The organism is Yersinia sp. 1652 StPb PI (genome assembly GCF_041538345.1).
In the GTDB taxonomy this organism is placed as follows: Bacteria; Pseudomonadota; Gammaproteobacteria; order Enterobacterales; family Enterobacteriaceae; genus Yersinia; species Yersinia enterocolitica_E.
In genome coordinates this window covers 2473767-2531437 of sequence record NZ_JAULSM010000001.1, presented here as the reverse complement: position 1 = coordinate 2531437, position 57671 = coordinate 2473767, and the positions used below count along the sequence as shown (strand labels likewise).

Here is a 57671-nt window from a genome sequence, read left to right as displayed (position 1 = left end):
TGATGTTTTCGGTATTGATTTTCATTAATAGATTAACTCCTGAATGACCTGTTCAGGAGAGATTAGGGTATTACATCATAAGGCGGAAGACGCATGGAATGCAGGTTATCCATGCATAAAACGCCATGTCAGCATGAGGTTGTGCTAGAGTCAGTACATGACAAAACCTGATCTCAATTTATTAATCACACTCAATGTTCTGCTGGCCGAGGGGAGCGTGGCGCGTGCTGCCCAGCGATTAGGGCTTAGCCCATCGGCGATGAGTCGGGCGTTGGCAAGATTGCGTAAAACAACCGGTGATCCCTTGCTGGTCAGGGCAGGGCGCGCCTTGGTAGCGACACCAAGAGCACTTGAACTGCGTGAACAGGTCAGCCAATTAGTACAAGAAGCCACATCGGTGCTGCGGCCTGCGGCAAAACTGGACCTGGCACAGTTGATGCGAACCTTCACTTTGCGTACCAGCGATGGCTTTGTCGAAAACTTTGGCGGCGCATTGCTGACTCGGATTCATCAACAAGCCCCCAATGTGCAACTGCATTTCATGCAAAAATTGAATAAAGACAGCGCATTGTTACGTGATGGCATGGTGGATCTGGAAACGGGTGTGGTGGGCCAGACTGCCAGCCCTGAATTACGAACACGGGCACTTTTCCGCGATCGCTTTATGGGCGTGGTGCGTGATGGTCACCCGCTATGTGGGGAGGACATCACCCCCGTGCGTTATGCAACTCAGGGGCATATTGTGGTTTCACGGCGTCAGGGCCATAAAGGGCCGATTGATGAGGCACTACAATTACTTGGGATTGAACGGAATATTATCGCCTCGGTTGATTCTATATCCACCGCATTGGCGCTGGTGAGAGGGACGGACTTGGTGGCGACGGTTCCCGAACGGCATAGCCAGAATCTGCGCCGAGGGATGTACAGCTTTCCTCTTCCTTTAACCTTACCGACTATTACGGTTTCGATGTTGTGGCATCCGCGCATGGATGCTGATCCGGCGCACCGTTGGTTGCGTCAATGCGTGCTGGATGTGATGGTGACACCGAGTGAGCAGCAGGTCGCACACGAAGATTAATCTTTATGCGGAAATGATGTCGGGGAATTATCAGGGCAGCCCAGTGTGAGCTACCCTGATGAGCACCTAAAAGCGGGGGATTGCTGTACCCCAATTGCGCCAATCTTTCGGCTCTTCTGGGTTAAGCAAGAAGTGCTGATTTATGCTGGCCTTAGGAGCCAGTGGTGTCGTTGGTGGGGTCGCGAAAGCAATGCCGCCGCGTATAAATTGCTGGAAGGTGCCGCTTTTCACCACACCACCGGTTAGACCGAATTCAAGGTTGTACCCTGATGCCAGCCAGAACACGCTATTTTGCCGCACCAACTGCTGGAATTTCTGGCTGATCCGTATCGATACCTGCACGCGATCAGACATCGCACCAAGGTTAAACCCGGTAACAGTACCCACTTCAAGCCCACGGAAGAGGACCGGTGTGCCAACCTGCAATGATCCTGCCTCCGCGGTATCCAGAATAAGGCTCAGCCCATCAAGATAACGGGAGTCGGTAATAGTGGCGGTTTGCAACTCAAAAGTACGTAATGTGCCACCTTTACCCGGCTCTACATTAATATAAGGTTGGAACAAGGTGTCCAGATTATTGACCCCTGCGGCTGATATCTCCGGCGAGACAATAGAAAAGCGGGTACCGGCCCGGGTAAAGTTCTGCACATATTCTGGATAGAGCACGGCTTTGGCTAACACTTCGTTGCGCTCAGGTGCCAGTTTCAGCGATTCGACTTGGCCAATATTGATACCCAAATAACGAATCGGCATGCCGGTTGCCAGTTTGCTGGCATCAAAGGTGCGCAATATGATTTGACTACCGACAGCACGGGCGGCGGTTTCATTACCATACAAGGTGCGTTTGGCCCCCTTATCCAGTGTCACACCTTCCAGATTATCAAAGCTGATAGCCCCTTTTAGGGCGCGATTCAACGGAGATGCCTGCACAGTTAGCCCACTGCCGTTCAACTGGACTTTCGCCCCACCCTCGGCCCAGAAAATGCTCTTATCAGTGAGTAAATTGCGATATTCGGGCTGAATATAGACATCCACTTCAAACTCATTGGCTTTTGGCCTGATATGGGTAATTTCACCTACCTGAAACTTGCGATATAACACCACAGAACCGGTTTGCACATCGGGCAAGCTGGCAGCAGTTAAACTTAGTGTTGTGGCGGGGGCGTTGCCTAAAATGCCATCGGTAGCTTTGGCGACACTGCTATACAGCGGATACTTATTCAGGGCTTCACCTTTGCTGCCCGGCAGTATCAGAATACCGCCATCAATCCACTCCTGCGCACTGGCACCCTGAATATCAATGCCATCAATCCCGAGTTTTACCTCCAGCCGACTGTTAACCACAAACTTGCTGTCTTTATGCACCAAATCACGGTATTTGGCTTCAACTGCTGCCGTGAAGGTCACACCGTCGGCTGATAACTCACGGGTCAAGACTTGGCCAATTTTAATGCCATGTAGCGAGATAGGCTGGCCGATATCAATGCCATAACTTTGCGGTGCGGTTAATTGCAATTCGAGCACATTGGGCTGCTGCAACAGACTTTTACTGCTTGGTAGCACGGTAAAGTGTTTTTGTGGTGCCCCTTCACCCGGGATTAACTCTAATGTATTGCCAGTCAAGAGTTCACTCAGTTTGGCATCATTAAGACTGATTCGGGGGCTGTTCATTTCAATGCGGCTGCCTGCACGCATCAAATCGACCACTGACGGGTCAATGGTCAGTTCACCGGTCACTTTACTGTCCGGTTGAAGTGTCATTTTGGTCAGGGTGCCAACCTGTAACCCCTGATAAATCAGCGGTGTTCTCCCCTCACTTAAACTACTCCCACTGGGTAAATCCAGCGTAATTGCCACACCACGTTGGCTATGTGCTAAATCGGGGTAGAGCTGAAAGGGTTGGTCCGGTTTCGCATCTGGGCTGTTTTTGGGTGAGTCAAAGGCAATGGCACCATTGACCAAGGCGGCCAGACTTTCCATTTGAACCGACGCGCCACTAAGACTGAAGTCACCTTTAAAACCAGACACATTCCAGAAGCGGGTATCGTTTTTTACCAATTTAGCGAAGCGCCGATCAATCAGTACATCAATGACAACGCCATTATTATCAGGCGCGATATTGTAGTCATAGACTTTACCCACCGGGATTTTACGGTAGTAAACCAGAGAGCCGTTATTGAGTGAGGCCAAATCGGGGGCATGGAGGTGAACCATCAATTCGCCGGTATTCAGGCGGAACTTAGGCTGGGTATCCAATGCGGTAAAGTGGCTCTGCGGTTTGCCCTCGCCTGGCATCATCCCGATATAGTTACCACCGACTAGCGCATCCAAGCCAGAGACCCCGGCCAAAGAGGCCTTGGGCGTCACTAGCCAGAACTGTGTCCCTTCTCGCAATGAGTCTTCCATATCATTTTTGATACTGGCGGTGACTTTTATATTGCGCAGGTCATCATCCAGACTGATGGATTGCACCATCCCGACTTCAACACCCTGATAGCGAATCGGGGTTCGGCCCGCCACAATACCGGCGGCAGACTGGAAATCAATAGTGACTTCGGTACCACGGTCCTGCCAGTTGTTATAAATCAGCCAACCGGCAATCAGCAGGGCAATAAAAGGCAGCAACCAGAAAGGCGATATCCGGCGTTTATGTTTAATTTGTGCCTCAGTCGGTGTACTCGGCGTTTCCTGTTGCATGTGCATCCCAAATCAATCGGCTATCGAGCCATTCAACAGCAAGGATAGTCAAAATGACCGCAGAGCCAAAATAGAAGGCTGCCGGTCCCATAGTGAAGGAAAGGAGCTGATCACGATTAATCAGCGACATCATTAACGCAATAACAAAGAGGTCTAGCATCGACCAACGGCCAATCCAGGTAATCAGTCGCAGTAATCGCATGCGCGTTTTAAGGCTATGTTGCGTCTTTAGATGAATGCTGAGCAACAATGTTAGCAATACAATCACCTTGGTAAACGGCACCAGCACACTGGCGATAAACACCACCGCGGCGATGGGCAGGTTACCCGATGAGGCCAAAGAGACCACGCCGGAGAAAATAGTATCTTCCATGCGGGTGCCATTGGCATAAACAATTGATATCGGTAAAAGATTAGCAGGCAACAGCAGGACTATCGAGGCAATTAACGCCGCCCAGGTTTTTTGGATGCTATGGCGGCGGCGATGGCGCAAAGGGGTATGGCAGCGTGGGCAGCGGCCGTATGCATCGCAGTGCCCGGTATAATGGCATGACAGGCAAATGCGCAATGTTTCCCGGGGGCCGGGGGGCTGCTCCTGGGGATAAAATCGCTCCCACAACTGCTCCAGATTCAAATGCACTAGCGTCAGAATACTGAGTAACGTCAGAGCCAGAAACGCTATCAACCCGCCACCGGGCATAACGTCCGCATACTCTTTGACCTTAATACAGGCCACCGCCATACCGATAAGATAGATATCTAGCATGACCCATTCTTTTAGCCGCTCCAGCATCAATAACACCGGGCGCAGGTTCATACCAATCCGGCTGCCGATACGCAGATACAGAATCGATGCGGTGAGTGTAACGGGAGCGCCAATAATACAAAATGCCACCATGCTGGCTGTAATCGGGCCGCCCTGACGACTCATTTGCCAGATACCCTCTAACAAACTGGCATCAATCCGCGTGCCGAGCAGGCGAATGGTGATCAGCGGCTCGGTAAAAGCAAATGGCATCAGCAGTAACATGGCAACCGCCATGGCGGTCAGGCGGGTAAGGGACCAATCGCGCCCACTGGCAATTTTTGCGCTGCACCGTGGGCAATAGGCTGTTTGTGTACCATTGAGCGGCGGCAGGGTAAATAGCGCATCGCACTGGCAGCAACGCTGAGCCCTTGCAGTGGAGAGTGGCCGTTGAATGGCATGTACCTTCATATTATAAAACCCTGATGCTGACACCGGTTTATAAAGAATAGCGCGGATGGTAGCAGAGCAATCGGTCAAAACAAGGGGCAAAACGGGCCAAACCCCCGATGGCGATAACTCTTTTACTTCGTTATAGCGGAATAACCTTGTAGCCAAGGGTATTTAATGATTACTTTATATAAGCTAAGCATAACTATCGCCTCTGGCTATTCTTAGGTTTCTAACGGTCATTACATGAAAAAAGCAGAATTCTACGCGGAATTAAAACGTGACTTGAGTGCCCTGATTGCAGGTGAAACGAATTTCATTGCTACTTTGGCTAATGCCAGCGCTTTACTTTATGAGCGTCTTGATGGGTTGAATTGGGCCGGTTTTTACTTGATCGACGGCAAACAATTAGTGCTGGGTCCTTTTCAAGGGAAAATCGCCTGTGTCCGTATTCCAATCGGCAAAGGCGTATGTGGAACTGCCGTGGCAGAAAACCGCGTTCAGCGAGTGGCGGATGTGCATGCATTCCCCGGACATATTGCCTGTGATGCCGCAAGTAATGCTGAAATTGTGCTGCCAATCACTGTGAAGGGTAAAATTATCGGCGTTTTGGATATCGACAGCATTGTTTATGATCGCTTTGATGACGCTGATGAATTGGGTTTAATCTCAGTCGTGGCGGGGCTTTGCGAGCATCTTGACCTGTGTGACAGTGAGAAATATGTCACACAGACTGCAAGTTGATATACGGATAACGTGGCAATTGCTGATGGCGTCATTATAATGACGCCTGTTCATGCCTGCGCTGGTTGGCAAACCCGTTGTAATCAGGAAATTTCATGGAAAATCAACCTAAGTTGAACAGTAGTAAAGAAGTCATAGCCTTTTTGGCTGAGCGGTTCCCGCTTTGCTTCACCGCCGAAGGCGAAGCACGTCCACTGAAGATCGGTATTTTTCAAGATCTGGTCGAACGTGTTCAGGGGGAAGAGAATTTAAGCAAAACGCAATTGCGTTCTGCGCTGCGTCTCTATACCTCAAGCTGGCGTTATCTTTATGGGGTCAAAGTCGGTGCTGAACGTGTTGATTTAGACGGCAACCCTTGTGGTGTGCTGGAAGAGCAACATGTAGAACATGCCCGCAAACAGCTAGAAGAGGCGAAAGCCCGTGTTCAGGCACAACGTGCTGAACAACAAGCTAAAAAGCGCGAAGCTGCCATTGCTGCGGGTGAAACCCCAGAGCCACGTCGCCCACGTCCGGCAGGTAAAAAACCTGCGCCGCGTCGTGAAGCGGGTGTGACTTCGGAAAACCGCAAGCCTCGTCAGTCACCTCGCCCACCACAGGCTCGGCCACCTCGTCCACAGGCCGAGGAAAACCAGCCACGCCCTGTGCCGGTCACAGATATCTCTAAACTGCAAATTGGTCAAGAAATCAAAGTCAGAGCAGGTAAGAGCGCGATGGATGCAACCGTATTAGAAATCGCTAAAGATGGCGTACGGGTGCAGCTATCTTCCGGTCTGGCGATGATTGTGCGCGCAGAACACTTGCAGTTCTGATACGGAGGCCAACCTAGGCATGAACAAATTTGTCAGACTAACAGCAATCGCAGGCTTGTTACTGGCGGGGGCGAGTTACGCAGCGGATACCACCTATCGCATCGATCAGCTACCTCAACTGCGTCAGGAACCCGAGCATGCAACCGTGAGTGAGCGCGTAACATCGCGCTTCACTCGCTCTCACTATCGTCAATTTACACTGGACGATCAGTTTTCCGCCAAAATATTTGATAGATTCCTCAACATGCTGGATTACAGCCATAACGTGTTGTTGGCATCAGATGTGGCACAGTTTGCGGATAAAAAGCAGTCGCTGGATGATGAGTTAAAATCAGGCCAGTTGGACACGCCTTTCGCTTTATTCAATTTGGCGCAAAAACGCCGCTTTGAGCGCTATCAATATGCATTGTCAGTACTGGACCGGCCAATGGTCTTTACCGGGAATGACACCATTGATATTGACCGTGGTAAAGCACCTTGGCCTACCAGCGAAGCTGAGCTGAACAAGCTTTGGGACGCAAAAGTTAAGTACGATCAGCTTAATTTGAAATTAACCGGTAAAACGGATAAAGAGATCAAAGAGACGCTGACAAAACGCTATCAGGCGGCCATTAAGCGTTTGACGCAAAGTAATAGCGAAGATGTATTCCAGCTAATTATGAATGCGTTTGCGCATGAAATTGACCCGCATACCAACTATTTGTCACCACGAAATACCGAACAGTTTAATACCGAAATGAGCTTGTCTCTGGAAGGTATTGGTGCTGTCCTGCAAATGGATGATGATTACACCTTAATCAACTCTATGGTTCCAGGTGGCCCCGCGGCGAAAAGTAAAACTATCGCCGTAGGTGATCGGGTGATCGGTGTGGGTCAAACCGGTAAGCCGATGGTGGATGTGATTGGATGGCGTCTCGATGATGTCGTGGCACTCATTAAAGGGCCGAAGGGCAGTAAAGTGCGGCTGGAGATTTTACCGGCCGGTAAAGGTACTAAACCGCGCACTGTCACCTTGACCCGTGAACGCATTCGTCTTGAAGATCGCGCAGTGAAAATGTCGGTAAAAACTATCGGCAAAGAGCGTGTCGGTGTACTGGATATCCCTGGTTTCTATGTTGGCCTGACCGAAGACGTTAAGGTGCAATTGCAGAAGCTGGAGAAAGAGAATGTCAGTAGCATTATTATTGACTTGCGCAGTAATGGTGGTGGTGCTCTGACCGAGGCTGTGTCGCTGTCTGGTTTGTTTATTCCGAGTGGGCCGGTGGTTCAAGTGCGGGATAACAACGGCAAAGTGCGTGAAGACAGTGATACTGATGGTGTGGTGTACTACAAAGGCCCGCTGGTGGTATTGGTGGACCGCTACAGTGCATCCGCTTCCGAAATCTTTGCTGCTGCCATGCAGGACTATGGTCGTGCATTAATTGTCGGTGAACCAACCTTTGGTAAAGGTACTGTTCAACAGTATCGGTCGTTAAATCGTATTTACGATCAAATGTTGCGCCCGGAATGGCCTGCATTGGGTTCACTGCAATACACTATCCAGAAATTCTATCGGGTAGATGGTGGCAGTACTCAGCGTAAAGGGGTAACCCCGGATATCGTGATGCCAACCGGTGTTGATCCGGCGGAAACGGGTGAGAGTTTCGAAGATAATGCCTTGCCTTGGGACAGTATCAATGCGGCCAGTTACGTCAAGAGTGGTGATCTGAAGCCACTGGAGCCGGAGTTACTGAAAGCACATACAGCGCGGATTGCCGCTGATCCTGAATTCCAGCATATTCAGCAAGATATTGAGCGTTATAAAGCGTTAAAAGAGAAACGCAACATCGTCTCTCTCAATTACGCTCAGCGTGAAAAAGAGAACCATGATGATGATGCCACGCGGCTGAATCGCTTGAATGAGCGTTTCAAACGTGAAGGTAAAAAGCCACTGAAGTCATTGGAGGATTTGCCAAAAGACTATCAGGAGCCAGACCCTTATCTGGATGAGACTGTTCATATTGCTTTGGATTTGGCTCATAAAGAAAAAGCGCAGCCGCAAGTTGAATCACCACCAGCGGCAGCACCTGCGGCAAAATAAGTCAGCAGATAATATGAAGGATCCGGGCCTTAAAAAGAGCCCGGATTTTTTTTACGTTTTTTTCATCGCCGAATTTATCAATTGGCGAAAAAATAGCAAAATATGTAATGAAAAGTATCCAAATTTGTAAAGTTATGTTGATTTACTCTGTTAGAACTTAACAAGCCTTGAAAATTTGTCAGATGCCCATACGATCAGCGTATCTCAGTAGTAATTTGGCTAAGTCATCATCCAGGATTATGCCAATTTTGACTTAAGACCCATGTGACTCAACACAGTGTCGACTTAAAACAATAAGGAAATAAATTTTTATGATGCGTATCGCTCTGTTCCTTCTCACCAACCTGGCAGTCATGTTGGTGTTCGGGTTGGTACTAAGCCTGACAGGTATTCAGTCCAGCAGTGTACAAGGGCTGATGATCATGGCTGGTCTGTTCGGTTTCGGCGGCGCATTTGTTTCGTTGCTGATGTCCAAATGGATGGCTTTACGTTCAGTGGGTGGTGAAGTTATCGAACAACCGCGCAATGAAACTGAACGCTGGTTGCTGGATACGGTGCGTCGCCAATCCCAGCAAGCCGGTATTGCTATGCCACAAGTTGCTATTTATCAGGCACCGGATATTAACGCCTTTGCGACCGGGGCTCGTCGTGATGCCTCTTTAGTGGCAGTGAGTACAGGTCTATTGCAGAACATGAGTCGTGATGAAGCAGAAGCCGTTATTGCTCATGAAATTAGCCACGTCGCTAACGGCGATATGGTCACCATGACCTTGATTCAGGGGATTGTGAATACCTTTGTAATCTTCATTTCACGCCTGATTGCGCAAGTCGCTGCCGGTTTCCTATCAGGGGACCGTGATAATGAAAGCAGTAGCGCCGGTAACCCGATGGTCTACTTTGCCGTATCAATGGTCTTGGAATTGGTCTTTGGTATTCTGGCCAGCATTATCACCATGTGGTTCTCGCGCCATCGCGAATTCCACGCTGATGCAGGCTCAGCGAAGCTGGTAGGGCGTGAGAAGATGATAGCGGCTCTGCAACGGCTGAAAACCAGCTATGAGCCACAGGAAGCAGGCAACATGATGGCTTTCTGCATTAATGGTAAGTCCAAAACCTTCAGCGAGCTGTTTATGTCACATCCGCCGCTGGACAAACGTATTGAAGCGCTGCGTTCAGGCCAGTATCTGAAGTAGCCACCACCAACTCTTCTGATTGAAAACCCCGCCCGCCAGCGGGGTTTTTTTATTGCAACCCGAGTCTAGCCACGTTTCTGGCTTATGCGCAGCACACTCACCAATGCGGCGATACTGGCAAAGCAGCCAGCCAGCACCAGAGAAGCATGAGTGCCACTGGTTGAAAACAGATTGAACATTAATGCCACTAATGCCGCCCCAGAGGTTTGCCCCAGTAAACGGGCGGTGCCTAGCATGCCGCTGGCTCCACCGCTACGATGTTGCGGTGCAGCAGAAATAATGGTGTGGTTATTCGGCGACTGAAACAGGCCAAAACCGGCACCACATAGCACCATCCGCCAGATAATATCCATATCACTCGGGTTGGCTGGCAGCAATGCTAGCAGGAACAAACCACTGGCAAACACCGCCAAACCTATCCCGCCTAATAATCCTGCATGATAACGTTCGACTAATCGCCCGGCTATCGGGGCTACCACCATGGTTGCCAACGGCCATGGGGTTAACAGCAGTCCGGTTGCCACTTCATCACGGCCCAGAACAGTTTGTAAAAAGAAGGGCAGTGACACCATTGCCAGCATTTGTGCGGCAAAAGAGCAAATAGAAGTGCTGATTGATAATGCAAAAATAGGAATACGCAGTAAATCAACCGGAAGCAGCGGGAAAGACTGACTAAGTTGACGGCGTACAAAGAAGAAACCAATTAGCAGCAATGCGATAATTTCAGCCGCTATCAGGGTTGGGCTTTGTCCCTGAGCAAAGCCACTGATAGCGGTTATCAGTAAACCAAAGGTCAGAGCATTCATCACACAACTGGTAAAATCGAAACGGTTACCGTTACTTTTCATATTATTGGCAGGCAAATACTTCATACCTAACAACCATGCCAACAAGCCGATGGGCACATTAATGGCAAACAGCCACTGCCATGAAGCAACCGATAGCACCGCCGCGGCAATGGTGGGACCGGCGGCGGCGGAAACGGCCACAATCAATGAATTAATACCGATACCACGGCCCAGTTGTGCTCGTGGATAAATAATCCGAATCAATGCAGTATTAACGCTCATTAAGGCTGCTGCGCCAAGCCCTTGCAGCACACGGGCAAATGTTAGCGTCCATAAGGAGTCAGACAGAGCACAGAACAGCGATGTCACACTAAACACCAGTAAACCTGCCTGATAAACCCGCCGATAACCGATGATATCACCCAGAGATGCCATTGAGAGCAACGACACGGTGATAGCTAACTGGTAAGCATTCACGATCCAAATAGACGTGGCTGGGCTGGCATTGAGGTCACGAGCGATAGTTGGCAAAGCTACGTTGGCGATAGTGCCATCCAACACCGCTATGGTAATACCGAGTGCAATAACCAATATTGCAGCATAGCGCTGAGGAACCGGCATGCCATCGCTTGATGATGGGGTCATAGGTTTTATCTGTAAAAATAATGATGTAGGTAAGTGTTTATATGCTAACCAGTATTGTGCTTGAATGCATCCTTGCCAGCCGGCTTATTTGTAAATAGCGATGTGGTACCGTTATCGCAATCAGATTAACAGGCTGATAAGCACAGTAATTTGGCTAAATCAGTAAAAATAGAACCGCGATCACGGAAAAATGAAACATCGTTTCTATAATGTGAGATAGTAATAGCCTGACAGGTTCCTCTGCGGGCAAATTTTAATTCTCTGATGATTTTAAGGACTTTCCTGATGGCCAAAGGTAAACAAATCCCCCTGACATTTCACACATATCAGGATGCCTCTACCGGTGCACAAGTTACACGGTTAACGCCGCCTGATGTCACTTGCCACCGTAACTATTTCTATCAAAAATGTTTCACCCGTGATGGCAGTAAGTTATTGTTCGGCGGCGCTTTTGATGGTCCGTGGAACTACTACTTGTTGGATCTCAACACGCAAGTGGCAACACAACTGACAGAAGGGCGTGGCGACAATACCTTTGGTGGTTTCTTGTCACCTGAAGATGATGCACTGTTTTATGTCAAAGATGGGCGTAACCTGATGCGAGTCTGTCTTGCCACACTGGAAGAAAGTGTGGTTTATCAGGTGCCTGAAGAGTGGGTGGGTTACGGTACCTGGGTCGCCAATTCAGATTGTACCAAGTTGGTCGGTATTGAAATTAAACGCGAAGACTGGGTCCCCTTGACCGATTGGAAAAAATTCCACGAGTTCTATTTCACTAAGCCTTGCTGCCGTTTGATGCGTGTTGACTTGAAAACCGGTGAGTCCGCCGTGATTTTGCAAGAGAATCAATGGCTAGGTCATCCAATCTATCGCCCTTATGATGACAGTACGGTCGCATTCTGCCATGAAGGTCCACACGATCTGGTTGATGCACGTATGTGGCTAATCAATGAAGATGGCAGCAACATGCGTAAAGTGAAAACTCATGCTGAAGGCGAAAGCTGCACCCATGAGTTCTGGGTACCCGATGGTTCGGCGCTGGTGTATGTCTCATATTTGAAAGGCAGCCCGGATCGCTTTATCTACAGTGCTGACCCACAGACATTGGAAAATCGCCAATTGACCTCTATGCCGGCGTGTTCCCATCTGATGAGTAACTATGACGGTACCTTGATGGTCGGCGATGGTTCAGATGCACCGGTAGATGTACAAGACGATAGCGGCTATAAGATCGAAAACGATCCTTTCCTGTATGTATTCAACATGAAAAATGGCAGCCAGCATCGTGTTGCTCGCCACGATACCTCATGGCAGGTGTTTGAAGGTGATCGGCAGGTGACGCATCCACATCCTTCCTTTACCCCTGATGATAAACAAGTTCTGTTCACCTCTGATGTTCATGGCAAACCCGCACTTTATTTGGCTACTTTGCCTGAATCAGTCTGGCAATAGTTAAATTTTGCACTAGCCTCTTTCATGGAAAGAGGCTAATTTGCTGTCTGCAAGGTTAATATCTTATTATTCACATTGGTTTATTGCACAGTCTCGCAACTTCCCTTTATAATAAAACCACTGTTCTATTTTTTTTAAAACATATTGTTTTATGAAACACAGAAAACTGAGTAGGGTAACCAAGAAATGGCTATTGCAGATCTAGATAAACAGCCCGACTCTGTGTCGTCGGTTCTGAAGGTTTTTGGCATCTTACAAGCATTGGGTGAAGAACGGGAAATTGGTATTACCGAGCTTTCCCAACGTGTAATGATGCCTAAAAGTACGGTTTACCGCTTTCTCCAGACCATGAAATCCCTGGGGTATGTTGCCCAGGAAGGCGAATCAGAGAAATACTCCCTTACGCTGAAGTTATTTGAGCTGGGGGCTAAAGCGCTACAAAATGTTGATTTGATTCGTAGCGCAGATATACAGATGCGTGAATTATCTAATGAAACTCGTGAAACTATTCACTTGGGTGCATTGGATGAAGACAGCATTGTTTATATTCATAAAATTGATTCTATGTATAACCTGCGGATGCATTCCCGTATTGGTCGTCGTAACCCACTGCACAGTACCGCAATTGGTAAAGTGTTATTGGCGTGGCGTGACCGTGGTGAAGTAGAGGAAATCTTGTCTCATATCGAGTTCACCCGTAGCACTAAACACACCCTGGATAGCGCGGCTGCATTATTGCCAGTGCTGGATCTGGTGCGTGAGCAGGGCTTTGGTGAAGATGTCGAGGAGCAAGAAGAAGGTTTGCGTTGTATCGCTGTACCTGTTTTCGACCGTTTCGGTGTGGTGATCGCGGGCTTAAGTATTTCATACCCGACGCTGCGTTTTTCTGAAGACAGCAAGAGTGACATAGTTAAATCTTTGCATCGCGCAGCACGTAACATCTCAGAGCAAATGGGTTATCGTGATTATCCTTTCTGAGGATAAAGCGAAATAGGGTAAATACTTTATAATTATTGGATATTTTTAATCAGCTGTTAATTATAACTATTTATTCCTTCCCAGCGATGCCGGACGGCTCCTTTAACCAGGGGCCGTTTTTTATTGGCAAATCCCCCGCCGCCAAGGTGTAAGCGGCCCGACGTACCAAAATCAGTGATATGACGGTAAGCTGGGTTGTTAAAACAGCCATAACAGCAATTAATTTCTATGTATAATTATTAATCTAATACTATTTATTGTGCTTAGTATTATTCGGTCTTGTGATTTGTTAATTAAATGTATTGTTGACAGTCCATTTAATTCGGTTGGGTCACTATAACCGTGCTTAATCATATTATAGGGAGAAAAATGATGAGGAAGTTATTAAGCGCGGGTTTGTTACTGCTATTGGCGGGTTGTAGTAGCCCTCACAGTGACCGGCCGCATAAACTGATCGACCGTGATGATTATAAAATCGATACTAATCATCCATCAGTGGCTCAAAATGAACGGGTGCGTTTCTTAGTGCTTCATTATACTGCAACAGATGATGCTGAATCACTGCGAATACTGACTCAGGGCAATGTTAGTGCCCATTATTTGGTAAAAACACATCCCCAAAATGTTGAGGGCAAACCGGTTGTTTTGCAATTGGTGCCTGAAAGCCAAAGAGCCTGGCATGCCGGGGTGAGTTACTGGGAAGGGCGCACCAGTCTCAATGATACCTCTATCGGTATCGAAATCGTCAATAAGGGCTTCACTGAGAGGATGTTGGGTAGACGGTGGTACCCTTACAATGAGTCTCAGATTGAATTGATTGAGCGCCTTACCAGAGATATTGTCGAGCGTTATAATATTGCTCCGATGAATGTCGTGGCTCACAGCGATATTGCCCCACAGCGAAAATCTGATCCCGGCCCGCTATTCCCATGGCAGCGTTTGGCGCAGCAAGGCATAGGCGCCTGGCCAGATGACGCAACAGTCGCTAAGTATATTGATGGTCGAAATAAGTATGATATCGGCTCCGTTACTGTTATTCAGCAGGCACTGGCCCGATATGGTTATCAAATCCCACAAAGCGGCGTGCTGGATAATGAAACCATTCAGGTTATTAAGGCTTTTCAGATGCATTTCAGGGCGCAGAATATTCGCGGCGTACCAGATATAGAAACTGAAGCCATTGCCCTGGCGTTGGTCGAGAAATATTACCCATAGGGTAGTTGACGTCGCCAATTAATTAGCGGCAATAAGCGCTTTAAAAGCAGAAAGCCAGTCATTTTACTGACTGGCTTTCTGAGCCATCACAATAGAGTGACTAATTAGCGTTGGTTACTGATGGGCTAAATCGCCATCATCATCGCTGTTGAGAATCTCTTTATCGGTCTGTTTCATCAATTGGCTGGTAATGGTACCGGCGGTCATTGAACCGCTGACGTTCAGCGCGGTCCGGCCCATATCAATCAATGGCTCAACCGAGATCAATAAAGCAACCAATGTAACTGGCAAGCCTAATGCCGGCAAAACAATCAGCGCGGCGAAGGTTGCACCACCGCCCACACCGGCAACACCGGCAGAACTGATGGTTACAATCCCTACCAGTGTGGCAATCCATACTGGGTCCAGAGGGTTGATTCCCACCGTTGGTGCGACCATTACGGCCAGCATCGCCGGATAGAGGCCAGCACAGCCATTTTGCCCAATGGTGGCACCAAAGGAAGCAGAGAAGCTGGCGATGGACTCCGGGATACCCAGGCGGCGGGTTTGAGCTTCCACATTCAGCGGAATACTGGCGGCGCTGGAGCGGCTGGTAAAGGCGAAGGTCAGCACCGGCCAGACTTTGCGGAAGAACTTCAACGGATTGATGCCAGTGAATGACAGCAACACGGCGTGGACCACAAACATAATCGCCAGGCCAAGATAGGAGGCAACGACAAAGCTCCCCAGCTTGATAATATCTTGAATATTAGAGCCAGCGACAACCTTGGTCATTAGTGCCAATACGCCGTAGGGGGTCAGTTTCATCACCAGACGTACCAGTTTCATCACCCAAGCTTGCAGCGTATCAATAGCAACTAATACGCGTTGGCCTTTCTCGACATCATCTTTCAGCAATTGCAGTGAGGCAATACCGAGGAACGTCGCGAAAATCACCACGCTGATAATTGAGGTCGGACTGGCCCCGGTCAAATCGGCAAACGGGTTTTTCGGAATAAACGACAGGATCAACTGCGGCACTGTCAAGTCCGTCACTTTGCTTAAGTAGTTGCTTTCAATGGCACTTAAACGTGCTGTCTCTTGCGTACCTTGTACCAAGCCTTCAGCGGTTAAGCCAAACAGATTGGTAACCAGCACGCCAACCAGAGCAGCAATTAAGGTGGTGAAAAGCAACGTACCGATTGTCAGTACGCTAATTTTACCTAGCGAAGAGGCATTATGCAGTTTAGCGACAGCACTCAAGATTGAGGCGAATACCAGCGGCATAACAATCATCTGCAATAATTGCACATAACCATTTCCGACAATATTAAACCAGGTGATGGACTCTTTCAGTACCGGGTTATCAGCACCGTATACCCATTGCAAGCCCAGACCAAACAGCACACCCAGTGCCAAGCCAACCAAAACTTTCTTGGCCAGACTCCATTGTTTATGCCGGGTTTGTGCCAATAGTAATAGCAGTGCTACAAATACCAGCACGTTAATCACAAGCGGAAGGTTCATCCCCATATCTCCAAATTATTATTTTAAATACTGGCACATATTCTATTACTATTTTTATCTAGAACAGAGCCAGGCACCGTCATGGTGCAATTAGCCGCATATGGTAGCAGTTCCTCTTCAGGCTCACTTATATCCAAAAGGAATGTTATATAAATTTTTACCCTGATTTGTATGGAATACATTCAAATTGGTGATTATTTACCCATTAAAATGTGATCACAGTCGAAAGTTTTTCAATTGTTCCATATAGGATAGCAAGGGAATGGTGGTATCAGTTTGCCAATAGACGGAAAAACAAACTAATAGAACACAGAATACGCGTTCTAATTGATTGCCTTTTTGTGGGCGTAATAGCGGGATACAGAATCGCCAGCGGCAAGGCCATAACAGCGGTACGCCAGCAGGTGTGAGCATATCCGCTAGCAAATGGCTGAAATAGCCAATAATCATTGCATGGAACGCATCTGCGGGAATAATCCAATCGCGTGAGATGTCCATTTGAAATAGTGCCACACCACCGATAACGGCCAATAGGCTATGGGTAAACCCACGATGGCCAAATGCACGGGCAATGGGGGTGGAGAGCCACTTTAACCGCTGGCCAAGGATTGACTTTGGGTGATCAATATCGGGTAGCAGGGAAGTTAGCAGGGCGCCAGGGATAATATGCCACCAGTCACCCTGTGCCAGTTCCGGTGTAAGACCGACTTTTTTGGCAAAGATAGCGCAGGCGACAGAAAAAATAAGGTGTCCTTCCCCTGTCATACTTGAATTCCGAGTCTGTAGCTGTTGATTTATCCAGTATATGAGATTTATCTTGGCGTGGATAGCCGTTACGCTGTAACTAAATGTCTCATTTTTCTCTGGCTGAGAGCAGGGAGTTTAACGTGAGTATTCAGGGGGGAAATATCAGGTCTTGGGCTGAAATGAAGTTACATTGATAAAAAAAGGGGAAAAGTGACCGGGAGTCGACTTTTCCCCAAAGTAATACGGGTATGGGCATAATTTAACAAATAATGATGAGGGTACTCATAACGACATAATAGTTAGAAGCTGTACTGCACACCGACACGGTAGCGAGTTTGACGCTCGTCAGTCGTTTTGCTACCTGCTACGTTGCCGATAGCAACATATGGCTTCCAGTTTTTATCCCATTTGTAAGCAATTTTCACATCATGAGTCCATTCTTCTTTTTCTTTATTTGCCAGAATTTCATCTTCAGATTTCTTGTAGTTTAATTCGTATTCTGCTGAATAGTCTTTCAAGAAGTTATAAGCAAACAGCATGGTGAACTCATGGCCTTTCTCTGTTGCTTTGGTCTGAGCTGGCTGGTTACGCTTGTAATATGGGCGATAACGCAGTGAGGTAGAGAAATCATCAGTAAAGGACACTTTACCGCGCAGGTAAGGGCGATAGTTGTTCGAGTCAGATGATGACTCTAATGAGAAACCAGGCTCAATCTGGAATGTTTTGTTGAATTGATAGACATAGCTGGCAACCACTTCGGTACCATTACTGACTTGCTCATTAAATGGTTTATTAGGCGTAGTATCAGAGCTGTGCTGGCCCCATTTCCCTTCTAAAGATAAACCAAAACCATTGGCAAAACGGTTGGAGATCAGTAAACGGTCTTTATGATCAGATTTACTGGTATCTTTCATTTCATGCCGATAGTCAATTGTTGTTGCAACAGAACTAAAACTGATAACAGATGCCACTGCCAAAGTAAGTAATTTAAATTTCATTTTTTATATAATCCCAGGGTTATGGTTATTTAAAACAACAATCATTAACAAGTTTATAAAAATCAACATACGACTAAAAAACAATTCCACAATCAAAGAAACAACGTTTCACTTTATGTGGATTCATATTCTATTTATATGAATAATTATTTGTGTGATCCAGATCTTTCTTAGCGATTAATTTTTTAATCAGATATTAATTTGTGATGGCGATCTAATTGGCTATTATTATTTTTTATTTATAAAACAAAACAACCCCACCAAATCAATGGCAGGGTTTAATAACCACTTAAGTTAAATAGATTTACATATTATCTCATGGCGCGTTTCAGGATGCGGTCACCTTGTTTATTAAAGTATTCCGCAGATTCTTCAACAGATTTCTGACCATAATCGATATATTGGATTGCATCTCGGAACAATGAAACGATTTGCGGGTCATCAAAGTATGGTGACGTTTTCATTTCATGTGGCAGTTCTAATGCCATATTTAAACCAGCAACAGATGGGTCTTCATCTTTAATTACACCGCTGGCACGCAGTTGAGTTACCGCAGTCTTACTCAGTGGCACACCACGCTCTAAGCCCATAGCATCAACACCTTCTTTGCTGTTAAGCAGGAAGTTGATGAGCATGGCACTTTCTTTAGGATACTTAGTCGATTTACCAATAGAGAGCATTTGAGCAGGTTTAAAGAACAGACCTGCATCTTTTGCCTCTGGCAACATCGGATAAGGGCCAAGTATCAATTTTGCTGGTTTAGTCAGGTTATCGGAATACTTAGTAATGGTGGAGTTCCACATATAAGTACCACCCCATTCACCATTAATCCACGGCTTCATTTCGTACATATTGCTTTTGCCGAATGATGCATAGTATTTAGTGGATGGCATTACATGGTTATCAACCATTTTCTTATACATAGTAAAGAACTCAACCCACTGTTCTGGTGTATAAGCAAACTTTTTATTAGCTTCATCGATAGTCGGGGTGTTGTATTTTTGTGTCATATAAGAGCGAATTAATGCCAGAGTATCCTGGTGCTCTAATACCACAGGGTAATATTGGTCACCCAGTTTTTCTTTAAATACTAAACCTGCTTTAAGTAATTCGTCCCACGTTTTAGGATACTCTAAACCAGACTTAGCCCAGGTCGCGTCATTAAAATAGAAAATACGCGCTGTCACTGAAATCGGGATACCGTTTAATTTGCCATTAACGGTAGTCTGTTGCAGTTCTTTCGGATCGAATTGAGCCAAATCCAACTGCTCTGACACTTTATTTAAGTCATAGAAGCCAGTGCCGTCTTTGGAGAAGATGGGCAACCAGTTCCAGTTTGTTTGCATAACGTCAGGTTCAGTTCCACCCGCAATTTGCGTCGTCAGACGAGAAAGGTGACCGTCCCAGCCAGTGTATTCTGCTTTAACATTAATATTTGGGTGCTGCTTGTGGAACTCTTCCAGAGCCTTAAGTGTCATTTGATGACGCCCATTGCCCCCCCACCATGACATGCGTAGGTTAACGTCATCTTGTGCAAAAGCCTGATGTGATAATAAAGCCAGAGTGGATGCTATCAGCGTGTGTAGGATCGCTTTTTTCATTGGGTACTGCTCCTGTTAAAGAGAGATATTTTTTTCTGTTTTTGCATCAAAGATATGGCATTTATCCATATCAAATTGGAAGTACACGGTGCGATGCAGGCCACTTTCAATAATTGGCCGTGCTTCATCAGACGGTAAGCGACAAGTCAATTCAAAGTCGTCAACCTTGATGTATAAGAAGAATTCATGCCCCATGTTTTCCACACGAACTAATTCACCTTGCGAATGGTTATTGGCAAAGGGTTGTTGTGACATGCGAATAAATTCTGGACGTACACCAAAGAACACTTTCTCTCCGGCATGGGCGGCCACTTTGGCTTGCTGCTTTTCACTCAATACCAGGGTGTACTGGCCAACTGTCAGGCCAATCTGCCCCTCTTTTTCTACCAGCGTACTCGGTTTGATGTTCATTTCCGGTGCGCCAATAAAACCTGCAACAAACATGTTGGTAGGGAAGTGGTAGAGATTATCCGGGGTATCAACTTGCATGATATGGCCCAGTTTCATTACACAGATTCTGTCACCCATGGTCATGGCTTCGGTCTGGTCATGGGTAACATAAACAGTTGTTGCTGCTTTGCCGCTTTTTTTCAATTGCTTATGCAAATCTGAGATGCGGATACGCATTGAGGCACGCAACTTGGCATCGAGGTTCGACAACGGTTCATCAAACAAGAAAACATCAGGTTTTTTCACAATCGCCCGGCCTACTGCCACACGTTGTGCCTGGCCACCTGATAACTGGCGCGGCAGTCTGTCCAGCAGGTCTTCCAGCTCCAGAATTTTGGCCGCTTCTGCGACTTGCGCTTCAATCTGATCTTTTGGCAGCTTGCTCAGTTTCAGGCCAAAGGCCAGATTCTCTTTCACTGTCATGTGCGGATATAACGCATAGTTCTGGAACACCATGGCAATACCACGTGATTTAGGTGCCAGATTATTGACCACCCGATCACCAATTCGAACTTCGCCATCACTGATGGTTTCCAGACCTGCCAGCATGCGCAGAGTGGTGGATTTAGCACAGCCTGATGGACCAACAATAACCATAAACTCGCCATCATGGATTTTCAGATCAATGCCATGAACCGCGCGGAAACCGTTGGAGTAAACTTTGCCTAATTTATTGAAAATGACTTCAGCCATGATAAATCCTCTATTAACCTTTAATTCCGCTGCTGGTTACGCCTTGCACGAAGTAGCGTTGAGCCAGGAAGAAAACAATGATGGACGGCAGAATGGAGATGCTTGCCATTGCCAGAATTTCGTTCCACGGTGCGCCTTCGGTGACGTCGATAGACATCTTCAGAGCCAGCGCTATCGGGTACTTATCTACGCTGTAGACATAAATCAGTGGGCCGATAAAGTCGTTCATTGACCACATAAACTGGAACAGTGCGACAGAGATAATGGCCGGCTTCAAGATTGGCACAACCACATACCACAACACCTGTAGCGAGTTACAACCGTCGATCTGTGCCGCTTCTTCCATATCACGTGGTACACCACGCAGGAACTGAATCAGCATGAAGACGAAGAACCCTTGGGTGGCGAAGGCCGTTGGCAAATAAAGTGGTAAGTAGCTATTCAGCATGCCCATTTCACGGAACATGATGTATTGCGGAATCAATAACACAGTACTTGGCAGCAACATGGTGGTAATCAATGTTGCAAACCAGAATTTCTTCCATGGGATCTCAAAGCGTGCGAAACCATATGCCACGATAGTGGAAGAGATAATAGTCAGAATGACTTTCGGGATTACAAACTTAAAGGTGTTAAGCATGTAGTGACCGAAGTTATATTCAGTACCGGTTTTCCAACCATTAACGAAACCATCACTGGTTGCGTTTTCTGGCCATAATCCTAATGTGGTGAAAATTTCATTATTGGGTTTAAACGCCGCAGAGAACATCCACAGCAGCGGATAAAGCATCATCAGACCGACAATAATCAAAATGATGTAGCGGAAAGCAGCACTGACTTTTGCTTTGCGTTCTGTGCGGCTAATTTCCGCATTAGCAATTTCCTGCGCCAGATCTAATTTCTTCTGGTTGGAAGTTTGTTGTACGTCAGTCATTTTTTCCTCCTTTATCGGCGGAGTAGAAGACCCAATATTTAGATGATTTAAATGCAATTGAGGCGAAGAGGGCGACTACCAGGAATAATACCCAGGCCAGTGCAGCACCGTATCCCATATCAAAGTATTTAAACGCGGTATCATAGATATAGAGCGAGAATAAATACGTATAGTGAGTTGGCCCACCGTCGGTAATAACGTACGGCGCGGTAAACTCTTGGAACGCCTGCGTGGTTTGCATAATAAAGTTAAAGAAAATAACCGGCGTGATCAGTGGCACGGTAACTTTCATAAACATTTGCCATTTAGAGGCACCATCAATCATGGCTGCTTCATATTGTGACTGCGGTACGTTCTGTAATGCAGCCAGGAAGATAACCATGGCGGAACCGAACTGCCAGACACGCAGTAATGTCACGGATGTCAGCGCCAGCGCGGGTTCTCCCAACCAGTTGATGGCATCAAACCCGAACACGCCAATAAAGCTGTTTAACAGGCCATCAATGGCAAACAGGGCACGCCATAACACGGCAATTGCAACGCTGCTGCCGAGGATTGATGGAATATAGAAAGCAGTACGGAACAGGCCAATACCGCGTAATTTAAAGTTCAGTACAAAAGCGATCCCTAGAGCAAATGCCAGTTTTAAAGGAATAGTCAGAAAAACATAAGCGAATGTAACGCCCATGGATTTCCAGAATAAATCATCTTCAAGGAACATATGACGATAATTCTCGATCCCGTTAAATACGGGAGGGTTCATTAAGTCATACTCAGTAAAACTGAGAAAGAAGGATGATACAAAGGGGAAAGCCGTAAATATTATCAACCCGAGTATATAAGGTGATAAATAGGCTAACCCCAGCATTCTGTTTTCATTCATAATGCTTACCTATTTTTAATAACATGAAAGATAAATAAAATTACTGATTCAAAAGCGTCGGATAAATAAAATCAATATCATACAGAGTACGGTTTTCCCCGTTCACCTGATAATCTCCATGAATGTAACCACCATTGGTAATAAATTGAGGCATAGCAGCAGACTTATTTTGTTTTGCTGCAATTAAGGCCAATATTGCTAATGCAATTGGATTGTCGATACGGAAATAACGGTGTTGAGCCGATTCAACAAACAGGCCGCGATGGTAATGTTGTTTAAATAGTTCATCGCCAACTTGCCAGGCTAATTCAAATAATCGGCTACATTGGCAGTGCTCTGCCAGTTCAATTAAGGCCAACAATAGGTGTGCAGTGGCAGCAGGTTTTTTACCCACCATCAATGATGCCCGGCGTTTTTGTTTGTTCAATTCAGCAAACTGCCAGCGGTGCAGTAACACACCAATCAGATCCAGCAGCTCTTCATCTTCACTCAAACGCCAGGCGCGAACTAATGGCAGCAAATAATCAACATCTAATGGGAATGGCGAAATAACCGTACCTTTGGCGCCATAGTAACCATCCCGCAGCAATACATAGCCGCTCATGTCTTGTCCATCGTTCCATAACGGGCGCAATGTATTGCTCTCAACGTTATAAGCGAAACGATAGTAGTTCTTTAAGCCATCAATAACCCATTGCAAGACTTGTGCATCGGGTTGTTGGCGCAGGATATCTAACATCGCCAATGGGTTATCAATCAGTAGCGGGCGCATATCGCGAAACAGCACATTAGCTTCGCGAGCAATGTCACCAAACTCTGGACCAAACTGGCGTTTGGCACGATCGCCATACCAAGATTGGGTCTGATTATCGTCCGCCGGGATAGGGCGACGCTGTTGTGGCGAACTGAACTGATAAACCGGTAAACCGGTTTCCGGGTTACGGGCTAATACATATTGGCGATAGAGATGTTTCCCCCAGGCCGCAGCGGCGATATCACCGGTATATTCAGCATATTTGTATGCGGCATAAATCAGGTCAGTACCCGCATTCACAAAGGTCAGGCCTTTGGTTTCAGGAAGGCGTGGTAAGTCAGTAGGGTTAACCACATCGCGGCGAGCATGGGTAAAAACATGTGGGTCGCGTAACTTGTCGTAGCTACCGTGGCGGCCCAGATCCAGCGTTTGCCAATCCTCTACATGGGCGTGCCAAAAACCCTGTAAGAAATTAAGTGTTTTTTCCCGGTCAACAGTGACCAGAAAATCGTAATAGGGCAGATGATGTTTCAGTTCATGTACTTGCGCTTTTGATTCTGGCCCTTCGGTCGTTAATGTATCCAGATTGAGGAAACGATGGCCGCCCCAGTAAAACAACCCGCTTTGCTCATGAACGCCACGGTGCATAAAATAGCTGCTTTGCACTCGTGCTTGTTGGTGATATTGCGGATCCTGAGTCACCAGACTGAGGGCATCCAATGTCCGCAGCCAGTTTTGCTGACTGGCAAAATTAGATATTGGTGTATTGTGGCCATCAGGAAATTCCCATACGACCGGTTGATGTGTCAGCACATCAAAGCCATCAGCTAGCAGGGGGGTAGGGTTTTGGTTGCTATGGCCAATAGACTGGACCAGATCAACATAGCTGCGAATAGCGCTGAGCCAGTTAATCATCATTGCGTCGCTGCCTTTAATGTTGCCTACAAAATCCATTGCCATAACCCCATCATCGAACATCAGGATAGAACCGGTTTAAGGTTCCTTATAAATAGAAACGTCGTTTCACAATCTATTATATTTGTATTTACTGACGAGTCATTGAGCGAATGACAAAAGTGTGATCGGAGTCGGAACGTTGTTTTGAATTTTTTATTTTTGCGCTTTTGGCAAAAATTTATCGGTAGATCTATTTGTTAACTAATTGATAAATAAGTAATAAAAAAGGCACAACAGAAGTTGTGCCTTGGTGCGTTTTTGAGTCAAAACATTGCGAATAACTCCGCCAGATAGACCTTAACTCAAATTAGTCATGATTATCGGCTTAACGAGCCAACCAACCGCCATCAACCGCGATGGTGTAACCGCTGATATAATCAGATGCTTTAGATGCCAGGAAGACCACTGGGCCTTTCAGATCATCAGGTAAGCCCCAACGGCCAGCAGGGATACGGTCAAGGATCTCTTTGCTGCGTTCTTCATCTTTACGCAACTGTTGGGTATTGTTGGTCGCCATGTAACCCGGTGCCACTGCGTTCACGTTGATGCCATGTTTAGCCCACTCGTTAGCTAACAGACGGGTCACACCCATGACTGCGCTTTTCGATGCGGTGTAAGATGGCACACGGATACCACCTTGGTAAGACAGCATTGATGCCACGTTGATAATCTTGCCGCCATGGCCTTGTTTGATGAACTGTTTAGCAACCGCTTGAGACATAAAGAACACGGTTTTGATGTTAACGTTCATGACATCGTCCCAGTCCTTCTCGCTGAAGTTGATCGCATCTTCACGGCGAATGATACCGGCGTTATTGACCAGAATATCGATTTGGCCAAATTCAGCGACAGCTTGTTCTAACAGGGCAGGGATGTGCTCAATTTTGCTCAGGTCAGCCGTCAGGCTAAGGAAACGGCGGCCCAGTGCAGTCACTTTATCAATAGTTTCACGTGGCTCAACAATGTTGATACCCACGATATCACAACCGGCTTCGGCTAAACCGATCGCCATGCCTTGGCCCAAACCTGTATCACAGCCAGTAACCAGTGCAACTTTACCTTTCAATTCAAAGGAATCTAAAATCATAGCTAACATCTCTCTCAAGGCGGTCAAAGATTGCCGCGATTTCAATATTGGGGAGAAAACCGCCCAAAGGACGGATTCGGTTGGTGACGCTTAACGCAATTCGCTAACAGCGATGTGGTCCATATCACTGAAGACTTGGTTTTCACCGACCATGCCCCAGATGAAGGTATAACGCTTAGTGCCCACGCCAGAATGAATAGACCAACTTGGTGAAATCACAGCTTGTTCGTTGTGGACTAACAAATGACGTGTTTCCTGTGCCTGGCCCATCATGTGGAACACCGCTGTTTCTTCGTCCATATCAAAGTAGAAATAGACTTCCATACGACGTTCATGGGTATGACAAGGCATGGTATTCCACAGATTGCCCGGAGCCAGTTTGGTTAAACCCATGGTCAGTTGGCAGGTTGGCAACACGTCAGGCACGATGTACTTATTGATAGTGCGACGGTTGCTGGTGGCATCATCACCCAATGTTTGCGGTGCGGCCTCTGCCAACGTGATTTTTTTGTTCGGGTAAGTGGTGTGTGCTGGCGCACTGTTGTAGTAAAACTTGGCAGGTTTTGTGCTATCGATACTGCTGAACTGCACCTCTTTCGCACCTTTACCCACATACAATGCTTCTTCATTGTTAATTTCATAACGCTGACCATCAACAACGATAAGTCCTGAGCCACCGATGTTGATAACGCCCAATTCGCGGCGTTCCAGAAAGTAACTGACACCCAGTTGTTTACCTACATCATCACCAATGCTGACTGCTTTACTGACGGGCAAAATACCCCCGACAATGATGCGGTCAATGTGGCTATAGGTCATGGTGTACTCATCTGCGGTGAATATATTTTCGATCAAAAATTCACGGCGCAAACCGGCAGTATCAAGCTGTTTCGCGTGGTCGCTATGGATGCTTTGGCGAACTTGCATGTCAGTACCTCTTTTACAGAACAGTATCTTGGTGGGTAAAACCCAACTCAGAAAGCAAGACCGGCTCAAACAAGCGCATGATGTCGACAATTGTTGCTGACAACCTGTACTGGTCTGATGTCTGACCGAGTGTTTCTTGTAATGCTGATGATGATAGTGTTTGCGGGAAGTTAATTCAATAAAAATGAAATGATGTTTTATTATTTTTTGAGGGATGTCATGATTTTTGGATTATTTATGGCTTATCTGCCAATTTTGCCCGTAGAATGGGCAGAATTCAGCGTGAAACTGTGACTACGCTACATCAGAAACTTATTCTGCATAATGAGGTGAGACAATGAAGATGTTCTTTATTAATGATGAAACGCCATGGGAAGAGTTAGGAAATGGCATTAAACGCAAAGTAATGACTTGGAGCGATGACCTGATGATGGTCTGCGTTCACTTTGACAAAGGTGCCATTGGTACTGCACACAAACATGACATTCATGACCAGATTGCTTATGTTGCCGCAGGCAGCTTTGAAGTGGAAATTGAAGGGCAGAAACGCATATTGAAAGCGGGTGATGCGTATCGTGCCGTGAAAAATGAGATGCACGGCGCGGTATCACTGGAGGATAACAGTATTTTAATCGACACCTTTAACCCTAAGCGAGATGATTTCCTCTAAAGGGTATTCGGGCGGTTGAGTCATTGGCTCCACCGCCCTCTATCATCAATACGGTAATATTACGTTATATCTTTTTTACTCAATTGCTCTAATGATTCCAACTTAATATCAGCCAATACCCAGCGTGGGTCTGCGCGATATTCGAGGGATGGGATCACGATAGAGCGCATTCGTGCTGCTTTAGTCGCAATCATACCGTTTACCGAATCTTCCAGCGTGACGCATTGTAGCGGATCGATACCGAGATCAGCCGCAGCATTCAGATACACCTCAGGGTGCGGTTTACTGTAGGGCAGGTATTCAGCTGAAACCAGACAGTCGAACTGATTTCTAACACCTAACATGTCCAGCACACGCTCTTGCATACGGAGCGGGGATGCTGATGCCAGGCCGATTTTCAGCCCTTGTTGGCGGCAAAGGTCCAGTGCGTACTCAACGCCTGGCAGCTCCGGGCGGGTCTCTTCGACCAGTTCTATCGCCCGAACAATAATCCGGTTGCACACTTCCGCCTGACTAGGACCCTGCCATGGCATGGCTTGGAACCAAAGCTTCACCACTAAATCGATACGTAAACCCAAGGTATCGGGTAATGAATCCCGTGAGGATGTATCCAGCCCAAGATTGGTGAAAATATCGAGTTCGGCCTGTAGCCATAATGGTTCCGAATCTATCAGCAAGCCATCCATATCGAAAATTGCCGCTTTAATCGGGTGAGGGGTTGCCATTTATCATCACTCCTGTGGTTTTTTTAGCTACGGGCTGAATACTTTATCATTAACTTAATGATAAAGCGCCGAATGAGCTAGGCTTGAATTTGTGTTAAGGGTGAGAGTTATAGCAAAAATTTTGCACAAAGAGCGAATGTAGCGGGTAAACTAGAGCTACATAAGTTGTGGTATTTACAAGGAGAAGTCATGACCTATCAACAGGCTGGGCGCGTCGCTGTTATCAAACGGATTGCAGGGTGGCTCGTTTTTATTCCAGCACTGCTGTCAACATTGATCTCAATTATCAATTTTGCCTATCAATATAGTCAAAAAAGCAGCGGGATTAATGCGGTCATGTTGGATTTTATCCATGTGATGACCGATATGATTCGCTTCAATACCACTTTTCTGGATGTTTTCTGGTTCAACTCGCCAGTACCTGATCTTCAGCAGGGTCTAACCGCCGCGAATATTATGTTCTTTATCATCTATATGCTGATTTTTGTCGGTTTGTCATTACAGGCATCTGGTGCTCGTATGTCGCGGCAGGTGCGGCACATTCGTGAAGGTATTGAAGATCAATTGATTTTGGAACAAGCCAAAGGTAGCGAAGGGCGCAGCCGTGAACAGCTAGAAGAGAAGGTGGTTTTACCGCATCACACCATCTTCTTGCAGTTCTTTACCTTATATATCTTGCCGTTAGTGATTGCTGTGGTGGGGTATTTTGTTCTTAAATTGTTGGGATTGATGGCTCAAGGGTGATTCTGTAGTAAGCAAACTGTAGTAAGAAAGCCTTGCTGAGTGATAGAGATATATAGAAACAAGCCAGTGTGTGACACAGCATTCTGGCCTTTTTATTGTCTATTTTATTGATATATAAATAAATTAATGTATTGAAAGAATTTTACCAGAAAATGGTAGTGATACTCTTCTTGCACTCACACTATTTCTGATGTGATTCCCTTATGCTGTAGCACTCTCTCCTCTGTCATATCAGTAAAGTAATGAACGTTTTCATTTCCAAGAAAATGCGTAATTTTATTGTGTTAGCCCAAACAAATAGCATGGCGAAGGCGGCTGAAAAATTACACATGACGGCATCTCCTTTCGGCAAAAGTATTATGGCGCTGGAAGAATTGGTCGGTTATTCCTTATTTACTCGTAATGAGAAAAGTATCAGCCTCAATAAAGCAGGACAAGAGCTTTATCAGGAACTATTTCCTATTTATCAACGACTTTCAGCTGTAGATAACAGCATTGTGGCTATGTCACAGCGCCAGAAGAATATCGTGATAGGAATTGATAACACTTACCCAACCATCATTTTTGATCAATTGTTCAGTCTCAGCGATAAATACGACGGGATTACCGCTCAGCCTTTTGAGTTTAACGAAAACAGTGTGATTGATGACTTACTCGAAAGCCGTGTAGATTTTATTATCTCCCCGCAGCAAGCGTCACAACGTGTCACCCATATTGATACCCTGCAAGCCACGGAGCTTCCCTCTTTACGGCTCGGTTTTTTAGTGTCACGTCGCTTTGAGAATATCCAGGCGTTAGAGTTGTTGAATACATTGCCTTGGTTGCAAATGCGCTTCCAAAATAGGGCCAATTTTGAGGCTCTACTGGATGCGCATTTCCGTGCGATTGGCATTAACCCCACCATTATCTATCGCCCCTACAGCTTTATGGCAAAAATCAGTGCTGTTGAGCAGGGGCAGTTTCTGACGGTAGTGCCTCAGTTTGCTTATCGGTTAGTTAACCCCGCCAAGCTGAAATATTTTGATGCACCGAATCAGCCCATGTATATGCGAGAGTACCTATATTCGCTCAAGAATAATCATCACGTCGAAAAAGTCATGGGCTATATACATTCAGACCGAGAGGGTAATTAAGGTGCCAACATTGAGCCAAATTCGAACAGATTTTGGTGCAACTGGAATGCTTGCGCCAGATTGTGATGCAAATGTCCGCCTTTGGCCTGTGCCAGATAGCGATGCAGGTAGTCACGATACATCGGATGTGCACAGTTATTGATAATCGTGGTGGCACGCTGCATGGGTGATAGCCCGCGTAAGTCAGCCACGCCTTGTTCGGTAACGATAACTTTTACGCTGTGCTCACTATGATCAACATGGGTACACATCGGCACAATGGTGGAGACCTTTCCACCTTTGACGATGGAGGGGGCCATAAAGATCGACAAATAGGCGTTGCGCTCAAAATCTGCACTGCCGCCAATACCGTTGACCAATTCCGTACCGGCAACGTGGGTCGAGTTGGCATGGCCGTAGATATCAAATTCAAGCCCGACGTTAAGGGCAATAACCCCTAACCGACGAATGATTTCTGGGTTGTTAGAAATCTCCTGTGGCCGCAATACAATGCGGGTAGAGAAGAAATCCATATTGTCATAGATTTTTTTCAATGAGGCGGGGGAAACGGTCAAGCTGGAGGCACTTACCCCCATCACTTTTTCGGTTTCTAATAATTGAACCACCGACTCTTGTAGCACCTCTGAATACATCATAAACGGCGGAATATCTGGGTTTTCTCCCAGGCGTTTCATCATGGCGTTATTGATATTACCGACGCCGCTTTGCAGCGGGAGAAACTCTGGTGGAATACGGCCCAATTTGAGTTCATTAAGCAGGAAACTCACCACATTGTCGGCTATTTTTTCACATAGTGGGTTTGCGCTGTCCAGACTATTACCGGCATCCGGCAGTTCGGTTTCAACGATGGCAAAAATTTTACTCGGATCCACCTGTACATAGGGCTGACCGACTTTATCCAACGTATGGTAGATAGGCAGGGTATTACGCCGTGGTGGGGCACCGAGCATGATGATATCAGCCAGTTCAGCGACCCGTGGGCTGTGATAATGATTGAGTTCTATGATGATTTTCTTGGCTTTATGTAAAAAAATCGGGGCATTACCAATGCCGCTGCTAAGATACACCTTGCCATCAGCGGTGATCGCCGAGGCTTCAATAACCGCGACATCAATGTCGCCAAAGAAGCCATAGTTAACCATTTGCGCCACTTCACTCAGATGCAGGTCGACAAAACTGACCGCGCCCAAGTTGATTTTTTCCCGCAATAATGATGCGGTCTGATAGGGCGCGCGCCAGGCGATAGCGTCAGCCTCAGCCATTTCATCATCCGCTTTAGCACTAATGGACGCGCCGGTCAGTAAACGAATCTGAAAATCTTTTTGCTGCTGATGATGCGCTATTGCGCGCCGGGCTATGGCGGCAGGAAGCGCCTTAGGCGCTCCGGCTGGGGTAAAACCACTGAACACCACCATATGACCATGTTCAATACATTCAGCGGCTTCATCCGCGCTCATTATGCAATATGACCGTTTCATAAAGAAATCCTCTGGTTGAGAAGGTTTAATGCCCCAAAAAGGTAGGCTTACGCTTCTCCATAAATGCACTCATGCCCTCGAGATAGTCCTCACTATCGTAGACGGCACGCCGCAAACCTTGAATGCGCTCAAACTCATCTGAATTCATGGTGTGGGCTTCGCCTAAAACCCGTAGTTCTTCTTTAATAACGGCTATCGCCAGTGGTGCTTTTTCAGAAATGACGTGGGCCAATTTCAGTGTGAAATCCTCCAGTTCAGCGGGGTCAACCACATGATTGAGAATACCAACCGAAAGTGCACGCTGCGCGGTTATTGGCGCGGCAGTGAAAATCAACTCTTTCACGATATGGAAGCCAGCATCGCGAATAAGGTTGTGGATACCCACCAAATTGTAGGGAACGCCCAGATTCACCGGTGTCATCGAAAAGGTTGAGGTGTTACAAGCCACAATAATATCTGAGCTCATGATCATCTCGAATGCACCACCCCAAACGCTACCTTCGACCATTGAAATGATCGGTTTAGGATATTTTTGGATAGTTCGGGTGATTTGACGCAATGGATCATCATATGACAGTGGGTCCCGTCGGCCAGTGGGTAATTCGTGAATATCATGCCCTGCGGAGAACACTTTTGAACCTTCGGGCGCGCGGAGAATAATGCAGCGGATATCGGTATGATTGAGGTCATGCAGCGCTTGCATCAAATCATCAATAAACACCTTACTTAAGGCATTGAGTTTGCGTGTGTGGTTGAACTCAATAATACCCACCCGATTGGCAATCAACACTTTGACATACTGATAAGACATGGTTGTTCCCTTTAATTGATAATTTTTTGTGTAATAAAATGGGTTACGTCATTAATACCGGCTCGCGGCGAGATTTGATTTTGACGTAACAGATCTTCAATTTGTTGATAGTGCTGGCGGAACTCGGGGTGAGAAAACAGCATTGCAAGTGCATTTGCCTCTACCTGATGACGCACCCAACTAAGATTTTGTTGTTGGCGCAAGGTGGTGAGCTGCCCACTTTGCATCATGACCGGCCAAAAACGTTGTACTGCCTGCCACACTTCGCGGATACCGCGTTTTTCCAACGCGCTACAGGTGAGAACCCGTGGCTGCCATGCGGGATATTTACGGCGAATGATATGCAGTGCGCTGTGATACATATGGCGGGCGATCTCAACATTGCTATGGTTGTCGCCGTCATCTTTGTTAATCACAATAAAATCGGCCATTTCCATAATGCCTTTCTTAATGCCTTGTAGGTCATCGCCAGCACCGGCGATTTGCAAAGAGATAAAGCAGTCCACCATTTCAGCCACTTCGGTTTCAGACTGCCCAACGCCGACGGTTTCAACGATGATGACGTCGTAGCCTGCGGCCTCACAGAGCAAGATCAACTCGCGGGTACTCTGGCTTATCCCGCCGAGGTGGCCCCCTGACGGCACCGGGCGCACAAACGCATGCTCAGCGCGTGAGAGATTCAGCATGCGGGTTTTGTCGCCCAAAATACTGCCGCCACTGATCGGGCTGCTGGGGTCAACTGCAATCACCGCGACCTTATGCCCTTGTGCCAATAACTCTTCGCCTAGCGCCTCAAGAAAGGTGCTTTTCCCCGCACCGGGTGTGCCGGTAACGCCCAGCCGTTTAGCCTGACCGGTATAAGGCATAATGCGGTCTAACAGCCGAGCGCTTAATGCCTGATGTCGGGGGAGGCGGCTTTCTGCCAGGGTCATGGCTTGCGCTAATGCGGCTCGGTCTCCCTGGCGTAAACGGTGAACGTAGTCCTCCATATTGTCGATATCAATCATGGCGGCGGCTGATGAGTTGCAGAACGTCACGCACGCTAACGAGCATTGGTGTACCCGGCCCATAAATTGCTGCCACACCCTGTTCACGCAAGAAGGTGTAGTCTTGTGGCGGAATAACCCCCCCAGCCACCACCAGAATATCTGGCCGTGCATATTGACGCAGCGCTTCAATCAACTCGGGGATCAATGTTTTGTGGCCGGCGGCAAGGGAAGAAGCACCGATGACGTGAACGTCATTCTCCACCGCCAGACGGGCGATTTCATCCGGTGTTGAGAACATCGGGCTAAGATCGACATCAAAACCGAGGTCAGAGTAAGCGCTGGCAATAACCTTAGCCCCCCGGTCGTGGCCATCCTGACCCATTTTGGCAATCAGAATTCTGGGTCTGCGCCCGTTTTCACTGAAAAACGTTTGGGTCTGCGCCACTATTTGATCAAATTCCTGAGCGTCTTTCTCGCTCTGGTGATAGCTGCGCGCAATGACACCGGTAACACATTCGCTTGGTACCAGGTAGCGGTCAAATACCCTCTCCATTGCATCTGAGATTTCACCCAGTGTTGCCCGCAGTCGTGCAGCTTGAACTGCGGCTTCCAGTAGATTTTCATGGTTTGCCGCCGCATGACGCAGGTTTAGCAATGCTTGTTGAACCGCGCTGTTATCTCGCTCGGCGCGAATACGTTTAAGTTGTGCAATTTGTTCATTGCGCACTTTAACGTTGTCAATTTCCAACACCTGAGTTTCAGCTTCTGTCTCTAACTTATATTTATTCACCCCGACAATAACGCGTTTTCCCTGATCGATAAGTGATTGCTGACTGGCGGACGCCTCTTCAATCATCCGTTTGGGTAGCCCAACCTCAATGGCTTTGGCCATGCCGCCCACATCATCGATCTGTTTGATAATGGTTCTGGCTTGTTTCACCATTTGATCGGTTAATGACTCGACAAAATAAGAGCCTGCCAGCGGGTCAATGGTGCGGCAAATCGCCGATTCTTCCTGAATGATTATTTGTGTATTACGCGCAATGCGTGCTGAGAAATCAGTCGGTAGGCCGAGAGCCTCATCAAAAGCATTGGTATGCAAAGACTGTGTGCCGCCGAGTGTTGCGCCCAGAGCTTCGATGGTAGTACGAATAATATTGTTGTAGGGGTCTTGCTCGGTCAGGCTCCACCCTGAAGTTTGGCAGTGGGTGCGTAGCGCTAATGATTTAGGGTCGGTTGCGCCAAATCCACTGACCGCCTCACTCCAGAGGTAGCGTGCGGCGCGTAACATGGCGATGTTCATAAACAGATCCATGCCAATGCCGAAGAAGAATGAGAGGCGTGGGGCGAAGTCATCAATATTTAAACCGGCATTTAAGGCCGCTTTGATATATTCAATACCATCAGCAATAGTAAAAGCCACTTGCTGCACGCAGTTAGCGCCGGCTTCTCCCATATGGTAGCCACTGATGCTGATAGTGTTGAAGCGCGGCATATTTTGCGAACTCCAGGCGATGATGTCGGAAATAATGCGCATGGAGGGTTTGGGTGGGTAAATATAGGTGTTGCGGCACAGATATTCTTTCAGAATATCGTTCTGAATAGTGCCGGTCAGTAGCGCAGGCTCCACCCCTTGCTCTTCGGCCGCGACGATATAAAACGCCAGAATAGGCAGCACCGCACCATTCATCGTCATCGAAACAGACATTTTATCGAGTGGTATTTGGTCGAACAGAACCTTCATATCCTCAACGCTATCAATTGCCACACCTGCTTTACCCACATCACCAGAAACGCGTGGGTTATCTGAGTCATAACCACGATGAGTGGCAAGATCAAATGCTACAGAAAGACCTTTTTGCCCCGCAGCCAGGTTTTTGCGATAAAAGGCATTTGATTCTTTAGCAGTTGAAAAACCAGCATATTGGCGAATTGTCCAGGGCTGAGCGGCATACATTGTGGCTCTTGGCCCCCTGACGTAGGGTGCAAGACCGGGGAACGAGCCAGTGACCTCTAATCCATCAAGGTCACTGGCGGTATAAAGTGCTTTTACCGCAATACCTTCGGGCGTCTTGCTGATCAAATCTTCTATTTTTTTTCCTCGTTTGCTTAATTCTTTATTAGCGAGGTTTTCCCACTCACGCATATCCACCATTTGTCTTGCTCCCAATTACTGGCAATAGAATGCCTATCGAAGGCTATGAGATATTCCTCGACGAAGGCTTTATACCCGTCATACTTCAAACTGTATGTGCGTTGGCTGCCATCACTACTCGGCCCATCCATGGGCCTCGCCTCTGCGAGGCCGCTGCAAGCAGCGTTCAAATCTTCTCCTGACAGATTTGTTACTCAAGTCATTGAGTTATCTAAACTCCTTGGGTTCATTTCGTTGCCGCCTTCCTGCAACTTGAATTATTTAGGGTATAGATTTTATTTAAGTAAGCGCTTTTTGCCGTGGGTTGTCGCTGGCAAAAAAGAACAGGGTGTCACGTCATTATTAGTCAGTGGGAATGCATCTAATCTGTGGTTTTGTTCATGTTTTTTTAGGAAAGGCGTCTTTCGTTATGAGATGTTGGTCATAAAAAAAGCACCCTTATTGGTTGGCTAGCCAATAATTGGGGTGCTATTTATAATAGGCGGGTTATTCGTGCTAACCAGCGAGCGGGTATCTCACTAAAAACGTTCGGGGTGCAGCAAATGTTCAACCGCTTTCTGCGCGTTAATCCAGTGTTGCCCGCCAAATAAATTGCTGCGGTTCAATAAATAATAAAGCTGATAAATAGGTTGGCGCTCAATAAAATCGGCAGGCAGCGGCCAAACACGCTGATAACCATCATAAATTTGGGCGGGTAAGGCAGGGTAGAGCGGTAACATCGCAAGGTCGCACTCGCGATCTCCCCAATAACAGGCGGGATCAAAAATTACTGGCCCTTGGGCACTGGCAGCACAGTTAGCTGGCCATAAATCACCGTGTAGGAGTGAGGGCTGTGGCTGGTGGCCTTGTAAACGTGCTTGCACTAAGTCAGTTATCTGGTCGATATCACCAAAAGACATGCCTTTTTCCGCGGCTAACTGCAATTGCCAACCGATACGCTGCTCAGCAAAGAATTGCCCCCAACGGCGCTGCCAGCAATTAGGCTGCGGTGTGGTGGCCAGATCATTATCAAAATCCAGCCCGAATTGCAGTTGTTCGCTCCATTGATGCAGATGGGCTAATTGCTGGCCCAGACAATAGGCGTTATGCGCATCGAGTGGCTTTAGGGGGAGATACTCTAGTAACAGAAAACTGTAATCGCGATCGCTGCCCACGCCGTAGACTTCAGGGACTTGGACTGTTTTGCTGCGGGATAATAAAGCGAGTTGATCAGCTTCGGCGGTAAATATGGGTAGCATCTCGCGGGTATCGCATTTCACGAAAACCTCAGTCTCACCATAACTGAGACGCCAGGCTTCATGAATATCTCCGCCCGGTAATTCAGTCCTTTCCCGAATTTCAGCGGGACCGAGATATTCACCTAACAGACGATTCACTGCTTGCCACATGATTCACCCCCTATTAGCGGCCAGTTAAACCCTGTGAACTTGAAATTACAGGGTTGTTAGCGACGTTAACTTATCCTCATCACTCGACTACATTAGCGCATCAGGATTAATGAGCCTAATCCATAAGGCTCATCCTGCGGGCTGGCATTAATGCTATTTAAATCGACTCCCGGCCGATTTGACATTCGCTGCTACCTGCAAGTCCAATGACTCTGGCTACAGATCATTAGGTTAGCGTCTTTATGGTGCGAAGAACAAGAGCTGGCGCACAGGGATACCCGTGCCGGATCAAACAAAAGACTGATTCTACTGGTAAAGCGTTAGTCGTTTCGCTGTTTTGCTCATCTTACGACAAAAATGGCATGGTAAAAAACTTGCTGCTGGCTGAATCTGAATAATAGATATGCCGTACAGCGTAATGGCCATCCGGCATATTTATTGGGACTTAATTGATTATAGCAGGTTACCTTTCGGCACGTTTTTAGCGCTAGCAGCTTTGGCCTGAGGGGATATTTTTCGGCCCTTTACGGGTTTTATATGGCTATAAATCAGGGCGACCACAAAGAACAGTGCCTGAATAATGACAATACAAGGACCCGTGGCACCATCAATATGGAAACTGATTAAGGTGCCCAGCACACAGGCCACCACTGACACCAGTGTGGCAACAATCAGCATTTGATCAAAACTACGGCAAACCATAAAGGCGATAATACCGGGGGCGATTAACATGGCGATAACCAGAATAACCCCAACCGCCTGTAATGATGCCACGATGGTCAATGCCAGCAGGCAAAGTAAGCCATAGTGCAGCAATTTGACCGGCAGCCCAATCACCCTGGCATGGTTTGGATCAAAGCAGTAGAGCATGAAGTCTTTACGCTTTAATAGCACCACCAACAGAGTGAAGCCGGCAATCCACAATGTCTGTTTCAGTTCCGCTAATGAAATACCCAGCATATTGCCGAATAAAATATGGCTGAGGTGCTGGTCTGTATCCATGCGGGAAAATAGCACCAGGCCAAATGCGAACATACCGGAGAACACAATCCCCATAACGGTATCTTCTTTGACCCGGCTATTATCTTTTAAATAACCGGTGGCAATCGCGCAGAATATACCCGAGACAAAGGCACCGATAACCAGCGGAATACCGAGCCAAAAGGCCAGCACAATGCCTGGTAGCACGGCATGAGAGATAGCATCCCCCATTAATGACCAGCCTTTTAACACCAGATAACAAGACAAGACTGCACACACCACACCGGTAATAATCGCGGCCACTATCGCCCGTTGCATAAAGGGGTAGGCGAAGGGTTCGCTGACCAGACTAAACAATGTATTCATACATTATCCTCTGGCAGATGGGGTAATGGGTGGCGGCGTTTTTGCCGTGAACGAAAACGGGTCGCCAGTAATCCGTGTTTCGGCGCGAAGAAAAAGGCTAAGAGGAAGACCAGTGTTTGTAAGGTCACAATGACCCCGCCTGTTGCGCCGTCCAGATAGAAGCTGAGATAAGCACCAAAAGCACTGGTAAAGGCACCAATGGCAATCGCTATCATCAGTAAACGGCTGAAACGGTCCGTGAGTAGGTAAGCGGTCGCCCCGGGGGTCACCACCATGGCAATGACTAAGATCGCGCCAACAGTCTGTAAAGCCGCGACAGTACAGGCGCTTAACAGGGTGAAGAACAAAATTTTCAGGCGCAGGGGTGAGAGTCCTATCGACATGGCGTGGCTTTCATCGAAAAACACCGCCAGCAAGTCTTTCCAGATCAGACATAGAATCACAAACGAAACCAAAATTATGATCTCTACCTGCAATACATCTTCGTCTGCTATCCCCAGAATATTACCGAAAATGATCGACTGGACATTGACCGAGGTAGGGTTGAGCGAAACAATTAATAAGCCAACAGCAAAAAAGGTCGAGAAGATGAAACCAATGATGGCATCTTCACGCAGACGAGTGATATGGCGCACTAATGTCATCGCCAATGCGGCGAGCATGCCGGTAAAGAATGCACCAGCGGCATAAGGTAGCCCAAGAGCATAAGCGCCAGCGACCCCCGGAACGACGGAGTGCGATAGCGCATCCCCCATTAGCGACCAACCTTTCAGCATCAGATATGCTGATAAGAATGCGCAGACGGCACCGACAATCGCACTGACCCAGATAGCCTTGACCATGTAATTGTAGTTAAACGGTTGCAGTAACAGTTCCAGCATCAGGGATTATTCTCCTTTGACTGACTCTGTGCCGGCGGGTCATTCTTGGTGTGACCATAAAATACCGCAGGACGTTCATCATCGGTAATGACCGTGACGGTGCGTGGGTCATTATCATCGTGCAGTGCCGTACCGGAGAGATTGATATGGCGCAGAACACCACCAAAAGTCATTTCGAGATTCTTTTGGGTAAAGGTGGTTTCGGTCGGCCCGGCGGCTAGCACGGTTTGGTTAATCAGAATCACGTGGTCACAAAATTCTGGCACGCTACCGAGATTATGTGTGGAAACCAGAATCAGATGGCCTTCATCACGCAGTGCCCGCAATAAATCTATAATGGCATTTTCTGTTTTGACGTCAACGCCGGTGAACGGCTCGTCCAATAACAAGACTGAACCTTGCTGTGCCAACGCGCGGGCCAGAAACACCCGTTTCTTTTGCCCCCCCGATAGCTCACCGATCTGACGTGACCGTAATGCCGTCAAGCCGACTCTCTCAATGGCTTTATCGACAATGGTTTTATCTTCACGGCTCGGGATGCGCAGAAAATTCATTTTGCCATAACGGCCCATCATGACCACGTCTTCCACCAACACTGGGAAGTTCCAGTCGACATCTTCGGTCTGCGGCACGTAAGCGATGGTATTTTGTTTTAAGGCATGGCTGATGGGTTTATGACTCAGCTCCACTTTCCCGATACTGGGTTTAACTAACCCCATAATACTTTTAAACAGTGTCGACTTACCGCTACCATTCACACCGACCAAGGCGCAAATTGTGCCACCGGTCAGTGAGAAACTGGCGTCATAGATAGCAGTATGCCCGTTGTTATAAGTGACAGTGACATTATCCACTACCAGCTCCGGGCGGACAAAAACAGCATGGCTCATTGACCAAATCCTTTCGCGATAGTTTGTACAGTGGCGTTAATCAGATCGATATAAGTGGGGACCGGCCCCTTTTCATTCGACAGAGAATCTACATATAACACACCACCATATTGTGCACCGGTTTCTTTGCTAACTTGTTTCGCCGGTTTATCGGAAATAGTACTTTCACTGAATATCACCGGGATTTTATTTGCGCGCATGGTATCAATCACGTGGCGCACTTGTTGCGGGGAACCTTGCTCTTCCGCATTAATTGGCCACAAGTAAACTTCTTTAAAACCATAATCTTTTGCCAGATAACTGAAGGCACCTTCACTGGTCACCAGCCACCGTTGCTGTGCGGGGATGCGAGATAAACGTTCACGCAACGGGGCATCCAAGGCGGCAATTTTTTCAGCATAAGCTTTGGCATTACGATTATAGGTTTCAGCATGGGTGGGATCGTGCTCCACCAGTGCTTTACGAATATTCTCAATATAGATTAAAGCGTTTGATGGTGACATCCAGGCATGTGGATTCGGAATACCTTTATATGGCCCCTCACGGATAGGCAGGGGGGTGATGCCATCTGTAACCACAGCCGAAGGGACATCTTTAATATTTTCAAAGAAACGCTCAAACCAGCGCTCCAGGTTCATCCCATTCCAGAGAATCAAGTCTGCTGATTGTGCCTTCACGATATCTCGTGGCGTGGGCTGATAGTCGTGAATTTCTGCGCCGGGTTTGGTGATTGACTCAACAATGGCAGCATCACCGGCGACATTCTGCGCAATATCTTGAATAATTGTGAATGTAGTCACAATTTTGAATTTTTTATCAGAGTCGCTGGGTTTATTTTCTGCCAAGGCTGAGTTGCTGATCATCGAGGAGAATGCAACAAGAGCCAATAGGATAATGGCAGATAAAAAACGGGGTGTAATACGGCTAATTGAGTGCAGGTAGGGTATTTTTTGCTTAGTAAACATGGCGATGTTCCCTTTCTTTAAATGAAAATGATTATCAATATCATTAGCGATGAAGTCAAGCCTTGCCATACAATAAACTAAAACTTACCGATAGTTACTGAATATAGCCTGATCATTATGTTGATAATGGTCAAACTAGGCCAAAAAATCTATTTGGACGAGGTGACAACTTGTATATGCTACAAAACGGCTTATCAGCACGGGGAATACTGTGAATCCAAAAGTCGGTTGCCTAATGGCAATTTTATTGCTGGCGGGGTGTGCTAAACAAACTCCGTCACCACAAGCAAATAACGGGTGGCTGAAGAAAGCGCCACAGGGTGGTTTCCTTAACGCACCGAAAAGCAGCGGCGGTTCAAGTACAGTTGCCTATAGCGATGTAATTAAACAAGCAGCCAGCCATTACGGCGTTGATGAAACGTTGATTAAAGCCATTATTCAGGTGGAGTCTGGTTACAATCCTGATGTGGTGAGCACCTCGAATGCTGTGGGTTTGATGCAGATTAAAGCCTCTACCGCTGGTCGAGATGCCTACCGGATGAAAGGGCGTGATGGTCAACCGAGTTCAGGTGAATTAAAAGATCCGGTGAAGAATATTGATATTGGCGCGGCGTATATCAATATTTTGCAAAACCAGCAGTTAGCGGGGATAAGTGATCCGCAAACATTGCGTTATGCCACCATCGTTTCTTATGCCAATGGTGCGGGGGCGATGCTACGGACTTTTTCATCAGATAAACGTCTGGCAGTAAATAAAATAAATAGTCTTAGCCCGAACGAGTTTTATCAGCATATACAAAAGAAACATCCGGCCGCACAAGCCCCACGCTATTTGTGGAAAGTAGATACCGCGTACCGGGCAATGTCAGAGTAATATTAAAACGCTAACCGATGTAGTCTTATAGGCGCCGTAACTGTTATCAGTATAAACATCGGCTAGCGTTTCCCTCTTCAATCTCACTCTTGGTTATGCAAGTGCTGGATGGTAGTTGGCAATAATGTCCAGGATGCCGTTTATAATAAATTGTACGCCCATACACACCAGCAAGAATCCCATCAAGCGTGAAATAGCTTCAATGCCGCTTTTGCCCACCCAGCGCATAATGGCCCCGGAACTGAGCAGTGAACCCCATAAAATCAATGAAACACAAAGAAAAATCAGTACTGGGGCAACCGTAACGACCCATGGGCTGAATACGGTATGGCCTTTCATTGATGCGGCAGAACTGATTATCATGGCAATAGTACCTGGCCCAGCGGTACTTGGCATCGCCAGTGGTACAAAAGCGATATTGATAGATTTTCGCTTCTTTAAATCCTGCGATTTTGCTTCTAATTGCGTATCTTCAGCGGATTGCTGCGGAAAAAGCATACGAAAACCGATAAACGCCACAATTAGCCCACCGGCAATCCGCAAACCGGGAATCGATATGCCGAAGGTATTCATCACAACCTGACCGGCATAATAAGCGATGGTCATAATAAAGAAGACATAGATTGATGCCATCTTCGACTGATGATTGCGCTCTTCGCTGGTCATATTGCCAGATAACCCGAGTAATAGGGCCACTGTTGTTAACGGGTTTGCCAGTGGCAGCAGTAATACCAAGCCTAAACCAATGGCTTTACATAATTCGAAAACACTTTGCATCAGTCTTGCTCCGAAAATAACATCAAACGCACCCGATGAAAGTAGAGCATATCAGGCAATTAATTGCATATCGGGCCAATATACCCGCACAGAGTATTATTACTCAGTTTGCCACTCTACGCGATACGTCAGGCAAAAGGCTATCGGGGATTAACTCATGGCGGGGGAATCACTGATAAGTGAAAGGGTTGAGTGAATAAATACAGCCAACGTCACTGCAACTTATATGTGATATAGATCAAATCTCTGGCGAGCAACAGTTGGTTCAATAGGGTAGATCCAGAATAATCATGTCAGCATTAATTTCTGCAAGGAATACGGTTTTGTGCATTTGTGATATCAGCGTTGAAGACGAATATACTCGTCAGCCACTATCGGCTTCTGCCGCGTGGGTGTTAGATACGCAAGCCGCGCGTGCGCGTGGTCGGTTACGTTTTTTAAAACCTAAGCGTGAAGCCCGGCCGCGTTGGCGTTTAGCCCCCCTGAAAGATACTTACGAAATTCGTTTTTATCCTAACCGTCTGCCAGAACTCTGGTTCTTCAGTGCGGAGAATGCGGCCAGAAAACGGCTCTGATAGTTAAATGTGGAGTAAGCTGATATGGCCTTTAACGCCGATGAACGCAATGCGCTGTTAGCCGTCAAAGGGGTCGGGCCAACGGTAGTCACCCGCCTGGAACAACTCGGTTTTACCTCCCTTGCGCAACTCAGTCAGGCGGATATGGGTGAAATTGTCACCAGTGCCGCGGCCATGGTGGGTTCTACTTGTTGGAAAAATAGCCCGCAAGCGCGCTCAGCGATTCAAGCTGCCATAGCGTTGGCTAAAACGCACACATCTGAGTGAGCCCGTTGTAGCCACCTCCCGTCTGGGCCTCTCTTCATGAGGTCAGCTATCTGCTTCGCTCACAGCACTTATTGCTTCTGCTGGGGCTTCTCTGAATATGGCAGCAGTAAGTCATCCAGTATTTGCATTCTTTCTGCTACCGGAAGATATAACCAACGCGTAAACCAAGGTGTTTTGGCGGTGCATTGCTGGTGTGTTTGTTGGAAGTAGCGTTCGAGATCCGACAGATCGTCTGTAATCTTTTGCATTATATTTCTCCCCTCGTTGACCGGTGAACAAATCATAGGCAACAAAATACGGAAGAAAAACGGATGGAAAGTATTATTTTGTTCCGTATTTATCATTGTCAGGGCAAAAGCTAAACAGTGAGAGATGCACGGTAGGGGGCGGTTGCGCGTTTTTGGCGCGAGAAATGGTGGATAGCGACCAAATAAAACGCCCCGATTGCATGAACAATCGGGGCGGCGTTCCAGTAACCATTGCTACACGGAAACGGAAATTGATTATGAGCACATCCTGTAGAAATAGCAATACACCCAGCGCTACTCAAAAGCAATAGATCATAATGTAAATCATTGTTGGTGGTGATAAACACCTTTACACACCGAATGTCAGCCGTCTCTGTAGGTTTTTTGTTCCCAATTCGTTTCTTTGCCAATACCCTAATGCAGCCAACGTTAAATTAGGGGGTGAGTCCCCCTTGTTGCATTCGTTGTTCAATCCAGCGGCGAGCCTGAACAATTTCCGCCACCGGTTCCTCTGCTTTCTCCGTCCACATTTCAATCAGGAATGCGCCGCGATAATTGAGTTGATTAAGTGTCTTAAAAACATTGACGAAATCCACGCATCCTTCACCAAAAGGCACATCACGAAATTGCCCTGGTGACTGGTCAGTGACTGGATAAGTATCTTTCAGATGAATGGCTGCAATACGGTCAATTCCTATCGATAACTCATTACTGACATCATTACCCCAGGCACTCAGGTTGCCGACATCAGGATAAACCGTGAACCACGGTGAAGCGAGGCAGTTATCCCAGACCTTCCATTTACTGATTGAATTGATAAACGGCGTGTCCATTATTTCGACCGCCAACATAACCTGCGCGGCGGCTGCCTGTTGCACCGCCCATTGCAGCCCTTCGGTAAAGCGCCTTAGAGTGCCAGCATCCTGCTCTTCGTAATAGACATCATAGCCCGCCAACTGAATGGTGCGGATACCCACGTCTTTCGCCAATTGAATCGCTTGTTGCATCAAAAGGTAGGCCTGCTTTCTCAGCTCGTCATCATGGCTGCCAAAAGGGAAACGGCGATGAGCCGACAAGCACATGGAAGGGATTGCAATCCCGGTTTCTAACATGGCATCAACCAGAGATAAACGCTGTGCTTTGCTCCAACTGAGCCGCGCTAACCTTTCATCTGTTTCATCGATAGACATTTCAACAAAATCAAAACCACATGCTTTGGCTAAGGCTAAACGCTCAGGCCAGCTCAAGTGCTTAGGCAATGCTTTTTCATAAATACCTAATGGATGTTGGCGCATATTATTTCCCCCAAATAGCGTCAATGGCATGGTGAAACGCGGTGGCGGTAGCTACGGGATGTTCGGCTTCAGACAGTGCACGGCCGACAATAAAGGCACGTACCGCAATGGTGTGGAAGAGGGGTAAATCAGCAGGAGTGATACCGCCGGTAACCGACAGTTCGATTCCTAAGTCGGACAGTGCCTGCATCCTCTCTAGATCAGCCTGACTCCAGCTTTGTCCGCAGGCTTGAGCATCGCGGCCACGATGATAAATGGCTTGAGTTAACCCTAAGTCACGCCAGTTTTTAGCGTCATTTAGCGTCCAGTGGCCAAACAGTTCTATCTGGATATCGCCATCATGTTGCTTTGCCACCTCCAATGCGGCTGCCATGGTGGCGAGAGGGGCTGCGCAAATCACCGTCATCCAGTTTGCGCCGGCAAAAAATGCTTGCTGCGCCAGTGTGGCGCCCGCGTCAGCCACTTTAAGATCAGCAACCAGCGTATGTTGTGGATACCGCTGACGTAGAGTTTTGACCGCCTGAATACCTTCACTGATACACAGGATGGTACCGGCCTCGATGATATCGACATGGCGGTGCAGCAACGCGGTGGTCGCCAATGCGGCATCAAGCCGGGTATGGTCCAGTGCGAGTTGTAATTGCGGCCTGAGGTGCTGAGTTGTCATAGTATCAATGTCCTAAATAGAGTCGGTGCCGCAACCTTGCCTGAGCAATAGAAGCTCATTGCAAAGTGCCAAGAGCAGCAACCAGTGCCTGATAGCGGAGATATTTATTCTGATATGCCTGTCGGGCGTGCTGATCGGGTTGCAGAGTATGCAGTTGCGGGGTTAAGGCCTGCTGAGCATCACTGAAATCGACAAAGCGCCCCGTGCCGACCATTGCCGCCAGTGATGCGCCCAGGCAGCCAGTCTCCTCAACTTGCGGCAGCTCTACCGGTAACCCGCTGATGTCGGCAAACATCTGCATCCATTGCCGTGATTGAGCCGGTCCGCCGGTAATCCGTAGTGCGCTGACGGACGAAAAACGTTTCAGCATTCGGTTGAGGTGGGTCATATGGCTGAATACCACCCCTTCGTAGATGGCTTGCACCAGATGTTGGCGCTGGTGGAAAGATTGCATGCCATAAAATCCGGCACACATCCCTAATCCAGCGTTGGAGCCATATAAAAACGGCACAAACAGTAGCTGGCTACCAGCTTTGGGTAACTGTGCTACCCATTGATTAAGCTGTTGGTAGTCTGTTTTCCCGCCCTCAGCACCAAACCATTGGTGGGTAAACCACTCCAGATTGGCCGCAGAGGTCGGGCTGGCTTCATGCACAATATATTTACCTGCTTCGGCATAACGGCCATAAACAAAGGGATATTCAACATCAGCTTTAAGCTGGTCGGTGATTCCCGAGGTCACCGACCAGGTCCCCATCACTGCATTTAATCGGCTTTCATCCTTCAGGCCAGCACAGAGGGCGGTAGAGACCACATCAAACAAACCGCCGACAACGGGGAGGCCAACCGGCAGACCGGTGGCATTGGCGGCAGCCTGAGTGATGGTGCCGACAATTTGTGCCGAAGCCACAATCGGTGGCAGGGCCGCCATAACTTCAGGGATACCTAGCAGTTGTGCCAGTGCGGGTTGATAGCCACCTTCGGCCATCGGATAGAGATTAGATTCTGAGATATTGGTCTCTTCGCAACCTAATTGGTCGGTCAGGCAGTAACGCAAATAGTCGTGGGCCATCAGAATGCTGCCAATCTGCTCATAACGGCCGGGTTGATGTTCTTTCAACCAGCGCAGCAAGGACACCGGGTGCCCGGTCCACAATGTTTGGCGGGTGATTGGATAGAGCATTTGTGGGATGCCATCTCGTTGCCACTGTTTAACCAATGACAGCGCCCGTTGGTCAGAGGATAATATGGCATTGCCTAATGGCTCACCTTTTTTATCAAGTAAAAACAGTCCCTTACCTTGAGCGGAAATGCCCACGCCCTGAATATTGCTGGAGGGAATCGTGTGGCGGGCTAACAGTTGGCGAATCACCGCACTCATTGCCTGCCATAGCACAGTCATATCACGCTCAGCCCATCCCGGCTGGGGGCTGATAATGGCTAAATTTTGCCGCGCGATCCCGCATTCGTTACCGTCTCGGTCATACAGACCCGCTTTAATAAAGGTGCCGCCACAATCGATACCCAACCAATATTCCATTTCAGCCTCCGGTCAGCTTTTTTGTCTATTTTGGGCAGCAACAGTGCCAATAAGGAGGCGACAGCTAGTGATATAAATATCAAATATATTTATATAAAGAGACGTCTTTCCTATTTATTATTAATGTTTAAATTTAATGGTAATTAATTTTTCATCCGAGATTATTCCGTTGGATATTTATTTAACTCTCGAGGTTAATCCATTGGCTAAATATTTTAAGGACTCACGGTCCTTAATTCTCCTTCAAGATGAAAATAAGTATCCAACTGAATTTTATTGATTTTAATTACATTGATAAGATTTTTTTCCAAACCTGGTCATTAATGGGAATACCATCGCGCTGATTTTCCGCTTTAACGCGAGGGAATTTATGCCCTGGTAGACGAATAGCGACATCAGGGTTATCGCGCTCAGCTTGAGTGACATAATCACAAATGCGTTTTAATTTTTCATCGCGAGTTTTGCCATCAATCAGACGGTCGATTTCAATGGCAATAAACACTTGTGAGATACAGAATTCATCTGATTTGTCTTGCGTGACTTCGGCAACGGATAAACCGCCAGAGAGCAGGGTGGCAATCATATCCAGCACAATGGATAAACCAGAACCTTTCCAATAGCCCATTGGCAGAATGCGCCGGTTTTCCTCAATAATGGCCGGATCCCGCGTGAGATTGCCGTCATTATCGAAACCACCATCCACGGGCAATGTATTGCCCGCCAATCGGTTAACTTCCAGCATGCCATAAGAGAACATCGACATAGACATATCGACCATAGTGATGGTTTCACCGGGAACGGCAATGATCAGAGGATTGGTGCCGATACGGCACTCTTTGGCTCCCCACGGCGGCATTACAGCAATTGAGTTTGTCCAGCAGATGCCAATATAACCTTGTTCTGCCGCTTGCCAGCCGTAGGCACCACCGCGCATCCAATGGTTAGCATTGCGCAAGGCCACCACCCCAATACCATGCTGATCCGCTAATACCATGGCACGATCCATCATTTGTTTGGCGGTTAAATTGCCAATAGCCTGATGAGCATCCCATTGCTCGATAGCCCCGAGTGCTAATGCTTTGGTTGGAATAGCATCAGGCACGATATCACCGGCTTCCAATTGTTGAATAAAACGTGGGAATCGATTTACGCCGTGGGAATAAACACCGTATTCAGTGGATTGCGCAAACATCTCGGCACAAGCATCAGCGGTAACTTCACTCACTTTTCGCGCCAATAGTACCCGTTTAAACTCTGCCTTTAACTGCTGGTAACTGACTCTCATTGCGCGCTCCCCTGAATAATTTAAAAATTGAAGTGTATTTTTTTGATGCGCTAAATTTCAATATGCGAAATCACATTTCAAATTAATGCTATACCTCCACAGAAGTGAAGTCAAAGCAGTACCGTAGTTAAATATTATTTAAAAACAATTAGTTATATTGTTTTTAGTCAAAATGTGATCACCACCTCGTTTTGTTGATTATTCAGGCAGTGCAGCGCACAGATACGACGTGGCCGTGCGCAGGATAATCCTGTTTTATTATGGGGTTACGAGGGTAAGTGCCGGATGAATCCGGCATGGATAGGGGGCTGGGTTATGGGTTTTTCTCAGCCATAAGTATTCACTCTGATGCGATACAGTGAAGTACCGGCAGTGATATAAAGTTCATCACCGTTCGGTCCGCCGAAAGTGCAATTTGATACCCGCTCAGGAACTGAAATCTTACCCAGTAATGTTGCTTGTGGGGTAAAAACCAGCACACCATCCGCACAACTGCAAAATAGATTGCCCGCATGATCGACACAGAATCCATCAGGGAAGCCCGGTGATATTTCTGCAAAAATATGGCCATCACCCAGTTGTAACCCAATTACGGGGTAAACCCGCAACTGCCGCCGGCCGAGGGTGGGGAAATCGACAATTGACATATCCGCCACATACAGCAGTTGTTCATCTGGCGAAAAAGCCAGCCCGTTTGGGCGCTGTAAGTCACAGGCCGCGATACGTAGTGCGCTATCTTTAGGATCGAAACAGTACAAGTAGCAGCCAATAACCTGACTTTCTGATTTATAGCCCTCGTCGTCGCCGGTAATGCCATAAGGCGGATCGGTAAACCATAAGGTACCGTCTGATTTCACTACAATGTCGTTGGGCGAGTTAAAACGCTTGCCGTCGATACGATCAACCAATAGCGTGATATTGCCTTGTATATCAGTCTGGCTGATACCGCGTCGGCCATGCTCACAACTGACAATCGAGCCATTAGCCATACGGGCATTACCATTAGCAAAGTTGGACGGTGACCGGTAGAGGCTGAGTTCGCCGTCGCGACACCAGCGAAACATCCGGTTCCCTTTTACATCACTGAATACCACGGCATTTTCTTGTGGTAACCAGACCGGCCCTTCCGCCCAGATAGCCGGGGAGCATAAACATTCCAGTGGGCTATCGGCGGCCAACACCGCCGATAATTCATCGATACCTGTCTCAGCCAGCGTTAACATGGTCATGGTTGCTGCCTCCGACGGCGTATTTACGCCTGACTTATTTCACGCCCCAAATAGCTTTATAATGACCCTGATAATCGTTCTGTGGGTCAAACATCTGTTTATCACCCCCGTCGCTGCTTATGTTGTCGCGGGTAACCAAATGAGCAGGAGTCACGTAGCCAGAGGGGGGCTGTTTGGCGAATGCACGGTTAAATTCATCCAGTAGTTGCCAGCCATGCAGTTTCAACGGCTCCGGCACCGTAGCTGACTGGCTGTCGCCAGAGCGGATGCGTTGATAGGCAGAAATAGAGCCATCCCCCGCCGAAATATTGTAAGGCGCGTTGTTGCCACCTTTACCCGCCGTTTTCAGGGCAGGGGCCATAAAATCAAAGTAGAGGTCGTTAATTGCTAAAGCGTATTGGAAGTTATCACCGTATTTTTGTAACAGGCTGAAGGTCATTGCTGGCATACGGTTGGCGGTATCTGCCAACGGGGTATCAATAAATTCAATCACCTGGCATCCGGTGCATTTCTCAATGGTTTGTTTCATCACATTGGCTTTGTCCAACGCGATTTGATACAACGAATCAGTGAAAATCAGGACCTTGGCCTGACCTTCTGATTTTGCTACGGCATACAGTGCAGCAATACGGGCTACATCATTGGAGTCGGAGGTAACATTATAAAAAATATTGTAATTCTTCACCGGACCCGGCTCTGGGACGGCATGCCAGGCGGTCAGCACAATACCTTGTGCAATGGCTTTTTTGAGTGGTATTTTCGCGACATTGGGATTCCAACCACCGATAACAATACCGTCAGGTTTTTGTGCAATCGCCTGATTTAATGATGATAACTGATCTTTAACCGAGCCTCCGCCATCAAGCGTTTCCAGCTTCCAGCCAGCGGCTTTGGCCGCTTGTGATAAGCCTTCTTGTACTCCTTGCACGCCGCCGTTTTTCATATCAGAAGCAATAAAAATAATATGCTTATTGGGTTGCAGTGCTGGGCCACTGGTGGGGCCATCCCATTCAGTCACCGTTGATGTGGCCTTACTGACTGCGGCCTTGGCTTCATCAAGATAGCTGTCAGCCCAGCCGGGTAATGCAGTGGCAAATACCGTGGTAAAAAGTAAGCCCTGTAGTAACAAATTGCGTTTCATATTCTGTTCCTTGGTGAGGTTAAGAATTTGTAGCTTTTTTAGTGTTGCCCGGCGTTTGGCTGGGCTTGACGGCTTTTTGATTCAATAATCTGCGCCGTTGGGCATAACCGGCTAAGGTGATGGAAAGCAGCAATGTGGCACCGTTAAACAAGGGTTCAACCCAGAACTCGCCACCGAATTGCTGAATACCTGCAATACCAATTGCCAGAATCGCAATCCCTACTACCGTTCCCCACACATTGACCCGGCCTGGGCGGATGGTAGTACTGCCGAGGAAGGCACCGACCAGTGCCGGTAACAGATAGTCCATACCGACACTGGCCTGGCCAACCCCTTGCTCCGAGGCGATGAGCACACCACTGAATCCTGTCAACACGCTGGAGGTGATAAATGCGCCGACAGTAAAACGGTTGACCGAAATCCCGTTAAGCCGAGCGGCTGCGGGATTCCCACCCACGGCATACATACAGCGGCCAAGCGGGGTATGTTCGGTAATGAGCCACAGCACCACAGCGATAATCAATACATAGAATGCAACAATAGGAATGCCGAATATCTCGGTATGGTGCAGCGCAATAAAAGCATCAGGAAGATCACCGACTATCTGACGGCCACCTGAGTGCCATAACGCGATGGCGTAAAGCACTGTGCCGGAGCCTAAGGTCGCCACAAAGCTATCAATGTCGGCTAATGCCACCAATATGCCGTTTAATAGCCCGTAAAGTGCTGAAATTATCAATACGGTTATGACGGCAGCCTGCCAGGAAAAACCGTATTGCACTTGCAGGGTTATCGCCAGAATGTGCCAGAGCACAATACCGAAACCGACGTTTAAATCGATCTTGCCGACAATCATCGGAATAGTGGCGGCCAGTGCCAGCAAAGCAATTTTTGATTTACTGGACAAAATAGCTTGCAAAGTGAGCATGGAAGCAAACGACGGGGTGGTCAGTGAGAACACCAGCACCAATAAAATACACAATAATAGTAAGCCGTAGCGCGTCATGGCCTGCATGGACCAGGCACCGAAACCGTGTTCACTCAGGCTGACTCGTTGTTCAAGCGCTGTCGATTTTATGGATGTTTTAGACATAACACTCTCCGAAACCTGAGCACCACAATGACACCGCGAGGGGCGATGTAACCATTAGCACAGGTCACTGTTTTAAACGGATGTAACTTCCCCGGTGCTGGCAGACGCCAACTCCAATAAATTAGCGAACGAGACCTGCTGGTTACGCAGTTCACCAACCACTTCGCCACGGTTAAACACCAATGCCCGATTACAGATATGCGCGATCTCCTCTAAATCATTGGAAATCACCAAAACCGCCACACCTTCTGCTAATGATTTGTTTAATAAGTGATAAATTTCAGCACGTGCACCAACATCCACGCCGGCGGTGGGATCTTCAAGGATCAGTAATGGTGCGCCCAGGTGCATCCAGCGTGCCATAACCACTTTTTGTTGGTTACCGCCGGAAAGGGCGCTGATATCGATATTGACGTCTTTAGGTCGGACATCGAATAACTGCACTTTCCACCAACTTTCCCCCATTTCGCTGCGGGTGCTATAACGGGAAAGTAATTTGTGACCGCTGGCAATTGGGTTAATGAATAGGTTTTCGCGCACCGACATCGACATCACCAGACTTTCACCGGTGCGATCACCGGCCACCAGGGAAACACCTGCTGCCATAGCTTGCTGCGGTGAGGCGGCGGTATAGGGGCGGTCGCGGAAAATAATTTCACCCTGATCACAATGGCGTAAACCAAATAGCAGGCGGCCTAACTCTTCTTGGCCCGCCCCTCTTAGCCCCGCTAGTGCCAGCATTTCGCCTGGTTGCAGGCTGAAAGTAACCGGGCCAATCTCACCTACCACCACCGCGTTAAGCTGTAATACAGGTTTACTGGCTTCAGGTAACGGTTCACGCTGGGAGTCGCCCATGGCTTCACCAACAATCATTTGCACCAGATCACGCAATGAGTAATCGGCGGTATTCCCACCCGCAACATAGCGCCCATCGCGCATCACACACACCCGGTCGGCAATTTCAATCACTTCATCCAAACGATGAGTGACATAAATCATGCCAACCTGTTTATCCCTCAGGCGGTTAATCACTTCAAATAAATGGCGGACATCGTTGGCGGGTAGAGAGGCGGTCGGCTCATCCAACACCAGTAGTTCGGCATTAACCGCAACGGCGCGGGCAATGGCCAATAATGACTTTTCAGTGCGCGACAGTTCAAACACGCGCGCATCAGGTGAGAGGTCAATGCCGATATCCTGCAAAGCCCGACGGGCTTGCTGGCGAATAGCGGACCAATTAATCAGACCGAATCGACGCGGAAACCCCATCACCAACGCCATATTTTCGGCAACGGTCATCCAGTCAATTAGCCCTAAATCCTGATGGATAAAAGCAATAGGCTGACGAGTATCACTTTTAATTTCTGCGGCAGAACGTATGTTATTCCCCTGGAACAGGATATCGCCACTGTCCCGTGGGTAGACGCCCGCCAATACTTTGATTAGAGTAGATTTTCCTGCGCCGTTTTCGCCGAGCAATGCCAGTACTTCGCCCGGCATAACATCAAGACTGACATCGTTGACCGCAATATTGCTGCCAAATCCTTTGATGATATGGCGCATCGAGAGAATGGGTTGGCCCAATTCAGTGGTATTCATCAGTGTGACGCCCCTTATCCGGTGAATGTCTTGAGTGAAAGCATTCGCGATTTAGTGGTTATCGAGCATAAACTAGACTTTACATTTCAATATACGAAATCTGATTTCAAAAATCATATGCTGATATCTTCGCTAAAGCAAAAGAAGTGATGAATTAAGTTGCTATAAAAAACAAGCAGTTATTTATTTGTTTATGGAAATGTGACGAACTACGCACTTCTTATGTTGGATAAATGTTGCGAGATACGGCGCCAGGGATGATAACGAAACACTGTTTCGTGCTTCACACAGACTGCGGCTTTGGAGTACCATTTCATGCTAAACAACAAGGATATCGTCTATGGCCCTTACACTCACAGATGACAAGAAAGATAAGCCGTTAGGCAGCCAAAGTCTGTTCCGCGGGCTGCAACTGATTGAGATATTAAGTAATTACCCTAATGGCTGCCCATTGGCGCATTTATCTGAATTGGCCGGGATGAACAAAAGTACCGTTCATCGGTTATTGCAGGGGCTACATACCTGTGGCTATGTCACTCAGGCGCCTTCTCCAGGCAGTTATCGGCTGACAACCAAGTTCATCTCAATTGGCCAAAAAGCACTGTCATCACTGAATATTATCCATGTCGCGGCCCCACATTTAGAACAACTCAATCTTGAACTTGGTGAGACAGTCAATTTTTCAACCCGCGAAGATGACCACGTTATCCTGATTTATAAGTTAGAACCTACCACCGGCATGATGCGCACCCGCGCTTATATCGGGCAGCATATGCCACTGTACTGCTCGGCGATGGGTAAGATATTTATGGCGTACGGTAAAAGTGACTATCCAGATGATTATTGGCAGAGCCATCAGCATGAGATTCAGCCGCTGACGCACAATACCATCACCGAATTACCCAAAATGTACCAGGAACTGGCAGATATTCGTCAAGCAGGGCTGGCGATGGATCGTGAAGAGAATGAGCTAGGTGTATCTTGTGTGGCGGCTCCTGTTTTTGATATTCAGCAACGGGTACCGTACTCCGTTTCAGTTTCCCTGCCCACAGCCAAACTGCAACAGGTGGGGGTAAAAACCCTGATTAAACCTATTCTGGCTACGGCCCAGCGTATTTCGCAGGAATTGGGGTTTGTGACACCGTAACATATAATTTGTCTGTATGGAGTATTCCAGTGGTCGGGATAGCCCTCATCTCAGTTGTTTGTCTTTAGCTATTATCGAAATCCCTAATTCTAAAACAGACACATTTTTTATCAGCAGAACGCGTTTTAGTCATTGGGAGCACGGTATGGTTGGCCCATTTATTAACAGTGCAGGCATTATCCTGGGGGGGATAGTTGGCGTATTACTCGCGCGTCATGTCCCTAAGCGTTTACAGGAAGGGTTACCGGCTACGTTTGCGCTAGCTTCTATCTCCATCGGTATTGTGATGGTGGTAAAAGTACATTTTATGCCAGCGGTTATTTTGGCGTTGATTATCGGGACAGCCGTGGGGGAGTTATTATCCCTTGAGCAAGGGGTAAAATGGGGGGCAAATAAAACCCGTATAATGTTGGAACGAGTTATTCCATCACGCAGTACATTGCCGCCTCAGGAGTTTGCGCAGAGTTTCACCGCGATGATTGTGCTGTTTTGTGCTAGTGGACTGGGCGTTGTCGGTTCGTTGACTGAAGGCATTACTGGTGATTTTCAACTGCTATTTGTCAAAGCGTTAATGGACTTCTTCACCGCGCTGATATTCTCCATCTCGCTCGGTATCGCGCTGGTGGCTATTGCTGTGCCGCAATTGTTGATCCAAATTGCATTGGTTTTGTTGGCTAAACTCATCATGCCGTATATGGATGATATTGCCTTTGCTGATTTTTCCGCCTGCGGTGGGATTATTATGATTGCAGTGGGGTTACGTATTGCACAAATTAAAATATTCGCGGTGGTGAATTTCCTGCCCGCGCTATTGTTTGTGGTACCCATATCCTATTTATGGCGCTACTTGATGGGATAATCTGTGGAGCGGAAAGATGATTTCTAAAACGGTAGGCTTCTCTGCACAGATTTATCATTGAAGCGACCGTTTCAGATTTATTTAGTTGACTGTTTTAATTGGTTATTTTTTTAATTAGCCAATTTTCCGACACAAAAACTTACCCTTAATCACGCCATCAAAAAAACGACCTTTCGAAACCACGGACATAAAATTCTGATGAACGCGCTCCGGGACGCCAAGATATTGATAAATCCCTTGTTCGCGAAATTGTATCTCCAGCATGCGATTTTCAGGATCATAACCAATCGACAGAATTCTGGAAGATGTAACAGGTTGTCGCTGCACTAGTTGACCCTCAGTTGTACGGTATTGATATTATAGTGATCGTAGAGCAGTTTGAGCTTGATAACTTTGTCGGTGATCATTATCACCGTTTGGCTGTAGTATTAATAGATTATTCGCTAGGTATTATTCTATCCGTGACGACCGATTGCGGAGCTACACCCTCTTTATTGGCATTGGGTCGATCACGCCAGGAGCGGATTGAACTGCCATTCTAAATACAAAAACCGGACGTAATTGCCCGGTCTATTCATCACTCTTCTGGGATGCTGGCTTAAGGCTGAAACCAATCATCAGCACTTTCCCATGTTTCTTGTAAAATCTCTTCTACTGCTTTCTTATCATCTGGCGCACCACCTAGAACTGATAGACCATCAGCGCCCGCAAACCTTACTTTCACATCAATATCGTCAAATTTCCTCCCAAGCCGCTTATCCAACTCTTCAGTGAGTGCGTCGGTGTATCCTGCCGGGAATTTATTGATATTAAGCTTATCTATTGTCACTTCGATACGTAGCATGATGTTGCCCTTAACTGTGATAGCCGTTGCTAGTGTGGCTGGTCGTTCCCCGATTCGATGTAGTCTACGCGTTTTTGTCATGCCCTAATCAGTTCTTTAGTCGCAATATGGCAAATTCGCCGAGGGTAACGTCGACAGCAACATCGCTGAGTGAAGTGACCAATTATCAGATAATTATCACTCTTTAACGGGGCAGGGATGCCTGATAAAGAAATCATTCTGAGTGGATAAACCAATAATGAGGATGTTAGTATGGTTCGTCCGTTATAGCGTCACACCCTATGTGCAAAACAAGTTGTGTACATATGAGTGTATATATCAGGCAAAGTAAAGTCGGATAGCGTTTATAACATATTGATTTTAAATAGTATTAGACTTTTGCATGTGATCTGTCGTGTGGGTCACCACTGTAGATAAGGAATTAGAATGCCCGTTATTACCCTTCCTGACGGCAGTCAGCGTCATTTCGATCACGCCGTTTCTGCTCTCGATGTTGCCTTGGATATCGGCCCTGGTTTGGCAAAAGCCTGTATTGCTGGTCGAGTTAATGGCGAACTGGTCGATGCCAGAGACTTGATCGAATCTGATGCCCAACTGGCTATTATCACCACCAAAGATGCTGAAGGTCTGGAGATTCTCCGCCACTCTTGTGCACACTTATTGGGGCACGCAATCAAGCAACTTTGGCCTGATACCAAAATGGCCATCGGCCCGGTTATCGACAACGGTTTCTATTACGATGTAGATATCGACCGCACCTTGACGCAGGAAGATCTGGATCTGCTGGAGAAGCGGATGCATGAACTTGCCGATAAAGATTACGATGTAATCAAGAAGAAAGTCAGTTGGCAAGAAGCCCGCGACACTTTTGCTGCTCGTGGTGAAGATTATAAAGTGGCGATTCTCGATGAGAATATTAGCCGCGATGATCATCCTGGTTTGTATCACCATGAAGAATACGTTGATATGTGCCGTGGCCCGCACGTACCGAATATGCGTTTCTGCCATCACTTTAAATTGCAGAAAACATCCGGTGCTTATTGGCGTGGCGATAGCAAAAATAAAATGCTGCAACGTATTTATGGCACGGCTTGGGGTGATAAGAAGCAACTAAATGCTTATCTGCAACGTCTGGAAGAAGCGGGCAAACGCGACCATCGTAAGATTGGTAAGCAATTGGACCTTTACCACATGCAGGAAGAAGCACCAGGTATGGTGTTCTGGCATAACGACGGTTGGACTATCTTCCGTGAACTGGAAACTTTTGTGCGGACCAAGCTCAAAGAGTACCAGTATCAGGAAGTGAAAGGGCCGTTTATGATGGACCGCGTACTGTGGGAAAAGACCGGACATTGGGAAAACTATGCTGAGCATATGTTCACCACATCGTCTGAAAACCGCGAGTATTGCATCAAACCAATGAACTGCCCAGGGCACGTGCAGATTTTCAACCAAGGGTTGAAATCATACCGTGACTTGCCATTGCGTATGGCTGAGTTTGGTAGCTGCCACCGTAATGAGCCTTCAGGCGCACTGCATGGTTTAATGCGTGTCCGTGGTTTCACTCAGGATGATGCACACATTTTCTGTACCGAAGAGCAGGTTCGCGATGAAGTGAATAGCTGTATTAAGATGGTGTACGAC

The 57671-nt window shown here is 47.3% G+C and carries 53 protein-coding genes (2 of these 53 cut by a window edge); 17 read left to right on the top strand and 36 right to left on the bottom strand.

Translation table 11 applies throughout. The annotated features are described in order from the left end of the window. Nucleotides 1–25 carry the 5' end (the start) of an MFS transporter gene (locus Q2T71_RS11640; RefSeq protein WP_372559176.1) on the bottom strand. The gene continues 1424 nt to the left of window position 1, outside the view, so the window shows 25 of its 1449 coding nt (coding positions 1–25); it begins with the start codon at nt 23–25; the stop codon falls past the left edge of the window. Between the two features lie 132 nt (nt 26–157). Between Q2T71_RS11640 and Q2T71_RS11635 the strand changes: the two genes are divergently transcribed. Then, nucleotides 158–1078, top strand: a complete 921-nt coding sequence (locus tag Q2T71_RS11635) for a LysR family transcriptional regulator (RefSeq protein WP_372559175.1) — start codon at nt 158–160, stop codon at nt 1076–1078. A 66-nt stretch (nt 1079–1144) separates the two neighbouring features. Here Q2T71_RS11635 and Q2T71_RS11630 read toward each other — a convergent pair whose 3' ends face one another. Further along, nucleotides 1145–3775 carry an MlaD family protein gene (locus tag Q2T71_RS11630; RefSeq protein ID WP_372559174.1) on the bottom strand — a complete coding sequence of 877 codons (2631 nt, stop codon included), beginning with the start codon at nt 3773–3775 and terminating at the stop codon, nt 1145–1147. Next, the gene (gene yebS, locus Q2T71_RS11625; RefSeq protein ID WP_372559173.1) at nt 3744–4991 is read right to left on the bottom strand and encodes a membrane integrity lipid transport subunit YebS; all 1248 of its coding nucleotides are present in this window, start codon (nt 4989–4991) and stop codon (nt 3744–3746) included. The genes Q2T71_RS11630 and yebS overlap by 32 nt, the downstream gene beginning before the upstream one ends. Before the next feature lie 225 nt (nt 4992–5216). Here yebS and Q2T71_RS11620 point away from each other — a divergent pair, with 225 nt between their 5' ends. From Q2T71_RS11620 to htpX, 4 genes are all read left to right on the top strand, one after another. Beyond that, nucleotides 5217–5714 (top strand): GAF domain-containing protein, encoded by a 498-nt coding sequence (locus tag Q2T71_RS11620; protein ID WP_083158658.1) that lies wholly within the window; start codon nt 5217–5219, stop codon nt 5712–5714. Nucleotides 5715–5809: 95 nt separating this feature from the next. Continuing rightward, the gene (proQ, locus tag Q2T71_RS11615; protein ID WP_372559172.1) at nt 5810–6523 is read left to right on the top strand and encodes an RNA chaperone ProQ; all 714 of its coding nucleotides are present in this window, start codon (nt 5810–5812) and stop codon (nt 6521–6523) included. 19 nt (nt 6524–6542) lie between these two features. Then, the gene (gene prc / locus Q2T71_RS11610; protein ID WP_083158659.1) at nt 6543–8603 is read left to right on the top strand and encodes a carboxy terminal-processing peptidase; all 2061 of its coding nucleotides are present in this window, start codon (nt 6543–6545) and stop codon (nt 8601–8603) included. Nucleotides 8604–8914: 311 nt separating this feature from the next. Beyond that, nucleotides 8915–9796: a protease HtpX gene (gene htpX, locus Q2T71_RS11605; protein WP_005182949.1), complete on the top strand. Its 882-nt coding sequence runs from the start codon at nt 8915–8917 to the stop codon at nt 9794–9796. Nucleotides 9797–9861: 65 nt separating this feature from the next. On the opposite strand, the gene Q2T71_RS11600 is transcribed toward htpX, so the two are convergent. After that, complete coding sequence (locus tag Q2T71_RS11600) at nt 9862–11229, bottom strand: MFS transporter (protein ID WP_372559171.1); 1368 nt, start codon at nt 11227–11229, stop codon at nt 9862–9864. 285 nt (nt 11230–11514) lie between these two features. Between Q2T71_RS11600 and ogl the strand changes: the two genes are divergently transcribed. The 3 genes from ogl to Q2T71_RS11585 all read left to right on the top strand — a co-directional run bounded on the left by ogl (nt 11515) and on the right by Q2T71_RS11585 (nt 14874). After that, nucleotides 11515–12681 carry an oligogalacturonate lyase gene (ogl, locus tag Q2T71_RS11595; protein WP_083158661.1) on the top strand — a complete coding sequence of 389 codons (1167 nt, stop codon included), beginning with the start codon at nt 11515–11517 and terminating at the stop codon, nt 12679–12681. Between the two features lie 186 nt (nt 12682–12867). Continuing rightward, complete coding sequence (kdgR, locus tag Q2T71_RS11590) at nt 12868–13659, top strand: DNA-binding transcriptional regulator KdgR (RefSeq protein WP_050077553.1); 792 nt, start codon at nt 12868–12870, stop codon at nt 13657–13659. A 372-nt stretch (nt 13660–14031) separates the two neighbouring features. Further along, nucleotides 14032–14874 (top strand): N-acetylmuramoyl-L-alanine amidase, encoded by an 843-nt coding sequence (locus Q2T71_RS11585; RefSeq protein ID WP_372559911.1) that lies wholly within the window; start codon nt 14032–14034, stop codon nt 14872–14874. 114 nt (nt 14875–14988) lie between these two features. Here the strand turns inward: Q2T71_RS11585 and Q2T71_RS11580 are convergent, their stop codons facing one another. From Q2T71_RS11580 to kduI, 10 genes are all read right to left on the bottom strand, one after another. After that, entirely contained in the window at nt 14989–16380 is a 1392-nt protein-coding gene (locus Q2T71_RS11580) for an L-cystine transporter (protein WP_193784651.1), read from the bottom strand. Nucleotides 16381–16596: 216 nt separating this feature from the next. Next, nucleotides 16597–17145, bottom strand: coding sequence for a metal-dependent hydrolase (locus Q2T71_RS11575; protein ID WP_005182936.1), 549 nt, complete (start codon nt 17143–17145; stop codon nt 16597–16599). A 281-nt stretch (nt 17146–17426) separates the two neighbouring features. Further along, nucleotides 17427–18125, bottom strand: coding sequence for an oligogalacturonate-specific porin KdgM family protein (locus Q2T71_RS11570; protein ID WP_372559170.1), 699 nt, complete (start codon nt 18123–18125; stop codon nt 17427–17429). Nucleotides 18126–18436: 311 nt separating this feature from the next. Then, on the bottom strand, nt 18437–19726 hold the full coding sequence (locus Q2T71_RS11565; protein ID WP_083158665.1) for an ABC transporter substrate-binding protein: 1290 nt from the start codon (nt 19724–19726) through the stop codon (nt 18437–18439). A gap of 15 nt (nt 19727–19741) precedes the next feature. Then, nucleotides 19742–20869 (bottom strand): ABC transporter ATP-binding protein, encoded by a 1128-nt coding sequence (locus tag Q2T71_RS11560; protein ID WP_083158666.1) that lies wholly within the window; start codon nt 20867–20869, stop codon nt 19742–19744. 13 nt (nt 20870–20882) lie between these two features. Further along, a complete protein-coding gene (locus Q2T71_RS11555; RefSeq protein ID WP_083158667.1) occupies nt 20883–21803 on the bottom strand; it encodes a carbohydrate ABC transporter permease in 921 nt (306 codons plus the stop codon). After that, the gene (locus tag Q2T71_RS11550; protein ID WP_019210193.1) at nt 21796–22686 is read right to left on the bottom strand and encodes a carbohydrate ABC transporter permease; all 891 of its coding nucleotides are present in this window, start codon (nt 22684–22686) and stop codon (nt 21796–21798) included. Before Q2T71_RS11550 ends, Q2T71_RS11555 begins: the two co-directional genes overlap by 8 nt. Nucleotides 22687–22726: 40 nt before the next feature. After that, nucleotides 22727–24394, bottom strand: coding sequence for a pectate lyase (locus tag Q2T71_RS11545; RefSeq protein ID WP_372559910.1), 1668 nt, complete (start codon nt 24392–24394; stop codon nt 22727–22729). Nucleotides 24395–24722: 328 nt separating this feature from the next. Continuing rightward, entirely contained in the window at nt 24723–25484 is a 762-nt protein-coding gene (gene kduD / locus Q2T71_RS11540) for a 2-dehydro-3-deoxy-D-gluconate 5-dehydrogenase KduD (RefSeq protein WP_005182925.1), read from the bottom strand. Between the two features lie 90 nt (nt 25485–25574). Beyond that, nucleotides 25575–26411 carry a 5-dehydro-4-deoxy-D-glucuronate isomerase gene (kduI, locus tag Q2T71_RS11535; protein ID WP_372559169.1) on the bottom strand — a complete coding sequence of 279 codons (837 nt, stop codon included), beginning with the start codon at nt 26409–26411 and terminating at the stop codon, nt 25575–25577. 337 nt (nt 26412–26748) lie between these two features. On the opposite strand from kduI, the gene Q2T71_RS11530 reads away from it, so the two are divergent. Then, nucleotides 26749–27081 carry a cupin domain-containing protein gene (locus Q2T71_RS11530; protein WP_032905805.1) on the top strand — a complete coding sequence of 111 codons (333 nt, stop codon included), beginning with the start codon at nt 26749–26751 and terminating at the stop codon, nt 27079–27081. A gap of 59 nt (nt 27082–27140) precedes the next feature. Here the strand turns inward: Q2T71_RS11530 and hxpB are convergent, their stop codons facing one another. Further along, the gene (hxpB, locus tag Q2T71_RS11525) at nt 27141–27806 is read right to left on the bottom strand and encodes a hexitol phosphatase HxpB (RefSeq protein ID WP_372559168.1); all 666 of its coding nucleotides are present in this window, start codon (nt 27804–27806) and stop codon (nt 27141–27143) included. A 189-nt stretch (nt 27807–27995) separates the two neighbouring features. On the opposite strand from hxpB, the gene Q2T71_RS11520 reads away from it, so the two are divergent. Both Q2T71_RS11520 and Q2T71_RS11515 read left to right on the top strand, forming a co-directional pair. Then, nucleotides 27996–28550, top strand: a complete 555-nt coding sequence (locus Q2T71_RS11520; RefSeq protein WP_083158671.1) for a YniB family protein — start codon at nt 27996–27998, stop codon at nt 28548–28550. A 242-nt stretch (nt 28551–28792) separates the two neighbouring features. Then, entirely contained in the window at nt 28793–29683 is an 891-nt protein-coding gene (locus Q2T71_RS11515; RefSeq protein WP_372559167.1) for a LysR family transcriptional regulator, read from the top strand. On the opposite strand, the gene Q2T71_RS11510 is transcribed toward Q2T71_RS11515, so the two are convergent. The 9 genes from Q2T71_RS11510 to yfeA all read right to left on the bottom strand — a co-directional run bounded on the left by Q2T71_RS11510 (nt 29680) and on the right by yfeA (nt 40587). Beyond that, entirely contained in the window at nt 29680–31161 is a 1482-nt protein-coding gene (locus tag Q2T71_RS11510) for a succinate CoA transferase (protein ID WP_372559166.1), read from the bottom strand. The two genes, Q2T71_RS11515 and Q2T71_RS11510, sit on opposite strands and share 4 nt — an antisense overlap. A 25-nt stretch (nt 31162–31186) precedes the next feature. Further along, nucleotides 31187–31972: a methylmalonyl-CoA decarboxylase gene (scpB, locus tag Q2T71_RS11505; RefSeq protein WP_083158674.1), complete on the bottom strand. Its 786-nt coding sequence runs from the start codon at nt 31970–31972 to the stop codon at nt 31187–31189. 11 nt (nt 31973–31983) lie between these two features. After that, nucleotides 31984–32979, bottom strand: coding sequence for a methylmalonyl Co-A mutase-associated GTPase MeaB (gene meaB / locus Q2T71_RS11500; protein ID WP_372559165.1), 996 nt, complete (start codon nt 32977–32979; stop codon nt 31984–31986). After that, nucleotides 32972–35116, bottom strand: coding sequence for a methylmalonyl-CoA mutase (gene scpA / locus Q2T71_RS11495; RefSeq protein ID WP_372559164.1), 2145 nt, complete (start codon nt 35114–35116; stop codon nt 32972–32974). The genes meaB and scpA overlap by 8 nt, the downstream gene beginning before the upstream one ends. Before the next feature lie 518 nt (nt 35117–35634). Further along, nucleotides 35635–36504, bottom strand: a complete 870-nt coding sequence (locus Q2T71_RS11490) for a fructosamine kinase family protein (RefSeq protein WP_372559163.1) — start codon at nt 36502–36504, stop codon at nt 35635–35637. A gap of 453 nt (nt 36505–36957) precedes the next feature. Next, nucleotides 36958–37851 (bottom strand): iron/manganese ABC transporter permease subunit YfeD, encoded by an 894-nt coding sequence (gene yfeD, locus Q2T71_RS11485; protein ID WP_372559162.1) that lies wholly within the window; start codon nt 37849–37851, stop codon nt 36958–36960. Further along, nucleotides 37848–38732, bottom strand: a complete 885-nt coding sequence (yfeC, locus tag Q2T71_RS11480; RefSeq protein WP_083158679.1) for an iron/manganese ABC transporter permease subunit YfeC — start codon at nt 38730–38732, stop codon at nt 37848–37850. The genes yfeD and yfeC overlap by 4 nt, the downstream gene beginning before the upstream one ends. Continuing rightward, on the bottom strand, nt 38732–39622 hold the full coding sequence (gene yfeB / locus Q2T71_RS11475; protein ID WP_372559161.1) for an iron/manganese ABC transporter ATP-binding protein YfeB: 891 nt from the start codon (nt 39620–39622) through the stop codon (nt 38732–38734). The genes yfeC and yfeB overlap by 1 nt, the downstream gene beginning before the upstream one ends. Next, nucleotides 39619–40587 carry an iron/manganese ABC transporter substrate-binding protein YfeA gene (gene yfeA, locus Q2T71_RS11470; RefSeq protein ID WP_372559160.1) on the bottom strand — a complete coding sequence of 323 codons (969 nt, stop codon included), beginning with the start codon at nt 40585–40587 and terminating at the stop codon, nt 39619–39621. The genes yfeB and yfeA overlap by 4 nt, the downstream gene beginning before the upstream one ends. Before the next feature lie 211 nt (nt 40588–40798). Between yfeA and Q2T71_RS11465 the strand changes: the two genes are divergently transcribed. Then, nucleotides 40799–41461 (top strand): transglycosylase SLT domain-containing protein, encoded by a 663-nt coding sequence (locus tag Q2T71_RS11465; RefSeq protein WP_083158682.1) that lies wholly within the window; start codon nt 40799–40801, stop codon nt 41459–41461. A gap of 93 nt (nt 41462–41554) precedes the next feature. Here Q2T71_RS11465 and Q2T71_RS11460 read toward each other — a convergent pair whose 3' ends face one another. Further along, nucleotides 41555–42238 (bottom strand): MarC family NAAT transporter, encoded by a 684-nt coding sequence (locus Q2T71_RS11460; protein WP_372559159.1) that lies wholly within the window; start codon nt 42236–42238, stop codon nt 41555–41557. A gap of 323 nt (nt 42239–42561) precedes the next feature. On the opposite strand from Q2T71_RS11460, the gene Q2T71_RS11455 reads away from it, so the two are divergent. Continuing rightward, on the top strand, nt 42562–42813 hold the full coding sequence (locus Q2T71_RS11455; RefSeq protein WP_005182880.1) for a hypothetical protein: 252 nt from the start codon (nt 42562–42564) through the stop codon (nt 42811–42813). 24 nt (nt 42814–42837) lie between these two features. Next, nucleotides 42838–43080 (top strand): helix-hairpin-helix domain-containing protein, encoded by a 243-nt coding sequence (locus Q2T71_RS11450; protein ID WP_372559158.1) that lies wholly within the window; start codon nt 42838–42840, stop codon nt 43078–43080. A 68-nt stretch (nt 43081–43148) separates the two neighbouring features. On the opposite strand, the gene Q2T71_RS11445 is transcribed toward Q2T71_RS11450, so the two are convergent. From Q2T71_RS11445 to Q2T71_RS11405, 9 genes are all read right to left on the bottom strand, one after another. Beyond that, a complete protein-coding gene (locus Q2T71_RS11445; protein ID WP_083163601.1) occupies nt 43149–43328 on the bottom strand; it encodes a hypothetical protein in 180 nt (59 codons plus the stop codon). Between the two features lie 434 nt (nt 43329–43762). After that, the gene (locus Q2T71_RS11440) at nt 43763–44623 is read right to left on the bottom strand and encodes an L-ribulose-5-phosphate 3-epimerase (RefSeq protein ID WP_372559157.1); all 861 of its coding nucleotides are present in this window, start codon (nt 44621–44623) and stop codon (nt 43763–43765) included. 1 nt (nt 44624) lies between these two features. Continuing rightward, a complete protein-coding gene (ulaD, locus tag Q2T71_RS11435) occupies nt 44625–45290 on the bottom strand; it encodes a 3-keto-L-gulonate-6-phosphate decarboxylase UlaD (protein WP_372559156.1) in 666 nt (221 codons plus the stop codon). Between the two features lie 55 nt (nt 45291–45345). Further along, a complete protein-coding gene (locus Q2T71_RS11430) occupies nt 45346–46830 on the bottom strand; it encodes an FGGY-family carbohydrate kinase (RefSeq protein WP_372559155.1) in 1485 nt (494 codons plus the stop codon). A gap of 286 nt (nt 46831–47116) precedes the next feature. After that, nucleotides 47117–48115, bottom strand: coding sequence for a 3-dehydro-L-gulonate 2-dehydrogenase (yiaK, locus tag Q2T71_RS11425; RefSeq protein ID WP_372559154.1), 999 nt, complete (start codon nt 48113–48115; stop codon nt 47117–47119). 326 nt (nt 48116–48441) lie between these two features. After that, nucleotides 48442–49344 carry an SMP-30/gluconolactonase/LRE family protein gene (locus Q2T71_RS11420; protein WP_372559153.1) on the bottom strand — a complete coding sequence of 301 codons (903 nt, stop codon included), beginning with the start codon at nt 49342–49344 and terminating at the stop codon, nt 48442–48444. A gap of 34 nt (nt 49345–49378) precedes the next feature. After that, the gene (locus Q2T71_RS11415; protein ID WP_372559152.1) at nt 49379–50485 is read right to left on the bottom strand and encodes a substrate-binding domain-containing protein; all 1107 of its coding nucleotides are present in this window, start codon (nt 50483–50485) and stop codon (nt 49379–49381) included. A 19-nt stretch (nt 50486–50504) separates the two neighbouring features. After that, complete coding sequence (locus Q2T71_RS11410; protein ID WP_372559151.1) at nt 50505–51578, bottom strand: ABC transporter permease; 1074 nt, start codon at nt 51576–51578, stop codon at nt 50505–50507. A 72-nt stretch (nt 51579–51650) separates the two neighbouring features. Next, nucleotides 51651–53177, bottom strand: a complete 1527-nt coding sequence (locus Q2T71_RS11405; RefSeq protein WP_372559150.1) for a sugar ABC transporter ATP-binding protein — start codon at nt 53175–53177, stop codon at nt 51651–51653. A gap of 340 nt (nt 53178–53517) precedes the next feature. Here Q2T71_RS11405 and Q2T71_RS11400 point away from each other — a divergent pair, with 340 nt between their 5' ends. Beyond that, nucleotides 53518–54324: an IclR family transcriptional regulator gene (locus Q2T71_RS11400; RefSeq protein WP_372559149.1), complete on the top strand. Its 807-nt coding sequence runs from the start codon at nt 53518–53520 to the stop codon at nt 54322–54324. 145 nt (nt 54325–54469) lie between these two features. Further along, on the top strand, nt 54470–55183 hold the full coding sequence (locus Q2T71_RS11395; protein ID WP_083163605.1) for a DUF554 domain-containing protein: 714 nt from the start codon (nt 54470–54472) through the stop codon (nt 55181–55183). Nucleotides 55184–55297: 114 nt separating this feature from the next. Here the strand turns inward: Q2T71_RS11395 and Q2T71_RS11390 are convergent, their stop codons facing one another. Further along, nucleotides 55298–55510 (bottom strand): KTSC domain-containing protein, encoded by a 213-nt coding sequence (locus tag Q2T71_RS11390; protein WP_005161573.1) that lies wholly within the window; start codon nt 55508–55510, stop codon nt 55298–55300. 271 nt (nt 55511–55781) lie between these two features. Next, nucleotides 55782–56027, bottom strand: a complete 246-nt coding sequence (locus tag Q2T71_RS11385; RefSeq protein WP_372559148.1) for a DinI-like family protein — start codon at nt 56025–56027, stop codon at nt 55782–55784. Nucleotides 56028–56453: 426 nt separating this feature from the next. On the opposite strand from Q2T71_RS11385, the gene thrS reads away from it, so the two are divergent. Next, a protein-coding gene (gene thrS / locus Q2T71_RS11380; RefSeq protein WP_083158695.1) for a threonine--tRNA ligase crosses the window boundary here: on the top strand, nt 56454–57671 show its 5' portion. Its footprint extends 711 nt past the window's final position; the window shows 1218 of its 1929 coding nt (coding positions 1–1218); its start codon is at nt 56454–56456; the stop codon falls past the right edge of the window.

What these genes read in the sequence shown, in the direction of transcription:
- Q2T71_RS11635 (WP_372559175.1), top strand. Translation starts at nt 158, where the DNA reads ATGACAAAACCTGATCTCAATTTATTAATCACACTCAATGTTCTGCTG.
- Q2T71_RS11630 (WP_372559174.1), bottom strand. Translation starts at nt 3,775, where the DNA reads ATGCAACAGGAAACGCCGAGTACACCGACTGAGGCACAAATTAAACAT.
- yebS (WP_372559173.1), bottom strand. Translation starts at nt 4,991, where the DNA reads ATGAAGGTACATGCCATTCAACGGCCACTCTCCACTGCAAGGGCTCAG.
- Q2T71_RS11620 (WP_083158658.1), top strand. Translation starts at nt 5,217, where the DNA reads ATGAAAAAAGCAGAATTCTACGCGGAATTAAAACGTGACTTGAGTGCC.
- proQ (WP_372559172.1), top strand. Translation starts at nt 5,810, where the DNA reads ATGGAAAATCAACCTAAGTTGAACAGTAGTAAAGAAGTCATAGCCTTT.
- prc (WP_083158659.1), top strand. Translation starts at nt 6,543, where the DNA reads ATGAACAAATTTGTCAGACTAACAGCAATCGCAGGCTTGTTACTGGCG.
- htpX (WP_005182949.1), top strand. Translation starts at nt 8,915, where the DNA reads ATGATGCGTATCGCTCTGTTCCTTCTCACCAACCTGGCAGTCATGTTG.
- Q2T71_RS11600 (WP_372559171.1), bottom strand. Translation starts at nt 11,229, where the DNA reads ATGACCCCATCATCAAGCGATGGCATGCCGGTTCCTCAGCGCTATGCT.
- ogl (WP_083158661.1), top strand. Translation starts at nt 11,515, where the DNA reads ATGGCCAAAGGTAAACAAATCCCCCTGACATTTCACACATATCAGGAT.
- kdgR (WP_050077553.1), top strand. Translation starts at nt 12,868, where the DNA reads ATGGCTATTGCAGATCTAGATAAACAGCCCGACTCTGTGTCGTCGGTT.
- Q2T71_RS11585 (WP_372559911.1), top strand. Translation starts at nt 14,032, where the DNA reads ATGAGGAAGTTATTAAGCGCGGGTTTGTTACTGCTATTGGCGGGTTGT.
- Q2T71_RS11580 (WP_193784651.1), bottom strand. Translation starts at nt 16,380, where the DNA reads ATGAACCTTCCGCTTGTGATTAACGTGCTGGTATTTGTAGCACTGCTA.
- Q2T71_RS11575 (WP_005182936.1), bottom strand. Translation starts at nt 17,145, where the DNA reads ATGACAGGGGAAGGACACCTTATTTTTTCTGTCGCCTGCGCTATCTTT.
- Q2T71_RS11570 (WP_372559170.1), bottom strand. Translation starts at nt 18,125, where the DNA reads ATGAAATTTAAATTACTTACTTTGGCAGTGGCATCTGTTATCAGTTTT.
- Q2T71_RS11565 (WP_083158665.1), bottom strand. Translation starts at nt 19,726, where the DNA reads ATGAAAAAAGCGATCCTACACACGCTGATAGCATCCACTCTGGCTTTA.
- Q2T71_RS11560 (WP_083158666.1), bottom strand. Translation starts at nt 20,869, where the DNA reads ATGGCTGAAGTCATTTTCAATAAATTAGGCAAAGTTTACTCCAACGGT.
- Q2T71_RS11555 (WP_083158667.1), bottom strand. Translation starts at nt 21,803, where the DNA reads ATGACTGACGTACAACAAACTTCCAACCAGAAGAAATTAGATCTGGCG.
- Q2T71_RS11550 (WP_019210193.1), bottom strand. Translation starts at nt 22,686, where the DNA reads ATGAATGAAAACAGAATGCTGGGGTTAGCCTATTTATCACCTTATATA.
- Q2T71_RS11545 (WP_372559910.1), bottom strand. Translation starts at nt 24,394, where the DNA reads ATGGATTTTGTAGGCAACATTAAAGGCAGCGACGCAATGATGATTAAC.
- kduD (WP_005182925.1), bottom strand. Translation starts at nt 25,484, where the DNA reads ATGATTTTAGATTCCTTTGAATTGAAAGGTAAAGTTGCACTGGTTACT.
- kduI (WP_372559169.1), bottom strand. Translation starts at nt 26,411, where the DNA reads ATGCAAGTTCGCCAAAGCATCCATAGCGACCACGCGAAACAGCTTGAT.
- Q2T71_RS11530 (WP_032905805.1), top strand. Translation starts at nt 26,749, where the DNA reads ATGAAGATGTTCTTTATTAATGATGAAACGCCATGGGAAGAGTTAGGA.
- hxpB (WP_372559168.1), bottom strand. Translation starts at nt 27,806, where the DNA reads ATGGCAACCCCTCACCCGATTAAAGCGGCAATTTTCGATATGGATGGC.
- Q2T71_RS11520 (WP_083158671.1), top strand. Translation starts at nt 27,996, where the DNA reads ATGACCTATCAACAGGCTGGGCGCGTCGCTGTTATCAAACGGATTGCA.
- Q2T71_RS11515 (WP_372559167.1), top strand. Translation starts at nt 28,793, where the DNA reads ATGAACGTTTTCATTTCCAAGAAAATGCGTAATTTTATTGTGTTAGCC.
- Q2T71_RS11510 (WP_372559166.1), bottom strand. Translation starts at nt 31,161, where the DNA reads ATGAAACGGTCATATTGCATAATGAGCGCGGATGAAGCCGCTGAATGT.
- scpB (WP_083158674.1), bottom strand. Translation starts at nt 31,972, where the DNA reads ATGTCTTATCAGTATGTCAAAGTGTTGATTGCCAATCGGGTGGGTATT.
- meaB (WP_372559165.1), bottom strand. Translation starts at nt 32,979, where the DNA reads ATGATTGATATCGACAATATGGAGGACTACGTTCACCGTTTACGCCAG.
- scpA (WP_372559164.1), bottom strand. Translation starts at nt 35,116, where the DNA reads ATGGTGGATATGCGTGAGTGGGAAAACCTCGCTAATAAAGAATTAAGC.
- Q2T71_RS11490 (WP_372559163.1), bottom strand. Translation starts at nt 36,504, where the DNA reads ATGTGGCAAGCAGTGAATCGTCTGTTAGGTGAATATCTCGGTCCCGCT.
- yfeD (WP_372559162.1), bottom strand. Translation starts at nt 37,851, where the DNA reads ATGAATACATTGTTTAGTCTGGTCAGCGAACCCTTCGCCTACCCCTTT.
- yfeC (WP_083158679.1), bottom strand. Translation starts at nt 38,732, where the DNA reads ATGCTGGAACTGTTACTGCAACCGTTTAACTACAATTACATGGTCAAG.
- yfeB (WP_372559161.1), bottom strand. Translation starts at nt 39,622, where the DNA reads ATGAGCCATGCTGTTTTTGTCCGCCCGGAGCTGGTAGTGGATAATGTC.
- yfeA (WP_372559160.1), bottom strand. Translation starts at nt 40,587, where the DNA reads ATGTTTACTAAGCAAAAAATACCCTACCTGCACTCAATTAGCCGTATT.
- Q2T71_RS11460 (WP_372559159.1), bottom strand. Translation starts at nt 42,238, where the DNA reads ATGCAAAGTGTTTTCGAATTATGTAAAGCCATTGGTTTAGGCTTGGTA.
- Q2T71_RS11450 (WP_372559158.1), top strand. Translation starts at nt 42,838, where the DNA reads ATGGCCTTTAACGCCGATGAACGCAATGCGCTGTTAGCCGTCAAAGGG.
- Q2T71_RS11445 (WP_083163601.1), bottom strand. Translation starts at nt 43,328, where the DNA reads ATGCAAAAGATTACAGACGATCTGTCGGATCTCGAACGCTACTTCCAA.
- Q2T71_RS11440 (WP_372559157.1), bottom strand. Translation starts at nt 44,623, where the DNA reads ATGCGCCAACATCCATTAGGTATTTATGAAAAAGCATTGCCTAAGCAC.
- ulaD (WP_372559156.1), bottom strand. Translation starts at nt 45,290, where the DNA reads ATGACAACTCAGCACCTCAGGCCGCAATTACAACTCGCACTGGACCAT.
- Q2T71_RS11430 (WP_372559155.1), bottom strand. Translation starts at nt 46,830, where the DNA reads ATGGAATATTGGTTGGGTATCGATTGTGGCGGCACCTTTATTAAAGCG.
- yiaK (WP_372559154.1), bottom strand. Translation starts at nt 48,115, where the DNA reads ATGAGAGTCAGTTACCAGCAGTTAAAGGCAGAGTTTAAACGGGTACTA.
- Q2T71_RS11420 (WP_372559153.1), bottom strand. Translation starts at nt 49,344, where the DNA reads ATGACCATGTTAACGCTGGCTGAGACAGGTATCGATGAATTATCGGCG.
- Q2T71_RS11415 (WP_372559152.1), bottom strand. Translation starts at nt 50,485, where the DNA reads ATGAAACGCAATTTGTTACTACAGGGCTTACTTTTTACCACGGTATTT.
- Q2T71_RS11410 (WP_372559151.1), bottom strand. Translation starts at nt 51,578, where the DNA reads ATGTCTAAAACATCCATAAAATCGACAGCGCTTGAACAACGAGTCAGC.
- Q2T71_RS11405 (WP_372559150.1), bottom strand. Translation starts at nt 53,177, where the DNA reads ATGAATACCACTGAATTGGGCCAACCCATTCTCTCGATGCGCCATATC.
- Q2T71_RS11400 (WP_372559149.1), top strand. Translation starts at nt 53,518, where the DNA reads ATGGCCCTTACACTCACAGATGACAAGAAAGATAAGCCGTTAGGCAGC.
- Q2T71_RS11395 (WP_083163605.1), top strand. Translation starts at nt 54,470, where the DNA reads ATGGTTGGCCCATTTATTAACAGTGCAGGCATTATCCTGGGGGGGATA.
- Q2T71_RS11385 (WP_372559148.1), bottom strand. Translation starts at nt 56,027, where the DNA reads ATGCTACGTATCGAAGTGACAATAGATAAGCTTAATATCAATAAATTC.